This window comes from Dactylosporangium sp. NPDC049742, assembly GCF_040674675.1.
GTDB classification, from domain to species: Bacteria; Actinomycetota; Actinomycetes; order Mycobacteriales; family Micromonosporaceae; genus Dactylosporangium; species Dactylosporangium maewongense.
The window spans coordinates 1-54,464 of record NZ_JBFANF010000049.1 but is presented as its reverse complement, the minus strand read 5'-3'; the positions used below and the strand labels follow the sequence as shown (position 1 = coordinate 54,464).

The window sequence follows — 54,464 nt, the reverse complement described above, 5'->3', positions numbered from 1 at the left end:
GGGCACCTCACCTTCCACGCCGACCTCGACTGGGACGGCGCCCGCATCACCAGCCTCGACCAGATCCCCGACCTGGTCGTGGGCCGTATGCCGCTGCCCGCGACGATCGGCGCGCCTATGCTGGGCTGGTGACGGCGCCGCCAGGGCTTCTGTCGCCGAAGGACGGACGGCTGCTGGCCGGACTCGCGGCGGCCGCCGTCCGCGCCCGCCTGACCGGCGAGCGCCTCATGTTCCGCATCCCGTCGACCGGTCCCCTGCACGACCACGGCGCCTCCTTCGTGACGCTCGAGCGGGCCGGCGCCCTCCGCGGCTGCGTCGGCAGCCTCGAGCCGGCCCGCCCGCTGCACCGCGACGTCGTGGACAACGCGGTGCGGTCCATGCGCGACCCGCGGGTGCCGCCGGTCACCGCCGCCGACTGGACCGAGCTCGACATCAAGGTCTCCGTCCTCACCGAGCCCGCCGACCTGCCCGCCGCCGGCAGCCGGGAGGCCCTGCTGGCGGTCCTGGAGCCGGGGGTGCACGGCCTGATCCTGACCGACGGCGCCCGCCGCGCCACCTTCCTGCCGGCGGTCTGGGCCAATCTGCCGACCGCCGCCCAGTTCCTCGACGCCCTGCTCCGCAAGGGCGGCTGGGCCTCCTGGCCGCCGGGCCTGCGGGCCCTGGCCTACACCTCGGCCGAGTTCGAGGACCGCTCCCCACGCCCGCCGCTGAACGGGGCGGCGGCGGCGACCTGACGGGCCGCCGTTGTGATTGGATGGCAGGTGTGGAACCGCTGGTCGAAGAGGCCGCCAAGAAGGCCGCCGTCGCCTGGCTCGCCGTGCCCGGCGCCGGCCCGGCCTACCTGGTCTGGTGCGCGTGGCTCGGCGGGTCGCTGCTGGTCGTGAGCGGCCCCGGCGAGCAGTCCGCCCCCGGCCTGGCCGAGGCCGGCACCGTCGAGGTCTCCCTCCGCGGCGACCACGGCGGCCGGATCGTCACCTGGACCGCGGCGGTGGAGCGCATGGACCCGGCCGGGGAGGCATGGGCGGAGCTCGTGCCGCAGCTGGCCGGGAAGCGGCTCAACGGCGGCACCGAACTCGCGACCAGGTGGGCCACGGACTGCGTGGTCAGCCGCCTCACCCCGGTCGAGGACGCCCCGCTCGTCCCGATGCCCGACGACTCGCAGGCCGCACCGCCGAAGCCCACCCCGGCGACCCGCCTGCCGAAGCGCCCCTTCCGCCTGCACAAGGTCCGCGGCGCCAAGTAACGAAAGAGCGGCGTCAGAAGCCGACCGCGGCCAGGCTCGCGTCCCACAGCTGCGCCGCCAGCCGGGGGTCCTCGGTGGCCGCGTTGGGCCTGATCAGCTTGCGCTTCTCGTAGTAGCCGCCCGACACGAGCTGCGGCCGGGGCGTCGCCACCAGCCAGACGAGCGTGTCCGCGCCCTGCTCGGGCGTCTTCGCGAACGGTGTCACCTTCGACATCAGGTTCACCCCGACGCCGGCGCCGAAGCGGCTGCGCACGAAGCCGGGGTGGTAGCTCGCCGACATGATGTCGGGCCACCGCCGGGCCGCCTCCGCGGCGAAGAGGATGTTGGCCTGCTTCGCCGCGCCGTACCGCTTCCACATCCCCGCCTTGCGGTCCCCCCGCAGGTCGGCGGGGTCGATCGCGCCCATCGAGTGGGCGGCGGAGGCGGTGTTGACGATCCGGCCGCTGCGCAGCTGCTCGCGCAGGAGGTGGCTCAGCAGGAACCCGGCCAGGTGGTTGGACTGGATGGTCGGCTCGAAGCCGTCGACGGTGCGGGCGTGCCCGGCCACCACGCCGCCGGCGTTGTTCGCGAGGGCGTCGATCCGCTGGTACCGCTGGCGCAGCTGATCCACCAGCACGTGCACGTCGTCGAGGCGGCTGAAGTCGGCCCGGTACGCCGGGGGAGTGCGCCCACCGGCGGCGGCCACCTGGGCGACCGCCGCGTTCAGCCGGTCCGGGTCGCGGCCGACGAGGACGGCGTGCGCGCCGCGCCGGGCCATGTCGACCGCGGCCGCCAGGCCGATCCCGGAGCTGGCACCGGTGATCACCACCGTACGGCCGGTGAGATCTCCCACAGGGGCATTCTGCGCCATCACGCGACGAGGCTACCGTGGCGAAGGTCCCCTTAATGAAGCCTAAGGAGCACCGCCATGCGCCCACGCCGGTCCTGCCTCGCCGTCCCCGGCTCGAGCGTCAAGATGCTCGACAAGGCTCAGGGGCTTCCGGCCGACCAGGTGTTCCTCGACCTCGAGGACGCCGTCGCGCCGCTGGCCAAGCCCGACGCGCGCAAGAACATCGTGGCCGCGCTCAACGACGGCGACTGGGGCGGCAAGACCAGGGTCGTGCGGGTCAACGACCTGACCACGCCGTGGACGTACCGTGACGTCATCGAGGTCGTCGAGGGCGCCGGCGACAACCTGGACTGCATCATGCTGCCGAAGGTCCAGTCGGCGGGGCAGGTCGAGTGGCTGGACCTGACGCTCACCCAGATCGAGAAGACGATGGGGCTCGAGGTCGGCAGGATCGGCATCGAGGCGCAGATCGAGAACGCGGCCGGCCTCGTCAACGTCGACGCGATCGCGGCCGCCTCCCCGCGGATCGAGACGATCATCTTCGGCCCGGCCGACTTCATGGCGTCGATCAACATGAAGTCGCTCGTCGTCGGCGGCCTCATCCCCGGGTACCCGGGCGACCCGTACCACTACATCCTCATGCGCATCCTGATGGCCGCTCGGATGCACGACCTGCAGGCGATCGACGGCCCGTTCCTGCAGATCAGGGACGTCGACGCGTTCCGCGAGGTGGCGACCCGCAGCGCGGCGCTCGGCTTCGACGGCAAGTGGGTGCTGCACCCCGGCCAGATCGACGCGGCCAACGAGGTCTACTCGCCCGCCCAGGACGACTACGACCACGCCGAGCTCATCCTCGACGCGTACGAGCACTACACCTCGGAGGCCGGTGGCAAGCTCGGTGCCGTCATGCTCGGCGACGAGATGATCGACGAGGCGTCCCGCAAGATGGCCCTGGTCATCTCCGCGAAGGGCCGCGCCGCCGGCATGTCCCGTACGACGTCGTTCACCCCACCCGCCTGAGCGACCCCGCGCGCCCGGGCGGTCGGGCGCGCCCCGGGCAACCCGGCGGCCTGAGAAATCCGTGTCGCATTGCCCGGAAGCGGCTCGGGCAGGCAGGATTTGCCCTATGGCACCCGACCTACGTTCCACCGGCCCCGCGGGCAAAGGCAACCGGCGCGACGCGAGCCGCCCTTCCTCGGCCCGCCGCACCCTGCGGGCCGTCCCGTCGTCCGGGCCTGAGCTCGCCGAGGAGCCGGTTGCGGAGGACGAGGGCACGGCGATCGACCGCCTCGACGGCCGCGTCGCGCTGGTCACCGGCGCCGGCAGCCCGGACGGCATCGGCTACGCCACCGCCCGCCGGCTGAAGGCGATGGGCGCGGCGGTCGCCATCGTCTCCACCACCCGGCGCATCCACGACCGGGCCACCGAGCTCGGTGTCACCGGCTTCGTCGCCGACCTCACCGTCGAGGCCGAGGTCGGCGCGCTGGCCGACGCGATCGTCGACCAGGTCGGCACCGTCGACATCCTGGTCAACAACGCGGGCCTGGCCAGCAAGGCGAGCCCCGAGGTGCTGCGCCCCGTCGCGCAGCTCACCTACGAGGAGTGGCGCGCCGAGATCGACCGCAACCTCACCACCGCGTTCCTGGTCAGCCGGGCGTTCGTCGGCGGCATGGCCGAGCACGGCTGGGGCCGCATCGTGAACCTCGCCGCCACCGCCGGCCCGGTCAACGCCCTGCCCGCCGAGGCGGGCTACGCGGCGGCGAAGGCCGGCGTCGTCGGCCTCACCCGCGCCCTCGCCATGGAGCTCGTCGCCGACGGCATCACCGTCAACGCGGTCGCCCCCGGCATCATCCACACCGGCGCGTCGACGCTGGTCGAGCTCAAGCAGGGCTTCGGCACGCCGATGGGCCGCCCCGGGACCCCCGAGGAGGTGGCCGCGACGATCGCCTTCCTGTGCTCGCCCGGCGCCTCGTACATCACCGGACAGATGCTCGTGATCGACGGTGGCAACAGCGTCCGCGAGGCCCAGTACCGGTGACCCGGGCGCCGGAGGCGTCACACCGGCGTCAGAAGCCGAGCGCCACGATCGGGATGCCGCAGAGCACCAGCAGCTCCACGTAGCCGATCACCAGCGCCGCCAGCGCGAGCCCGTGCCCGCGCTGGCCGGTGCGGCCCGTCTGCGCCCACGCGATGTGCCCCATCAGGATCCCGAAGGGCGGCACCAGGACCGCGCAGACCAGGGCAGCGATCGCCATCTTGTTGTAGGCCACCTGAGAACCATTTCACAGGGGTGTGTGGGCTGCTCACGTTGGCCTGGGCCAGGCCGAGCCGGAATACTTCCCTCCATACCTGCCGGTAACAAGCAGGACGCTGACCAATGGAGGTCGATCAATGGCCCGCCTCGCCCAGACACCCGGTCTGACCGATGTGCAGCAGTCGATTCTGGAGACGGTGCGGGAGTTCGTCGACAAGGAGATCATCCCGCACGCCCAGCACCTGGAGCACGACGACGTCTACCCGGCGGACATCGTCGACGGCATGCGCGAGATGGGCCTGTTCGGCCTCACCATCCCCGAGGAGCACGGCGGTCTCGGCGAGTCGCTGCTGACGTACGCCCTGGTCGTGGAGCAGCTGTCGCGCGGCTGGATGTCGGTGTCGGGCATCGTCAACACGCACTTCATCGTCGCCTACCTGGTGGCGCAGCACGGCTCGGCGGAGCAGAAGGCGAGCCTCCTGCCGCGGATGGCCGCCGGCGAGGTCCGCGGCGCGTTCTCCATGTCGGAGCCGGGCTGCGGGTCCGACGTCGCCGCCATCCGCACCAAGGCCGTCCCGGACGGCGACGACTACGTCATCAACGGCCAGAAGATGTGGCTGACCAACGGCGCGTACTCCTCCGTCGTCGCCACCCTGGTCAAGACCGACCTGGGCGCCGACTCGGTGTACGGGAACATGACCACGTTCCTGCTGGAGAAGACGCCCGGCTTCGGCGAGAACGAGGCGCTGCCCGGCCTCACCATCCCCGGCAAGATCGAGAAGATGGGGTACAAGGGCGTCGAGACGACCGAGATGGTCCTCGACAACGTCCGGGTGCCCGGCAGCGCGGTGCTCGGCGGCGCCGACAAGGCGGGCCGCGGCTTCTACCAGATGATGGACGGCATCGAGGTCGGCCGGGTCAACGTCGCGGCCCGGGCGTGCGGCATCTCGATCCGCGCGTTCGAGCTGGCCATCGCGTACGCCCAGCAGCGCCAGACGTTCGGCGCGCAGCTGGTCAAGCACCAGGCGATCGCGTTCAAGCTCGCCGAGATGGCCACGAAGATCGAGGCCGCGCACGCGCTGATGGTCAACGCCGCCCGGCTCAAGGACGCCGGCCAGCGCAACGACGTCGAGGCCGGCATGGCGAAGCTCCTGGCCAGCGAGTACTGCGCCGAGGTCGTGCAGGAGTCCTTCCGCATCCACGGCGGCTACGGCTACTCCAAGGAGTACGAGATCGAGCGCCTCATGCGCGAGGCGCCCTTCCTGCTCATCGGCGAGGGCACCAGCGAGATCCAGAAGACGATCATCAGCCGGGGGCTGCTCAAGGAGTACGGGGTCCGCTGATCGCGTGCACGGCGCGCACCACGGCGATGCACGTGTCCTCGACGTAGTCGACGCCGGCGGCCTCGGCCAGGGCGCGCCCCTCGGGCGAGACGATGTCCTGCTGCAGCCAGACCGCCGGCGCGCCGATCGCGATCGCGTCCTTCACGACCTGCGTCGCGTCGGCGGACGGCCGGAAGACGTTCACGAAGTCGACCGGCTCAGGGATGTCGGCGAGGCTGCGGTACGCGCGGACCCCGAAGATCTGGTCCGCGAAGGGGTTCACGGGGATGATCCGCCAGCCGCGCCGCTGGATCGCCAGCGGCACCGAGTGGGCGGTCTTCCACGGGTCCCGCGACGCCCCGACGACGGCGATCGTGGCCGACTCCCGCAGGATCTGCTCAGCGCTGCGCATGCCTCGACCGTAGCGCGCGGCGATGCACGCGCGGCGATGGGCGGTCGCTCCGTCGCCGGCACCGCGCGGCGTGGGGACGCGCGGCGTTTTTTGTGGCGCGGGGATGAGCGTCGGCTGGCCGGACCTGCCAGCGGCTCACACCGCGCGGATGGGCGTCGGTCCGCCGGTCAGTCCTGCCGACAGCCGCGCGCCGAGCAGCAGCGCGTGCACCCGCACCGCCTCGCCCGGCTCGCCGACGGCCGCCCGGCGCTCCGGATGCGCCACGTAGTAGCCGATCAGGTCCATCAGGAACAGCAGGTTGCCGTCCACGTCCTCCGGCCGCACCGTCACCGGTCGCGACCGCCCCGCGACGAGCAGGTCGACCCTGGGATGCGCCCGGTCGCCGTTGAGCTCGACCCGTTCGATGCTGCTCCAGGTGTACGAGCGGCCGCCGACCCGCACTTCGTCTCCCGTGAGCCGCACCGAGGGCGTGTCGCGCACCAGCCGCAGGAGGCCCCTTGCGCCGGACACGTACATGGCCGCCGCACCGCCGAGCGCGAGCACGGCGCCGACCGGCCCGGCGTCCGCGAGCAGCGCCCAGACGAGCACCACCGACCCGACCGCGAACACCCGCCCGACCCGCGCGCACGCCTCGCGGAACGGCCGGTGGAGCTCCCACCCCGGCCGCGCCGGCGCCTCGTCCCGCCGGCGCAGCTCGTTGACGGCGAAGTTGGTGCCGTGCACGACCGCGTTGGCCAGCACGAAGGGCCCCAGCACCGAGCTGCCCTCCGGCGCCGCGAGCGCCAGCAGCAACGCACCCGCGAGCAGCGTCACCCCGGGCGGGACCGCGACCCACAACCAGTTCGACGGATTGCGACGTGGCGCGCTCATGGCCGAAACGCTATCCACTCCCGTCCCCGCGCGGCGTCACCCGATCGGCCCCGCCGTCGGTGCCCGCGCCGGCGTCGCCGATCCTGCGGCGGACCGCACCGCCGAGGACGGTGACGGCGGCGCCGACGTAGACGAGGTTGAACAGGATCTGCGCGATGACCACGATCCGGGCCGCCTGCCCCACCGCGTGCACGTCGCCGTAGCCGACCGTCGCGAGCGTCGACAGCGTGAAATACAGCGCGTCCGTCCTCGTGGCCAGCCCGGTGAACTGCCCCTCGTGGCCGGCGATCAGCACGTACACCAGCGAGAACGACAACACGGTGACGACCAGTAGATTGACCAGCGCCTCCAGGTGCGCGGCGGTCCGCCCGCCGGTCCGGACCTGCCGGAGCAGCTGCCGCCGGAACACCGCGACCAGCACCGCGAGCAGGACCACGGCGCCGCCGGCCTGCGCCCAGTCGCCCGCGGTGCGCATCAGGCGCAGCGGGACCAGGTAATACAGGAACCCGGCGGCCGCGAGCGTGCACGCGACGCGCCGGACCGGTCTCCGCACAGCTCCACCGTGCCCCACGGCGGCCGTGCGGTCAGGTGACCTGCCGGGTGAGCGCGCCCCGGAGCCGCTCCAGCTCCTCGGCCGTGCCGATCGCCGCGCGCCGCTCGGGCTGCCGGGCGTACAGGTCGATGACCCTGGTCAGGAAGTACAGCGACACCTCGAGCGGCACGTCCTCGCCGGGCCGGAACTCCCGCACCCGCCGCCCCCGCACCAGCTCGGGGCTGCCGACCGCCCACGCGCCGGACTCCGCCCTGGCACCCAGGGCGTCCCACGGCACGAACGAGCGCCCCCCGTCGATCGCCAACCCCTCCGAGGTCAGCACGAGCGGGCCGCTGCGCAGCATCCTGACCGACAGCACCAGCAGGAACAGCGTGGTCAGGACGATGATCCCGTACGACATGGCGCGCAGCACCGACAGGTGCCCGACCCGGAACCCGTTGAACGCCATCAGCACCAGCGCCGCGCCCAGCACCCCGTAGAACACGCACTGCCGCCGGAAGTTCGGCTGCACCCGGAACGCCGCCTGCTCCTGCCACACCACGATCGCGAACGTCGACGGCCCCCGCGTCGTGTGCGCCAGCAGAATCAACCCGAACGCGATCCCGATCGTCGCGACGATCAGCAACACCAGGAGCACCGGCACGTACGCGGCCGGGTCGTCTCTGGTCACCACCGGCACCAACACGCCGACCACCAGGGTCGGCGCGAGGAGCACCAGGAAGTCACCGGCACGAGCACGCATACAACCGAGCTTATGCACGCTAGCTGACCGTTTCCTGACCGCCGATCACAGCAACGACAACTGCTCACCCACCTCCACCACCCCCGCCCGGCCCCCTCCCACAACCGGTGCCGCCGGCGTTCTGGTGGGGGTTGGGCTGACGGGTAGCGGCAAGGGCTCGGCGGTGGTCGCAGCCTCGCGTGCAGACCTGCTGCCCGGCGGTGCTGGGTCGCCGGTGGTGGTCAGCTGCGGCGTGGCGCTCCTTGCCGGTGTTCCGGTGGAGGTTGGACCGATGGGCAGCGGTAAGGGCGTGGTGGTGGTTGCAGGCCCGCCGGTTGACCTGTTCGGCGAGGCTGGGTTGCCCATAGCAGCCGGCTGCCGCGCGGCGCTCCTTGCCGGCGCTTCGGCGGAGGTTGGGCCGATGGCCAGCGGTAACGGCTCGGTGATGGTCGCAGGCTCGCGTGCAGACCTGCTGCTCGCCGGTCCGGCGGAGGTGTGGTTGAGCGGCGGTGCTGGGCTGCCGGTGGTGGTCGACTGTGATGTGGCGCTCCCTGCCGGTGGGCCGGTCGAGGCGCGGGTGAGCGGTGGCGGTGGGGCCGGGTCGCCCACGACCGCTGGCTGTGGTGTGGCGCTCCCTGCCTGCGATCCGGTGGAGGTTGGGCCGATGAGCAGCGGCAAGGGCGTGGTGGTCGCCGGCCGGCCGGTGGGCCTGTTCGGCGGTGCTGGGTCGGTCGTGGCCGCTGGCTGTGGTGTGGCGCTCCTCGCCGGCGTTTCGGCGGAGGCTGGACCGATGGGCAGCGGTAAGGGCGTGGTGGTGGTTGCCGGACCGTCGGTGGATCTGCTCGCCGGGGCGCCGTTGGTGGTTGGGGCGGTGGGCTGCGGCGGGGTGTCGGTGGGCCTGTTCGGCGGTGCTGGGTCGCCCGTGGCCGCAGGCTGCCGCGTGGCAATTCCCACAGGCGCTCTGGTGGCGGTCGGGCTGATGGGCAGCGGTAACGGCTCGGTGGTGGTCGCAGGCTTGCTTGCAGACCTGCTGCTCGGCGGTCCGGTAGAGGTGTGGGTGAGCGGCGGGGCCGGGTCGCGGGTGGTTGTCGGCTGTGGTGTGGTGCTCCTTGCCGGCGGGTCGGTGGTGGTTGGGGGGAAGGGCAGCGGCAAGGTGTCGGCGGTGAGTGGGGGTGGGGCGGCGGAGAGCTGGCGGGTGGTGCTGGTGTCGCCGGTGGACAGGCCGTGGCGGCGGCAGGCGAGGCGGACGCGGGCGGCGACCTCGCGCTGGTATGCCTGGCCGGCGTAGGCGCCGTCGCCGTAGAGCTGGCGGTAGCGGGGGGCGAGGTGGGGGTGCTCGCGGGTGAGCCAGGCCTGGTACCACTCGCGGGCGCCCGGGCGCAGGTGCAGGGTCAGGGGGACGACGCTGGCGGCGCCCGCGGCCGCGAGGGCGGCGACGGTGGTGTCGATCGACTCGGCGGCGTCGGTGAGGCCGGGCAGGATCGGGGCCATGAGGACACCGACGGCGAAGCCCGCGTCGGCGAGGCGGCGCACCACGTCGAGGCGGCGGCGGGGGCTGGGGGTGCCGGGCTCGACGGAGCGCCACAGCGGCTCGTCGACGAAGCCGATCGACATCGAGACGCCGACGGTCGTCACCTGCGCGGCCTGGGTCAGCAGGTCGAGGTCGCGGGCGATGAGGGTGCCCTTGGTGAGGATGGAGAACGGGTTGGCGTGGTCGCGGAGCGCGGCGAGGATGTCGCGCATCAGCTGGTAGCGGCCCTCGGCGCGCTGGTAACAGTCGACGTTGGAGCCCATCGCCAGGTGCCTGGGGGTCCACGAGGGGGCGGAGAGCTCGCGGCGCAGCACCTCGCCGGCGTTGACCTTGACCACGATCTGCGAGTCGAAGTCGTGGCCGGCGTCGAGGTCGAGATAGGTGTGGGTGTTGCGGGCGAAGCAGTTGTGGCTGACCACGCCGCCCGCGATGAAGTCTCCCGTCCCGGTCGTGATGTCGAACATGGGCACGTCGACGCCGAGCGGCTCGATCGCGGTCACCCGCAGGCTCTCGTCGCCGCGGACGAGCTCGCCGGCGACGGTGCCGGTGGGGGTGGCCGGGGCGAACATCAGCCCGAAGCGCAGCCGCTCCCGCACCCCACCGAGGACCCTGGTCAGCGTGCCGTCGGTGACGGTGGCGAAGCCGAGGACGGTCAGGCACTCGACGAGCCAGTCGACGACCACCTTGTCGACCAGGTCGAAGGCGGGCAGCTCGCCGGACATGTCGCCGGCGGCGTCGAACAGCCCGGCGACGAACCCCTGCCGCCACGCGCGGGTGGGGATCTCGGGCCAGTCGATGACGGCGCTCGTGTCGCGGACGCTGGCGCCGGCGAACTCCCGGTCGTCGGCGGCCATCGCGTGCAGCCCGCCGCAGGCGGTGGCATAGGCCCTGGCCCGGCGCAGCGCGGCGGGCGCGACCGGGCCGACGTGCCCGTCGCCGTGGACGAACCCGCACAGATAACCCCGCCGGTAACCCGGGGTCACCCGGGGACGCTCGGGGAGAGCGCCGAAGCCGGTGAGCCGGTTGGCGGTGGTCAGGTGCGGCCGGCGGGCGCGGCCGTGCCGGGCGCCGGTGACGTGCTTCCAGCCGCGGTCGGACAGGAACCGGTGGTCGCCGGACGCGACGAGGGTGGTGCCGTCGTGGAGGGTGACGCGGTGCGCGGGCTTGACGGTCGACCAGTGCGCGAGGACCTTCGTCGTGACATAGCGTCGCAACCGTCCGTCACGGACCGTGCCGATGATGTCGTCGCCGGGGCGCAGGTCGGCGAGGGGCCGGGTGGTGCCGTCGGCCATGAGGATCGCGGTGTCGCCGGCGAGGCAGTAGACACACGCGTGCGAGCACCCACGGTAGGGGTTGATCGTCCACTCGAACGGCACACGTGACTGGCCCGGCACCCGGTTGATCAGGGACTTTGCCTGCACCTCGTAGAACGTGACACCGCGGAACTCGGGGGTGTCGAAGGTGCGGGCGACGGCCCCGGGTAGTGCGAGCGGAAGCGCTCGCACTGGCCCGGCGTCACCGGTGCCGGGACCGCCAGTCGCCTTCAGGTTGTCCCATCGCACACGCCAATTCGAACACGTGTACGAACGAACCGCAAGCTACGCCTCGACGGTTTCGCCCACAGCGTTCTCGCGCTCCGTGACGCCCGCCGGCTTGGCCTCGGGGTCCTTCGCGGTCTCCGCCTCGCCGGTCTCGGTCTTGCTCGTGTCGGCCTTGGCCGCCTCGGTCTTGCTCGTGTCGGCCTTCGCCGAAGCCGGCGCCGCCTTGGCGGGCGCGTCGTGCTTGGCGGCGTGCTCGGCGATCTGCGCCCGCACCTCGTCCATGTCGAGGTCGCGGACCTGCTGGATCAGCGACTCGAGCTGCTGCTCGCGCAGCATGCCCGGCTGGGAGAACACCGCGACGCCGTCACGCACGATCATCAGCGTGGGGATGGAGCGGATCTGGAACTCCATCGCGAGCTCCTGCTGCGCCTCCGTGTCCACCTTGCCGAAGATCAGGTCCGGGTTGTTCTCCGAGACCTTCTCGAACGTGGGGGCGAAGGCACGACACGGCCCGCACCACTCGGCCCAGAAGTCGACGAGGGTGATGCCCTCGCCACCGACCTTCTCGGCGAAGTTCTCGGCGGTCAGTTCAACGGTTGCCATGTCTGTCCGATCCTTTCGGGCGGTCGGGTACGCACCGTCATAACCACGTACCCCTTACGGGCATTCCCAACCGGTGGCGGGGCTCACGATGGCGCGGGCCGGCGCGTGATCCATGATGGAGGACATGGATCGGCCGACGTTCGTCTTCGACGGTGACTGCGCGTTCTGCTCATCATGCGCCCGGTTCATCGAGCGGCGCGTCAGGCCGGCCGCGCATGTCGTGGCGTGGCAGTTCGCCGACCTCGACGAGCTCGGCGTCACCGAGGACGAGGCGGGCGCCGCCGTGCAGTGGGTGACCGCCGGCCGCGCGCCCACCGCGGGCCCGGTCGCGATCGCCGACATGCTGCGCTCGGTGCCCGGACCGGCCGGGCGGTTCCTGTGGCGCCCGCTGGGTGCACTGTTGGGGTTGCGGCTCGTTTCGGCGTTGGCGTGGCCGGTGTACCGGTGGGTCGCCCGCAACCGGCACCGCATGCCCGGCGGGACCGCCGCCTGCGCGCTGCCGCCGAACCACCCCGCCCGAGCGGGGCGCTGACCCGGAAGCCCACCCGGCGGCTGAGCCGGGAGTGCGGCACCGCGAGCAAGTAAGGGGCAAACCCGGAGATTTGCGGCTGAGCCGGGCTTTTCGGCATACGCTCGCGAGTGGGAGGTACGCCATGTCGAGCCAGCCCACACCGAGCCAGCCCAGCGCCGGGGTCGATCTGCCGCTGCAAAGGCACGAGTGGGACCGGCTCGTCCGGCTGCCCCGCCACGTCCTCGTCGTCGCCAGCGCCGGGGACGACAACGTCGACGCCGTCGCCGGGGTCGAGGCCATCGCGGCGGGCCAGCGCTCCCGGGCGCTGCTCGTCCGGGGCGTCGTCGCGGCGATCTTCGCCGAGCACGAGCAGGTCACGGGCACCGAGCCGCTGGACCGTGAGGGTGTCCTCGCGGAGTGTGGCGCGGCCGTGCGGATGCTGGCCGCGCGGCTGGGCGCGGACGTCGCGCTCGCCTACGGCGAGTGGCTGATGGACGTCGCGGCCAGCGTCGGCCGCACGGCGTGGCGGCCCGGCGTGATCCGGCTCGGCGGGGTGGAGATCCTGCTCGCCGAGCGCGAGTTCGTCAACGAGATCGGCAGGGAATTGGCGCTGGCTCTGCACCGCCAGTAGAGGACGCGCCGGCGGTCGCCGGTCGGGTGGGCTGGGCAAACCTTCTCATCCGGCTGGCCTCCAACACGCCCGCCGCCGTACAGAAGCCGCAAACGCACACAAGAGCGGTCAGGCCTGCACCATGCAGCCCCAGCCGTCATAGGCGCCGTCGTGGCGCTCGACGACGGCGCGCACCTCCCACGTGACCTCGTGCAGCGCCGGCGGCTCGACCGCGTCCCGCCGGATCGCCTGCAGCACGAAGTCGGCCTCGTCGCCGCGCTCGACGGTCACCGCGAACCCGAGGTCGCGCAGCTCCTGCGCGGCCGCCTCGGCGCGGTCGGTATCGGGGAAGTACGCGAGGAACTCGACCGGCCGCGGCTGGCTCAGCCGGTCGCCGTGGCCCTCCAGCTCCTGGACGACCTGGTTGTCCTCCATGATGTTGCGCTGCCAGCCGTTGGGGGTGAGCTCCTCGCGGACCCTGCTCCAGCCCGGGTCCGACTCGAGCCGGCCGGTCGGGGACAGCTCGGGGATCTCCGGCAGGGTCGGTGCGACCGCGCCTTCGGGCAGGTAACCGGTGATGCGCCCGGTGTTGGCGGTCACCACCCGGCCGACCATCGCCCCGCGGGCGCCGCGCAGCGCCTGCCGGACGGCCTCGTCGAGCGCGTGGATGGCGCCCAGCTCGGACTCGGCGGGCATGCCGCTGGCGCCGTCACCGGCGTAGGTGAACTCAACGTCGAAGCGCTGCGGCAGCCGCGCCACCGGAGCCGCCTCGACGGCGCCGAGGTCGATGTTGTACATCGCCAGCCCGGCACCGATCTCACCGGGATATACGGCCCACCGCTCGACCCATGCCGGCTCGCGCCCCAGCAGCCTGCGCAGCAACCCCACTGCCGTCCTCCTAAACGAGCGTCATTCGCGCGGCTCCGGGAAGCTCGGCATCTCCGGCCCCGCGTGGGACTTCTTCGGCACCATGACCTTGCGCCGGAAGACGCAGATCAGCGTGCCGTCCTGCTTGTAGCCCTTGGTCTGCACCGTGACCACGCCGCGGTCGTCCTTGGACTCCGACTCGCGCTTGTCGAGCACCGTGGTCTCGCCGTAGATGGTGTCACCGTGGAAGGTCGGCGCGGTATGCCGCAGGGACTCGACCTCGAGATTGGCGATCGCCTTACCGGACACGTCGGGCACCGACATGCCGAGCAGAATCGAATAGACGTAGTTGCCGACCACGACGTTGCGCTGGAAATGCGTCGACGTCTCCGCGTAGTGGACGTCGAGGTGCAGCGGGTGATGGTTCATCGTCAGCAGGCAGAACAGGTGGTCGTCCGACTCGGTGACCGTCTTGCCGGGCCAGTGCCGGTAGACGGCGCCGACCTCGAACTCCTCGAAATACCGGCCGAACTGCATCAGCGACTCCCTCGTCGTTGTGGGGTCTGCAAGCATGCCGGGTACGGACGGGAAATTCAGCCGAGTGTGACAAAAACGCAGTGAGCGGCGGGGCCCTCCCTGGCGCCCGCCGCCCACGCTGTGTGATCAGTATCTTGGTCGCGAAGGCAACGCTCCGTATAGAGACGCAGATCACAGTTATAGAAATGAGACGAAAATTGAGCGCAAGTACTACGGAGTGTGCCGATGGTCTCACTACACAGCGTAGTGGGCGTCCGGGGCGCGAGACGGCGGACGGTAAAGTCTGGCGCCGATGGAACGGTTGAGCACGCGGGGGCGTGTGACACGGGTGGCGGTCACGCTGGTGGTCGTCGTGCTGACCTTCGCCGGCACGCTCGTCGGCAACGACTTCTGGTTCCCGTTCGCGCCGTTCCAGATGTTCGCGATCGCCGACAAGCCCAATGAGCCGGTTCTGGTGCTGCGCACCGACGGGGTCGACACCACCGGCAAGCGGATCGTGCTCGACGAGCGCAACGCCGGGGTGCGCCGGGCCGAGATCGAGGCGCAGATCGACCGGTTCAAGGCGGACCCCAGCCTGCTGCGCTCGGTCCAGGACGCCTACGCCGCCCGCAACCCGGGCAAGCCGCCCCTCGTGGAGGTCGACATCGTCGAGGTCCAGCACCACCTGCGCAACGCGCAGCCGACGGGCGTGATCACCGAGGTCGTGCTCGCCAGGTGGAAATCATGACCCACAAGGCCGTGGCCAAGCTGCGCGACTGGCTCTTCGAGCCGGTGCCGAAGGGGCGCATCGCCGCCTTCCGCACCCTGGTCTACGTCTTCGTCGCCCTCGACGTGGTCTTCTTCAGCGCCTGGATCAAGAGCCACGGCGACCTGCCCGGCAACCTGTACCAGCCGCTCGTCGTCGGCGAGGTGCTGCCGCTGCCCACGCCCACCCCGCTGGTGGTCGGCACGATCTACTGGGCGCTGATCCCGTTGAGCCTCGCCGCCGCGACCGGCCGCGCGCACCGGCTCCTCGGCTGGAGCGTGTTCGTCCTGTACCTCGAGTACATGATCGTCGCGATGAGCTACGGCAAGATCGACCACGACAGGTTCGGCCTGCTGGTCGCGCTCGCCGTGCTGCCGGCCGCGGGCCGCGCCAGGCACGGCGACAAGGAGCTCACCGAGGCCGGCGGATGGGCGCTGCGGCTCACCCAGATCGGCGTCGTCTGCACGTACTTCCTGTCCTCGCTCGCCAAGCTGCGCTTCGGCGGGCTGGAATGGTTGACCGGCGCCACCCTGACCAGGGCGTTCATCCGCCGCGGCACCGTGCTCGCGCACTGGCTGCTCGGCATCCCCGGCTTCACCACGGCCAGCCAGATCGGCATCGTGGGCTTCGAGCTGCTCAGCCCACTGGTGTTCGTGGTGAAGCCGAAGGTGCGCGCCGCGGTCGTCGCCGGCTTCTACGCCTTCCACCTCGTGACCTTCTGCCTGATCACGATCTCGTTCGTCCCGCACCAGGTGGCGATGGCGTGCTTCCTGCCCCTGGAGAAGGTCACACCGGTGCGCTGGACCCGCCGGCTGCTGCGGCGGCCGGAGCCGGACGGCTCAGCCGAACAGGCTCGCGAAGAAGTCACCGAAGCCACCGGCGATGTCCATCAGGGCGCCGCCGATGGACTTGACCACCTCGGCCGCTGACTGCGGCCGATACGCGACGAAGAAGATGAGGAAGGCAATGCCTCCCCAGGTGAGGACCTTCTTGACCATTTTCGGCAATCCCCTCCGGGTCTGCGATTGCAAGGAACGTAGCGTATCGGGTGAGCGCCACAGGGTGAATGAGTGTCGGCCCGGGGATTCACGGTAGATGCACAACGACGACGACATCGGCGTGGGGCCGTGGGACGGCGACTGGCCGGCCGATCCCCACTACGACCCTGAGCTGCTCGCGGCCGGTGACCGGCGCAATGTCGTGGACCGCTACCGGTACTGGCGGCTCGACGCGATCGTCGCCGACCTCGACCGGCGCCGGCACACGTTCCACGTCGCCATCGAGAACTGGCAGCACGACCTCAACATCGGCACGGTCGTGCGCAACGCCAACGCGTTCCTCGCCGCCGAGGTGCACATCGTGGGCCGCCGCCGGTGGAACAAGCGCGGCGCAATGGTCACTGACCGCTATCAACACGTCCGGCACCATCCGACGGTCGAGGAGTTCCTCGACTGGACGGTCGCGCAGGACCTGCCGGTGATCGGGATCGACAACCTGCCGGGCGCGCTGCCGCTGGAGCGGGCCGAGCTGCCCCGCCGGTGCGTGCTGCTGTTCGGTCAGGAGGGTCCTGGCCTCTCGGAACCTGCCCGGAAGGCATGTGCCGCCGTGTACTCCATCGCGCAGTACGGCTCGACCCGGTCGATCAACGCCGGAGTCGCCAGCGGGATCGCGATGCACACCTGGATCCGGGCGTACGGCGACAACAGCCCATAGGACCCATTACCGTGGGTACATGGGCGTCGCAGTCAGCTGTCCCCGTTGTGGCGGCCCGGTGCGGTCACCGGACCTCATGCACTCCGAGTGGAGGTGCGATGAGGACGGCGAAGTGCTGCCGCTGCACGTCGCGCAGCACATCGGGCCGGAGATCGTCGAGGCGGCGAAGGCCAGGCTGGTCGCCGCGGCGCAGCGCGCCGGCGAGCGGCGGCCCACCCCGTTGTGGTGCCCGTGGCCGCTGCCGACCGGCTGGACCGTGACCGGCGTCGGCTGGGTCGGCGACGAGCGCTCCGGCGTGCGCGCCACCGCCGTCGCGTGCAGCGGCCCCGGCCCGGTCGAGCACGGGCCCGCCGACTGCGTGATCATCGCGGAGGAGCCCGGCATCGGCCTGGGCACCCGCTTCGCCGGCATCCCCGGCACCGACCCCGGCCCGTTCTTCGACGGCGACATCGCCACCACCACCGCGCACGCCAAGGTCCGCGCCGCCGGCTGGCCGACGCCGCTGTGGATGGCGAAGTCGCCCGAGGACCGCTGCGCCTACGTCGGTGAGGCGATGGGCGTGTGGCTCTACGTCGTCACGTGGCCGGCCGCCGCGGGCTACCTCCTGGAGGAGGAGCTCGACCTGCACGATCTCGCCGACGATGTGCCAACCCATCTCGTCTACGGCGCGCCGTCGCCGTATCTTCACGGCAAGGCGTAGAAGTTCACGACTAGGATCGACCCTTGGTCGATGGGGTCGATGTCGGCGCGCCATACATTCACCGTGTGCCGCGCAACTGATACGCTGAGTTCGCCGCGGTGCAGGTGCACGACGCCGTGGGGAGGGGATTGACGGCAATGGTCAAAAAGGTCCTCACCTGGGGAAGCATTGCTTTCCTCATCTTCTTTGTGGCATATCGGCCGCAGTCGGCGGCCGAGGTCTTCAAGTCCATCGGCGGCGGCATCATGGACATCGCCACCGGTTTCGGGGACTTCTTCTCCAGTCTGGTTGCCTGACTGCGATGTCCACCGGGCCTGAGCCTTCCGCCGAAGAACCGGGTGCACGTCGCTGGGAAGATCGCGACACCGAGCCGATCCCGCGGGCCCGTCCCGCGAATCCCGGCCCCGCCGACTATGCCGACCACGACCCCTACAGCGACGGCGCCCAGTCGGCCACCCTCGGCGGTTACGACCGCGGCGACTATTACGTCGAGGAAGGCCCGCCGACCTTCACCGAGGACGAGTTCTCCGGCCTGCGCGGCGGCGCCGACACCGGCCCTTCCGTGCCGCCCGGCAGCCGCATGGCGCCCCTCGACGAGGAGGCCAGCCGGCACGCGGCCCGCTATCTCTTCCCGACCGAGAAGTTCCGCGGCGAGTGGAAGCGGCACTGGATCCAGCTCGCCAAGGAGGGCGGGATCGCCGTGGCCGCCACGATCGCGATGGGCTACATCGCGGGCTGGCTGACCAAGCACAACCAGACGCAGCTGCGCACCGTCGTCCTGGTCATCTGGGCCGTCGTGATCCTGTACTGCGCGTGGCGGGTCGCCGACTGGTGGTATGACCGATTCATCCTCACCAACAAACGGGTGATGGTGGTCTCCGGGATCTTCACCCGCAATGTCGCCATGATGCCGCTGCTGCGGGTCACCGACATGAAATACGTGCAGTCGCTGACCGGGCGCATGTTCGGCTACGGACACTTCGAGCTGGAGTCCGCCGGTCAGGACCAGGCGCTGCGCAACATCCGCAACCTGCCCAACCCGAATGAGCTCTACCTGCGCATCGTCGAGGAGATGTACGAGCCGGAGGCCGTCGAGGCCCGCCTGGGCCGTGCCGCCGGCGTCGAGGACGACGGAACCTAGAAACTTTTTCTCCGGGGTTGCAACCGTGCCGCCCCTCCATCGCGTCTTGCCTGGTGGGCGGAGCGGGGGAGGGAGCGGCGGTGCCGGACGAGGCGGGGTTCCGTGAGGAAGACTTCCGTGATTTCGTCGAGACCAGGTCCAGTGCGCTGTTGCGCACCGCGTACCTGCTCGCCGGGGACTGGGCGACCGCCGAGGACCTGCTGCAGATCGCATTGACCAAGACCTACCTCGCGTGGAAGCGACTCGGCCACATCGAGGCCGTCGAGCCCTACGCGCGCCGGGTCCTGGTCAACACCTCCACGAGCTGGTGGCGGCGCCGGTGGCACGGCGAACGCCCCACCGAGATCCTGCCGGAGTCCGTCGCCGCGGACCGGGTCGAGGAGAGCCTGGAGCGTGACGCCCTGTGGCGGCACGTCCGGGAGCTGCCGAACCGGCAGCGCGCCGTGCTGGTCCTGCGCTTCTACGAGGACCAGTCGGAGGCCGAGACGGCCCGCCTGCTCGGCGTGTCGGTCGGCACGGTGAAGAGCCAGGCGTCCCGGGCGCTCGCCACGCTGCGCCAGCGGCTCAGCGCGGAGGGCATCGAGCCCGCCGCCAGGCCGGCGAGACCGCCGACGGTGCGGCTCAGGCCGGCAACACCCGCCACGGCGAACGCGGCGTTGTCCGCGACGGCAAGATCCACGGCGAACGCCAAGATGTCCGCCCTGACGGCGAACGTGGCGAAAACCGCACAGGCAGAGAAAGACGTGCCGAAGGAGCAGCCCGCACCCGAAGACGAGTGCGACATGCCCGAACGCGAGGCCGTTCTGGTGGAGACCTCCGGGCCGGTGGAAGTGGGACTGGTGACGTGACCATGATCGAAGATGCGCTCCGCGAGGCGTTCAACGCGAAGGCGGGCACCGCGCCGCCGACGTCGCTGAACGGCATCGCCGACGTCGCCATCCGCAACGCCGGGCGGGTCCGCCGGCGCCGGCGCGTCGCCGCGTCCGGGTTCGCCGCGTTCGTCGTCATGGCGGTCGCCGCCATCGCCACGTTCCACGTCATCGGCCAGGGCTCGCCCTCGGCGCCGGTCGCGCAGGGCGACCACGACCCGCAGAGCTCGCAGCCGCAGGCCACCCTCACCACGCAGACCGCGCCGCCGGCCGTGGGCAAGGAGGTCCCCGCGATCGACGGGGACGCGCAGCCGTCCACCACGGTGCGGCTCAAGCTGCCCGACAACGGCACCGTCGCCGCCGCGTACAAGGCGAAGGACGGCTACCTGGTCGTCAACACCGAGGCCGACGGCGACAAGCAGCTGGTGCTCCAGGACGACCACGACAAGCAGCAGGTCCTGGTGAAGAAGGCGTCGAACATCGCCGTCGCGAAGGGCGGCGACAAGGTCGCGTGGGCGCAGGAGGGCAAGGTCACCGTCGCCACGCGTACCACCACCGACGACAAGACCAAGAAGCAGCAGCTGACAGAGCAGGTGACGGCGGACGTGCCGGAGACCGCGGTCGCGGTCGGGTTCGTCGGCTCCGACCTGCTCCTCGGCCGCGAGGAGGGCGCCGGCTACGACGTCTGGTTCTCGGGCCGCGCCTACACCCAGTCGTGGGACGCCAACGTCGTGCGGATCTTCGGCGTCGACACCGGGACGAAGAGCGTCTACGCCGAGGTGAAGCCCGGCGACAAGGACGATCGCATGTGCCTGGCGATGCTGACCCTGGACCAGCCGTTCAAGGTCGCGCAGCGGCGGTGCGGGCTGCCGGTGGCGGCGAAGGCCGGCGGCCGGGTCTCCCCGGACGGGCACTGGCTCGCGTACCCGGTCGACGGCCTCAAGCAGGTCGCGATGCTGGACCTGAAGAAGGTCTTCGACGCGGCGACGGCGGCGGCAGCGGTGAAGACCTGGACCCTGACCGTCACCACGAAGACGGTGTGGATGAACGCCACGACGTTCGTGGTCGACAGCGGGGGCAAGTTCCGCGTGATCACCCCGACGGGAGCAGCCGGCGTCTCCGAGGAGCTCAACGTCGAAAGCGACGGCGTCGTGCTGATCGAACTGCTCTAACCTTGTTGGGTGCGGATCGATCTTCACTGTCACTCGACCGCCAGTGACGGCACGTCGAGCCCGGCCGGGCTGGTCGCCGAGGCGGCCGCCGCCGGGCTCGACGTCGTCGCGCTGACCGACCACGACACGACCTCCGGGTGGGCCGCCGCGATCGCCGCCCGCCCGCCCGGGCTCACGCTCGTGCCGGGCGCCGAGCTGTCGTGCCGGTGGCACGGCGGGCCGTGGCCGATCTCGCTGCACCTGCTGGCGTACCTGTTCGACCCGGCCGAGCCGGCCCTGGCGGGGGAGATGGCCCGCATCCGGGCGTCCCGCGAGACCCGCGCGGAGCGCATGGTGCACCTGATGCGCGCCGACGGCATCGACGTCACGTGGGCCGAGGTCCTCGAGCACGCCGGCGGCGGCACCGTCGGCCGCCCGCACCTCGCGCAGGCGTTGATGCGCCGGGGACTCGTCGACACGGTGTCGGAGGCGTTCCTTCCCGAGTGGCTCGGTCACCGGTACCGGGTGGGCAAGGAGGACCTCGACGTCTTCGACGCCATCCGGCTGGTGCTCGGGGCCGGCGGCGTGCCGGTCTTCGCCCACCCGCGGGCCAGCATCCGCGGCCCGGTCGTCCCCGACGTGGCGATCGAGGAGATGGCCGGCGAGGGGCTCTTCGGGGTGGAGGCCGACCACACCGACCACACCCCGGCCGAGCGGGCGCACATGCGGGCGATCGCCGACCGGCTCGGGCTGGTCGTCACCGGCTCCAGCGACTACCACGGCACCAACAAGACCGTCCGCCTCGGCGCCCGCACCACGGCACCCGAGGTGTTCGAGCGGATCGTGGCGGCCGCGACCGGGTCCGGTGTGGTCGCATGACCGGGCAGCGAAGCGGCTCGGCCCGGTCGTCATGTGGCAGGTTTGGGTCAGGCCGACGCCGGAGCGCAGCGGAGGTGGCGGCGTGACCACGGAGTACAGCGGCGCCGGCGATCCCAGACGCAGCATCGAACTGCTGTGGGGCACCGCGGCGCCGTCGCGGCGGGGCCCGAAGGCGAAGTTCACCGTCGGGGACGTCACCGCGGCCGCGATCGCGCTCGCCGACGCCGAAGGTCTCACCGCAGTGTCCATGCGTCGCGTCGCCGAGCAGCTCGGGGTGACGGCGATGTCGCTGTACACCTATGTCCCCAGCAAGGCGGAGCTGCTCGACGTCATGGTCGACACGGTCAGCGCCGAGGCCGTCCGTCCGGCGTTCACGGCCGCGGGGTGGCGCGAGCGGCTCGCCGAGATCGCCTCGTCGAACTGGCAGCTGTACCGCCGGCACCCGTGGCTCCTGCAGGTGGCCACGAGCCGGCCCGTCCTCGGTCCGAACGTGATCGCGAAGTACGACTTCGAGCTGCGGGCCTTCGAGTCCTGCACCGTGCCGGACGTCGACGCCGACCTGCTCCTCGGACTCGTGCTCAACTACGTCGCGGGTGCCGTGCGCGCGGCGGTACAGGCGGACCAGGCCGAACAGGGCACGGGGATGAGCGAGGAGCAGTGGTGGGCGGCCTACGCGCCGCTGCTCGGCGAGGTCCTCGACCCGGCGCGCTTCCCGACGGCGGCGCGGGTGGGGCAGGCGGCGGGGGAGGAGTACGGCGCGGGCGACCCGGTGCGCGCGTACTCCTTCGGCCTCGAACGGGTGCTGGACGGGATCGAGACGCACCTGGGCCGCCTTCGTCCTTGAAGGCGGCCCAGGTTGTTCGTGGTGTTGCTTTGTAGTGCTGCTTTCGTGGTGCTGCTGTTCGGGTGTTACCTCAGGACGGTGCCGATCGTCTTGGTCAGCGTGCCGCTGGCGTCATCGCCGTCCAGCGACCAGACCATCGCGCCGCCGTAGCCGTTGACCCGGACGTACAGCGACTTCTGGGCGACCGTGAGCTGGTCGTCGAAGGTCCAGAACGTGGTGCCGTTGAACAGCCACGCGTGGCCCGAGCGGAGGTCGCGGTACACCTTGTACCCCTGCTGCGGCAGCGTGGCGAGGACCTTGTAGTCCTCGTTGCCGGCGGCCCAGGTGGCCGGCGCGGGGCCGGTCGCGGGCTGGAAGAGGCCGTTGTTGGCGGTGCTGGTGATGCCGGTCCAGCCCTGGCCGTAGTACGGGATGCCCAGGACGAGGGCCTTCTTCGGGGCACCGCGGTCGGTCCAGGCCTTCAGCGTGGTGGCACCGCTGAAGTCCGGCGTGGTCGGCGCGCCGCGCGGGACGAACAGCGCGGACTGCTGGTTGGTGGTGGGCTCCCACGTACCGTGGAAGTCATAACCCTGGATGGTGCCGAAGTCGAGGTACTTGAAGATCTTGTTGACCTCGAAGCCCGCGTCGATCTTCGCCGGGTTCGCCGGCAGGAACGCGGTCAGGGTGGCCTTCTTGCCGAGCTGCTTGCGGAACTCGGCGACCATGAGCGTGAAGTTCTGCTTGTCCTCGGGGCGGATCACGTTGCCCGGGTTGCCCTCGGAGCCCGGCCACTCCCAGTCGAAGTCGAAGCCGTCGAAGACCCCGGTCGACCAGAACGTGTCGATGCACGACTTCACGAGCGCCTTGCGCGACGCGTCGGTCAGCACGGCGTCGGAGAAGTTCGCCGACAGCGTCCAGCCGCCGAGCGACAGCATGACCTTCAGCCCGGGGTGCTTGAGCTTCAGCTTGCGCAGCTGGTTGAAGTTGCCGTTCAGCGTCTGGCCCGGCGCGTCCGCGACACCGTCGACGCTCTCCTCGGCGGAGACCGGCCGCTGGTAGTCGGCCCACGGGTCGGCGGAGACGCACTTGCCGGTCGCGTCGACGTTGCCGAAGGCGTAGTTGATGTGGGTCAGGTTCTTGGCCTGCCCGCTCGTCTCGAGGTTCTTGACGTAGTACTGGCGGCCGTAGATGCCCCACTGGATGAAGTACCCGACGCGCTTGTACTGGTCCTGATGCGACGCGCTGTGCGCCGAGGCGGTGCCGGGCACGATCGCCAGTGACGCGAGCGTGAGCGACACCGCCAACCCGGCCAGGACGGAGCGTCTGCCCATGAACCCTCCATGACTGTAAGGAAACCTTGCTGTTGATGGGCAACGTAGGGGCGCCGCCCGGTGCCGTCAAGACCCTGGTTTCCGGTCTATGTAGGCACACCACGACAATCCGGGAGTGGATCTCAAGCTCTTCGGCGAAGTATTCGTGACTCTGCTGGTCATCCTCGACCCGCCGGGCGCCGTGCCGATCTTCCTCGCCCTCACCGGATCGATGGCGGCGAAGCACCGCAACCGCGCCGCCCTGCAGGCCGTGCTGCTCGCGCTCGGCGTCATCGTGGCGTTCGCGCTCGTGGGGCGGCAGATCCTCGCGTACCTGCACATCGACCTTCCCGCCCTGCAGGGCGCGGGCGGCCTGCTGCTGCTCCTCGTCGCGCTCGAGCTGCTCACCGGCAAGACCGACGACTCCCGCCAGGAGGCCACCTCCAACGTCGCGCTCGTCCCCCTCGGTACCCCGCTGCTGGCGGGCCCCGGTGCGATCGTGGCCACGATGCTCTTCGTGCGGCAGGCATCGAACGTTTCTGGATATGTCGCTATTTCTTTGGGCATCGTGGCCGTCATGGCCATCGTCTACCTGGTGTTGCGCTTCTCCGGCATCCTGGTGCGCATCCTGCGGCCCAGTGGCATCGAGGTGGTCACCCGCATCGCCGGCCTGCTCGTCGCCGCCATCGCCGTCCAGCTGCTGGCCGACGCCATCGGCGCCTTCGTCACCGAGTACCTGCACTCGCCCCATTGAGGTTTTGTCGTACTGCGGTGGCAGGATCGGGGTGTGGAGAACGAGCAGCTCGGCCTATTCGCCCCGCCCCGGCGCCTGTTCACCTGCACGCCCAGCAAGCTCGGCAGCTATGAGGACTGCCCGCGCCGCTACCGGTTCACCTATGTCGACCGCCCCACCCCGCCCAAGGGCCCGCCCTGGGCGCACAACTCGCTCGGCGCGTCCGTCCACACGGCGCTGCGCAGCTGGTATGCGCTGGACCCCGACCGCCGCGACCGCTCCGCCCTGCCCACCCTGCTGAAGGCCACCTGGGTCAGCGAGGGCTACCGCGACGAGGCCCAGGAGCGCGACGTCTTCCGCCGGGCCCTCGGCTGGCTCGAGTCCTATGTGGACGGCCTCGACCCCCACGACGAGCCACTCGGCGTCGAGCGCACCGTCGCCGCCCGCACCGACACCCTCGCCCTCTCCGGCCGCGTCGACCGCATCGACCAGCGCGCCGGCCACCTCGTCATCGTCGACTACAAGACCGGCCGCTCCGGCGTCACCCCCGACGACGCCCGCGGCTCGCGCGCGCTCGCCCTCTACGCGATCGCCGCCTCCCGCGTCTTCCGCAAGCCCTGCCACCGCGTCGAGCTCCACCACCTCCCAACCGGCACCGTCGCCGCCCACGACCACACCGACGACTCCCTCGCCCGTCATCTCCGCCGCGCCGAAGCCACCGCCGCCGACATCACCACTGCCGACGCCGCCCTGGCCGCCGGCACCCCCGCCGACGAGGCCTTCCCGGTCGCCCCCGGCCCGCAGTGCTCCTGGTGCGACTTCCGCCGCTCCTGCCCCGCCGGCCTCGACGCCCCCGCGAAGGACCCCTGGACCGCCGTAGACCGCCCCACCACGTAGCCCGCCCGCTCCCCGTCCCTCTATCCGGCACAGCGACTCCCGCGCCTGCCTCCCCGTCCCCGCAGTTTGTCCTCCGCGCAGCTTTCCCGCCCCCGCAGCTTTCCCGCCCCCGCAGCCTTTCCGTCCCCGCAGCTTTCCTGTCCCCGCAGCCGCCACGCACCCGCAGGGTCGGGCGCCGCAGCCCGCAGAGCCCGCCCCGCGACGCGCGATACCCGCCCCAGCGGCGCACGGAGCCGGCCTGCGCTGTGCGATGCCGGGCTGGCGGCGTGCCGGGCTGGCGGCGTGCCGGGCTGGCGGCGTGCCGGGCTGGCCTGCATCGTGCGGAGTTTCGGTCTGCCGCGCGTGGTGCCCGGCTGGCGGCGTGCGGACCACCTGTGGTTGGTGCCCAGGCCTGGCGGCGTTGTGCTTGGTCTTGGCGGTGGTCGGGCTGGTGACGTGCGGGGGTGGCCTGCATCGTGCCGAGCTTCGCCTGCCAAGCGCGGTGCCCGGCTTACGGCGCGGGATCGGCCTGCGGCGGGGGCCTGGCTTGCGGCGCGTGGGACTGGCCTGCTTCTTGCGGTGTTTCGGGTTGTCGCGCGCGGGGCTGGCTTGCGGTGCGCGGACTGCCTGTGGTTGGTGTCCAGATTTGGCCTGCGGAGCGCGGGGATCGGGCTGCGGTGTTGGCGCTCGGCCTGTGCAGCGCGGTGCCTTGGTTTGCGGTGTTGTGCGGACTGCCTGAGCCCGCGGTCGTGGACGTTGCTGTGGCCGCCGTGCCTGGGGGCGAGGTTTGCTGGTCGTCTCCGGGTCTGCGGGGGCGTGGTGCGACTTGCGCTGCTCATGCCCCGCCGGCGTCGTTGTCGCCTGGCTCTGTTCCAACCTGTTCTGCCGGTCAAGCGTGGTCGGAACGTGGATCCGGACGACTCCGCAGCTGGAGCCGTTGTTTGGTCAAGTGGGGAAGGCGGCGGTGAAGCAGGTGGTGAGGAGGGTGTTCAGGTCGGGGGCGGGGTCTTGGGCTACCCAGCGGATGAGGGCGGTGTCGAAGGCGGCGAACGCGACCGCGACCAGCACGGCGGGGCGGGGGTCGGTGGTGGGGTCGGTGCGCAGGCGGGTGGCGAGTTCGGTGGAGAGGGTGGCGCGCCAGCCGACCTGGCGTTCCAGGTAGCGGGCCAGCAGCGGGGGGGTGGTGACCATGATCTTTGCCAGGCGGCGGGACTTCTCGGGGTGCTCCCAGAAGGTGTCGGTGAGGGTGCGCAGGGTGTGCTGGAGGGCGACGGCGGGGGGTTCGGTGGTGGGGCGGGTGGACAGGGTGGTGGTGAGCTGGCGGCCGAGGTCGCTGAGGTGCTCGATGATGACGTCTTCCTTGGACTGGAAGTAGCGGAAGAACGTCCTGCGGGACACGCCCGCGGCGGCGGCCATCTGGTCGATGGTGGTCTCCTCGAACCCCTGGAACGCCAGGAGCCGCAGCGCGGCGTCGGTCAGCTCGTCGCGGACCAGCTGGCGTTTGCGTTCGGCGAGGCTCACGCAGGGCATTCTATTCGCCGTACGACAACTATGGCACTTAAGGGCGTTATTGACACTCAGTGCCACATGGAGTGAAGATGCAGGCATGCGATGGACTGAGGCGGAGATCGGGGATCAGGGCGGGAAGACGTTCCTCGTCACAGGGGCCAACAGCGGGCTCGGGTACGAGACGATGCGCGCGCTGCTGGCCAAGGGTGCTCGGGTGATCATGGCGGTCCGTAGTGAGGCCAAGGGCCGGGCGGCGGTCCAGAAGCTCGGGGGCGGGGAGCTCAGGATCGTGGACCTGGCGGATCTCGACTCCGTGCGGGCGCTGGCCGCGGGGCTGCGCCGCGACCGGGTCGCGATCGACGTGCTCGTCAACAACGCCGGGGTGATGATGCCGCCGAGGACGTTGAGCGCACAGGGGCACGAGCTGCAGTTCGCCGCGAACCACCTCGGGCACTTCGCGCTCACCGGCCTCCTCCTCGGCGGCGGCAACGACGGCAACGACGGCAGCGACGGCAACGACGGCAACGACGGCAACGACAGCAGCGACAGCCTGATCCGCGAGCGGGTCGTCACCGTCAGCTCGACGCTGCACCGGCCCGGCAGGATCCACTACGACGACCTCGACGGGGCCGGGAGCTACTCGCCGACGAGGTACTACAGCCAGTCGAAGTTCGCCAACGTCCTGTTCGCGCTGGAGCTCGACCGGCGGCTGCGGAGGGCCGGTTCGCCGGTGCGCAGCGTCCTCGCGCATCCGGGGTATTCGGCGACGAACCTGCAGACATCCGGGCCGACCGGCGTCATGAAGGCGTTCATGCGCATCGGCAACGCCGTCCTCGCGCAGCCCGCCGCCCGTGGGGCGCTCAACCAGCTGTACGCGGCGGTCGACCCGCGGGCGGAAGGCGGGCAGTTCATCGGGCCCGACGGCATGGGGGAGAACCGGGGCTGGCCGAGCGTCGTCGAGCCGGTCGAGCGGGCGAAGGACCCGGCCGACGCTCAGCGGCTCTGGACGCTGTCGGAGCAGCTGACGGGCGTGCAGTTCGAGGGCGCGCGGAGCCGGTAGACCGCGACGTCGCCGCGCTGCCAGGCCAGGTCGGTGAGGGCGGGCAGGGCCGCGGCCGGCGTACCGTGGGCGCGGTCGACGAGAATCCAGCGGACGCGCTGCCGCCACAGCCACGACAGCCGTGACGGGGTCGGGTCGAGCACGGCCGCGTCGTTGAGCGCCAGCCGCTCCGGATCCCAGTAGGCGAGTGCCGGGCCGATGCGGTGCGCGCGGGACTGCGACTCCGTCGACTCGGGCGAGTAGCCCCAGCTGCCCAGGAGGACGCGGCGCTCGCTGTACGCGGAGATCCAGTAGGCGAGGCTCTGCTCCCGCATCAGGCCGCTGCCGCCGACGCGGTGCACGTTCGTGGCCACGTACTCCGCGGGGGTGCTGTGGGCGCGCAGCCAGCGGGCGCCGGCGACCTGGTCGGGCGTGATGCGGATGTGGTACGCGACGCCGAGGTTCGCGTTCGTCGCCGCGTCGAACGGCAGCCGGGCCGCACCGGCGAAGAGCACCACGACCAGGGCCCCGAAGACCCCGGCGCGCCGGTGCAGGAGCAGGGCCGCCACCAGGACGAGGGCGCCCAGGGCGTACACCGGCAGCGGCACCCACCAGCGATGCCGCGGCACCGGCAGGGTGAACGCGACCGACACCGCCGCGAGCGCCGCCGCCGCCGCGAGCGCCGTCCACAGCGCGCGCGGGGAGCCGGGCAGGCGGACCAGGCCGGTCGCCGAGAGGATCGCCGCGCACGGCCAGGCGGCGACGACGAAGAAGTGCTCGCTCCACGACACGTGCCAGACGCACAGCGTGCCGGCGACGCCCGCGGCGGTCGTGCCGGCCAGGAAGACGCAGGCGTCATCCCAGCGGCGAAGGAGCAGCACGCCGGCGAGACGGGCGCCCATCGCGATGCCGTACGCGCCGAGACCCCACAGGATGAGCGGGACGTCGCGCACCGTGGTGCCGTGCCGCTGGCTCCCGACGAAGTCGAGCATGATCGCGAAGGGTCCCCATCGCAGGCCCTGTCCCTCGAACCCGTAGAGGACGGCGACCGCACCCACCGTGACCGCGGCAAGTAGCGCACCGAGCAGCCAAGGGGTCCGCTGTGGCCGTCGCCGCAGGAGGTGTACCGCGCAGACCGCCGCGACCCCCGCCCCGAAGAGCGGGACGATCGTCGACTTCGCGCCGGTCGTCCCGGCCGCGAACAGCAGCACGAGCAGCCAGTCCCGCCGCCCGCCGCCGCGCAGCACGGACACGACCGCCGCGATCAGCGGCATGCTCAGCGCCGCGCCGAACAGCAGCGAGCGGCTCGACCAGCTGTAGTACGCGGTGATCGAGCCGAAGAACGCCGGTGTCTGCTGCTGCGGGACGAGCTCGCCGACGGTGAACATCAGCGCCGCCGCGACGGGGCCCGCCCACGGATGCCCGGCGACCCGCCGGCCGGTGACCGCGAGCAGGCACACGGCCAGCACGGCGAGCACCGGCAGGTCCAGCCGGAACCACACGACCGGCAGGTCGACGCCGCTGATCAGGCTGCTCGCGGCGACGTGGCCGTACGCGAACCAGTGGTAGCCCAGCGTCCGGTCGCCCTGCTCGGGGACGGTGAGCGGGAAGTGGTGCTTCAGGTCGGCGCTGACGGCGAGCAGGTTCAGCTGGTCGATCATGTAGTCGTGCGCTCCGCCGGTCGGCAGCGCCGGGTTGACCGCCAGGAACGCCGCCGTCAGGTACGCGAGGAACCCGGCCGCGATCCCGGCGACCGCCCACGACCAGGCCGCCGTCGGCCGGTCGGGATAGCAGGGGTGCTTCCGGAAGCGGGCCAGCGGGACGATCACCAGCAGCGGCCACGCCCACAGCCAGCCGCGCAGGTCGAGCAGGCTCGCGACGGTCAGGAAGGCGGTCTCGGCGAGCAGCCCGGCGACCGTGCCGTAGGTGAGATCCTCGAGCAGCGACCGCGGCGTGGGCCGGATCGCGCGGTACAGCAGCGTCCCCGGCACGACGACGGCATAAACGAAATATCCGGCATATCGAACAACGTCGAGCGGGGAAGTGCCGAGGGCCAGCGGGAGCGCGACGGTGGCCAGGGCGAGCGCGAGCCATGGAAGTTTCATGCCAACGGCTCAACGCGGCGAAGCGCGTCGGTGTGACGGTGGTGCGGCGGCGGTCCTCAGGAGGCGAGGCGGCGCATCGCGTCGCGGCGCAGCGGGGAGATCCAGTCGATCGGGATGACGCTCAGCATCCGGCCGAGCACCAGCGCGTTCGCCGACGCGATGAGGTCGGTCCCGGGGAGGCCGGGCAGCCCGTACAGGCGGCGCGCCCACGCCGGCAGCAGGCCGATCGCCAGCGCCGACACCCCGAACGCGGCGCCCCGGACGGGGGTGAGGCCCAGCCCGTACGGCAGCGGGGGCAGCGTCAGGAACAGCCCCGTGGCCGCGGAGTCGACGGTCAGCTCCAGCTCGGGACGCATCCGCTCGTAGTAGTCAGCGACCGCCGCCGCCGAGTCCGGCACCGTGGCGGGGTCGAGCCCGACGAGCTCGGCCGCCCTGGTCTGCTCCGCGTAGTAGCGGTCGATCTCCGGCCCGCTCAGCCGCAGCCCGCCCCGCAGGGCGGCCTCCATGAACGACTCGACCTCCGTGACGTGCACCCACCGCAGCAGGTCGGGGTCGTCGACGCGGAAGCGCTCGCCGGTGCGCGGGTCGGTCGCGGTCATCTTCGCGTGGATCGCCCGCACCCGGCGGCCGGCGCGCTCGGCCTGCTCGGTCGTGCCGTAGACGACCGTCCCCACGTACATGGCGGTGTGCTGGAACCTGCCCCACGGGTCCTTGCGGTACCGGCTGTTCTGCTCCACGCCCGCGACCGCCCGGGGGAGCAGCGCCTGCAGGTACAGGCTGCGCAGGCCGCCGACGGTGACGATGGGCTCCCGGTGCACCCGCCAGGTGACCGAGTCCGGTCCGAAGAGCCCCGGGTCGCTCAACTCGACAGGTCCTCGACCGGGTCGTCGGCGAGCCGCTGCTGGCAGGCGGGGCACAGCCCCCAGAACGTGACCTCGGCCTCATCGAGGACGAACCCGTGCGCCTGTGACGGCGTCAGGCACGGCGCGTCGCCGACCGCGCAGTCAACGTCGGCGATCTCCCCGCACCCGCGGCAGACGATGTGATGGTGGTTGTCGCCGACGCGCGACTCGTATCGCGCGGGGCTGCCGGCGGGCTCGATCCGCCGCGCCAGGCCGGCCCTGGACAGCGCGCTGAGCACGTCATACACGGCCTGGGTGGAGACGGTGTCGAGCCGGGCCCGGACCCGCGCGGCGATCTGGTCGACGTCCAGGTGACCCTGCGCCTGCCCCCGCGACGCCTCCAGGACCTCCAGCACGGCCAGCCGGGGCCGCGTCACCCGCAGACCCCGGGCGCGCAGCAAGTCCTCACCCGACACGCTTTCAATAACACCACGCACCCTGGAACCGTTCAAATGTTTCCGGGCTCTTGATTGAACTGCCGGTACTCGGGTTGTGTACACGTCCGGTGGGGGAGGATCGCACCGACGAAGAGGAGGCCCCGTGTTCGAACGTGTGCTCGGTCTACCGGCTCACCCGTTCTTCATCCATGCGGCAGTCGTGCTCGTGCCGCTGCTGGCGGTCGCGGGCATCCTGTACGCCGTCTGGCCGGCCGCCCGCCGCCATGCCCGCTGGACGACGATCGTGCTGGCCGTCGCCACCCCCGGCGCCGTGTTCGCCGCCAAGGAGTCCGGCGAGTCGTTCGAGAAGAGCGCCAACTTCCAGTCGGACCAGCTGCAGGCGAAGATCAGCGAGCACGAGGACTTCGGCAGCACGCTGTTCCTGATCGTGGTGGGTCTTGCCCTGGTCGCGCTCGTCATGGCGTACGTCGTCCGCCCCGCTCCGGGCGAGCCGATCGGTCCCGCCGTCGCCCACTGGGCGCTCAGCGGGCTCACCGTGGTGCTGGCGGTGGCCGCCCTCTACTACGTCTTCAAGGCTGGCGACACCGGCGCCAAGATGGTCTGGGACGGCTTCTAGCCCTCAGAACAGCAGGCGGCCGCAGAAGATCAGCAGCAGCACAAGGATGACCGCGCCGGCGAAGATCCCCATCCCCTTGGTCAGGATCGTCGCGGCCTGCTCCTCCCGGTCGATCCGCTCGGGATCCTGGGCCGGGAGCTTCCGCGGCGCCGCCGGCCGGTCCACGGTCGGCGGCCGCCACCCACGCGGGGGCGGCGCGCTGCGCGGCGCACCGGTGTAGGGGACCGCCGCGGGCTCGGCCGGGGCTGCCGGCGGTGGCGGTGCGGCCCCCTCCGGCGGCCGCCGCCAGAAGGCGTCGTCACTCACGCCACGAGCGTACCCACCGGGCCCGGCCGCCAGACCCGGCCCGGTGGGGGAACCTCAGTCGCTGTTCAGCAGATCGGCGAGCGACATCGGACGGGTGGCGTCCGGGTCGCCCTGGTCCAGGCGCACGGTCGGCTGCTCGTCCGCCGCCTGCTCGGCCTGCCGCGGGTCGGTCTGGTGCTGGGGGGCACTGTCGTCTGTCATGCCGCCGAGTGTGACCTGTCGACGGAAGGGCGACTGTCGTCATTCGGCCAACTTCCCGCAAACTCGCCGGAGTACGCTCGCCGCGTGGCGACGACGAACGAGTGGGCATCCACCGATGAGCAGCGCGAAGTGAGCTTCGAAGACTTCGCCGACGAGCTGGTCGTGTTGCCGGACACCACGACCGACGACACCGACGCCGGCTGGGGCGAGCGCAGCGCGTCCAACGACGACCGCCTGCTCGCCGACCGCCCCCCGCACTGGGACTGACGGACCGGCACAGACAGCGCTACGCCCCGGACCGGTGACCGGTGGGGCGTAGCGCCGAGTGGTGGGCTCGACCTCAGGCGGTCGAGGAGACCTCAGGCGGTCGAGGACGCCGACTTCGTCGACGCGCCCGCCGAGGAGGTGCTCGACGACGCGGCCGCGGCCGGCTTCGAGTCCGACGACGACGAAGCGGACGAGCTCGAGTCCGACGACGACTTCGACTCGGACGTCGACGAGGACGACGTCGACGAGGAGTTGCTCGACTTCGTCGAGGAGCGGGAGTCGGTGCGGTAGAAGCCCGAGCCCTTGAAGACCACACCCACCGCGGAGAACTGCTTGCGCAGGCGACCCTGGCACTCGGGGCACTCGGTCAGCGCGTCGTCCGTGAACGACTGCACCGCCTCGAGCTGGTGGCCGCAGGCCGTGCAGGCGTATTGGTAGGTAGGCACCGTTCAGCCTCCATCATTGGCACTCAACCCTATCGAGTGCCAATAGTGCGGTATCGCACATCCTTTCGTCCAGTGGAGGTGGGCGGTCTCATACCTGGCGGTAGCCCCCACCAGGGCCCCCGAGACCCGCTGGTCGTGCGGCTCGGCGGGCACGGACGGCAGGAGCTCGCCCGGGTGCAGCAGGGCGATCGTCGGTGCCGTGACCCGGGCGAGGACCCGGTCGTAGGAGCCGCCGCCCTGGCCGAGCCGCGTCCCGTCCAGCCCGATGGCGAGCGCCGGGACCAGCATCAGGTCGACCGAGCGGACCGCGTCGACGCCGAGCCGCGGGCCGGTCGGCTCGGACAGGCCGAGCGGCCCGCCGGCCAGCGTCCCGTCGTAGCGGGCCCAGTCCAGGTCGCGCGAGGGCAGCAGCACGGGCAGCAGGACCCGCGGCGCCACGGCGGCCAGGGCGGGCAGGAGTCCCGGCCCGCCCGCCTCGAACGGCAGCGGCGCGTAGGCGGCGACCGTGCGTGCGCCGGCTGCCCGTACCATGGCGGAAACAGCCTCAATGAGCGACTTGTCAGAAAATGGGTGCGCGGAGGAGCGCCGAGCGGACCGGATGTGCGACCGGAGCTCGGATTTCGGGGACACCGCAGGCGGCACCGCTCAAATCCTCCTCATCTGTGACAGCATCGCAGAAACACAGCCTCGGGAGGACGGACGTGACGCTGCGGGCGCGGCTCACCGCCGCCTTCCTGGCGGTCGTGCTCGGACCGGTGCTGCTCGGCGCGATCTTCGTCGGCATCGCCGTCTCCGCCGTCAGCCAGCAGCGGGCCAAGGAGCGGCTCGAGTCCGGCGCGCAGAACGTCGAGGCCGCCCTCGCCGTGACCTGCCAGCGGCTGCGGCTCGCCGCCGAGACCACGGCCCTCGTCACTGCCGACGGCGACCAGCCCGACGCGGCCCAGCGGGCCGTCCAGCGCGGGCTGGCCCGCGCGGTCGAGGTGAGCGGCGCCGACGGCACCGTGCTCACCACCGCGGGCCTGCTGCCGCCGAAGCCGTGGGCCGACTGCGCCGCGCCGGCCCACGCGCCGTTCGCCGCGATCGCCGCGTCCGTCGACGTGCTCGACCCGAGCTCGCGGCGCATCGGCCGGGCGTACGCGGTCGAGCCGGTCGACGCCACCCTCCTCGCCTGGCTCACCGACGCCAGCGGCGTGCGGGTCGACTCGCTCGCGACGGACCAGACGGAGTCGGAGGCGGCGCGCGTCGCCGCCAAGCTCGACCGCGGCGCGACCGGCACCACGCCCGGCGGCCTGCTGGTCCGGCGGCTCGAGCCGCAGCCCGACCAGCCGCTGACCCTGGCCCTGTCGGTGCCCGAGCCCGACACCGGCGGCCTCTACGCGGTGCTCGTCGCCGTCGTCGCCTGCGCCGGGGTGGTCGCGGTCAGCGTCGCCTGGTGGCTGGCCCGCTCCACCACCCACCCGCTGACCGAGCTGGCGCAGGCGGTCGAGCGCGTCGCCGACGGCGACCTCAGCGCCCGCGTGCCCGTCCGCAGCCAGGACGAGGTCGGGCGGCTCGGCCAGACGTTCAACCGGATGACCCGCGAGATGCAGGGGTACGTGCAGGCGCTGACCGCCAGCCGCGACCAGCTGCGCGGGCAGCTCGGCGTCCTCGGCGACACCCTTGCCGGCACCCATGACCTCGACCGGATCCTGCAGGTCATCCTGCAGACGGCGACGGCCGCGACCGGCGCGCAGTCCGGGGTGGTGCTGATGGTCGACCCGGCCAGCGGCGAGCTGCGCGGGCAGGTGGCCGAGGGGCTCGCCGGGTTCGACGTCGCCGACCTGCGGCTCCAGCTCGGCGACGGGCTGCTCGGCACGGTCGCCGCCTCCGGTGAGCCGCGGCGGGGCCGGGTCGACCGGGACGGGCCGGTCCTGGCAACCGTCGAGCCGCGCTGCATCACGTACGTCGCGGTCCCGATCGCGGCGCCCGGCGTGGGGCCCACCACGGGCCTGGAGCCCCAGTCCGACCTGCCGCCCGCCGCGCGCGGGGTGCTCGCCCTGTACGACCGGCACGGCTTCGACGAGTTCGACGACGCCGACCTGATCACGCTGCGGACGTTCGCGGGGCAGGCGGCCGTCGCCGTCGACAACGTCCGGGTGCACGAGGAGGCGCAGCGGCTGTCGCTCACCGACCCGCTGACCGGCCTGTCCAACTACCGGTACCTGCGCGAGTCGCTGCGCCGCGAGGTCGAGCGGGCCAGCCGGTTCGGCCGCAGCCTCGCCGCGCTCGCCCTGGACCTCGACCGGTTCAAGGAGGTCAACGACACCTACGGCCACGCGGCCGGGGACGCGGTGCTGGCCGAGTTCGCCCGCCGGCTCCGGGCGGAGATCCGCGAGGTCGACTTCGCGTTCCGGCAGGGCGGCGAGGAGTTCGTCGTGCTGCTGCCGGAGACCGACGCGACCGGCGCCGCGGTCCTCGCCGAGCGTCTCGGCGCCGCGGTACGGCGCAGCCCGGTCCTCGTGGTCTCCTCCACGCCCGGCCAGCCGCCGCGCCGCATCCCGGTGACGGTCTCGATCGGCATCGCGGTCTTCCCGGTGCACGGCGCGACGGGAGCGGCCGTGCTGGAGGCCGCGGACGACGCGCTCTACGCGGCCAAGGCCGCCGGCCGCGACACGTACAAGATCGCCCCCGACGTGGTCGTGGCAGTGCCGCTTCCGGGTCCGCCTCCGGGTCCGCCTCCGGATGCGCCTCCGGGGCCGCTTCCGGGGCCGCTTCCGGGCGCGTCTCCGGGCGCGTCTCCGGGTGTGCGGGAGTCGTTCACGGGTGCGCAGGGGCCCGCGAAGGCTAGTACGGAGGTGACGCCCGGCGCGCCAAAGGCGGCACAACCGCCACGACAGAGCCGCGGCGGCTAGCCTTGCCACATGCCTGACACGACTCCTCACCAGCCCGCGGCGCAGCGCCAGCGGGCTGTCAAAGCCGTGATCCCGGCGGCGGGCCTGGCCACCCGCTTCCTCCCGGCGACCAAAGCCGTGCCGAAAGAGCTGCTGCCGGTCGTTGACCGGCCCGTCCTCCAGTACATCGTGGAAGAGGCCGCGGCAGCCGGCATCCGAGACATCCTGCTGGTCACCGGCAGGGGCAAGACATCGATGGTCGACCACTTCGACCGCCGTCCCGACCTCGAGGCGCGCCTGCAGGAGAAGGGTGACGACGAGCGGCTCGCCGCGGTCAAGCGCCCCAGCGAGCTCGCCGAGATCTACACCTGCCGGCAGGGCGAGCCCCTCGGGCTCGGTCACGCCATCTCGTACGGTGAGTCGCACGTCGGCAGCGAAGCGTTCGCGTGCCTGCTCGGCGACGAGTTCGTCGAGGAGACCGAGCCGCTGCTGCCCGCGATGCTCGACCTCCAGGCGCAGACCGGCGGCATCGTCCTCGCGCTCATCGAGGTCGAGCCCGACGAGACCAGCCGCTACGGGATCGCGTCCGTCGAGCCCTCCGACCTGTCCGCGGAGGCGGGCGAGGTACTGCAGGTGACCGGCCTCGTGGAGAAGCCGAAGCCCGCGGAGTCGCCGAGCAACCTCGCCGTCATCGGCCGGTACGTGCTGCCCCCCACCCTCTTCGACGCGATCCGCCGCATCGGCCCCGGCGCCGGCGGCGAGATCCAGCTGACCGACGCGATGGCCCTGCTGCTCGCCGAGGGCACCCCGGTGCACGGCATCGTCTACCGCGGCACCCGGTACGACACCGGCATGCCCCTCGGGTACCTGCAGGCCGTGGTCCAGCTCGCGTGCAAGCGCGACGACCTCGGCCCGGCGTTCAGCCAGTGGCTGACCCAGTTCGTGGAGAAGGAACTGCGAGGGTGACAGCGGTTCCAGCGACGGGCTCCCACCACGACGCCGCACGCGATGCGGGCGTCGGGTCGAACGCGCGCGTCCCACTCGCCGACTATCTCGCCGGCGTGCTCCGGGGCCTGCGCCCGTTGCCCCCGCTGGACCTTGAGATCACCGCCGCGCACGGCAACGTGCTCGCCGAGGACGTGGTCGGACCGGGCCCCGTGCCCGCGTTCGACCACTCCGCGATCGACGGCTACGCCGCCCGGTTCGACGACATCAGCGACGCGCAGCCGGGCCGCCCGGTCCGGCTCAGCGTCGTCGGTGACCTCGTCGCCTCCAGCTGGCGGCCGGTCCGGCTGACCCCCGGCACCTGCTTCTCCGTCGCCGCGGGCGCGCTCATGCCCGTGTCGGCGGACGTGGTGGTGCCGCCCGGCATGACCGACCAGGGCATGGCGGCGGTCGAGGTGTACCACCCGACGAAGCGCGGCCACGGGGTGCGCCGCGCCGGCGACGAGCTGCCCGCCGGGGCGGTCCTCGCCCGTGCCGGTGCGTACGTGACCCCGCCGCTGGTGTCCGTCCTCGCCGCCAGCGGCATCGGGCACGTCGTCGTGCGCCCCAGCCCCCGCGTCGTCGTGATCGCCACCGGCGACGAGCTCGTCGACGTCGGCCGCGCCAGCCAGCCCGGCCAGGTCGTCGACGCCAACTCCCACGCGCTCACCGCCGCGGCGGCCGAGGCCGGGGCCCACGCGTACCGCGTCGGCATCTGCGACGACGACCCCGAAGGGCTCCGCGGCCTGCTCGACGACCAGATGCTGCGCGCGGACCTCATCATCACGACCGGCGGCACCGGCACCGGCCCCGGCGACATGGTCCGGCGCATCCTGTCGCGGTCCGTGGTCTTCTCCGACCTCTCCGTGTACCCGTGCTCGTCGCTCGGCTACGGGACCATCGGCGGCGCCGCCGGCGTCAACGGCGTGCCGATCGTCTGCCTGCCCGGCGACCCCGGCGCCGCGCTCATCGGCTTCGAGGTGCTCGCCCGGCCCGTCATCCAGCTGCTCGCCGGCGCGGACCCCGTCTTCCGGCCCAGCGTGCGCGCGCACCTGCTGGAGACCGTCAGCTCGCCCTCCGGCATGCGGGAGTTCCGCCCCGCGTACATCACCGAACGCCGCGGTGGCGGCTACACCGTCATGCCGCTCGCCGGCGGCCCGTACACGCTGTCAGGCCTCGCCGACGCCAACGGGCTCATGGTCCTGGGCGAGAAGGTGATCAGCGCCGCCGCGGGCTCTACAGTGGACGTCATCATGTTGGATAGACGGCGATGAGTCAGCCTGGATGGCCGGCGGTCCTGACCGACGGCCCCGTCACCCTCCGGCCCTACCGGCGCGCCGACGCCCGCCCGTGGGCCGAGGTCCGCCGCGCCAACGAGCAGTGGCTGTCGAAGTGGGAGCCCACCCCGTACGGGACGTGGCACGACCTCAACTCGCCGGCCGCGTTCCGCGCCGTGCACGCCGACCTGCGCCGCGCCGCCCGCACCGGCAGCGCCATGCCGTTCGCCGTCTGCTACGAGGACGAGCTCGTCGGCCAGCTCACCCTCGGCAACATCGTGCGGCGCGCCTTCTGCTCCGGCTACGCGGGCTACTGGGTCGACTCCCGCCACGCGGGCAAGGGCATCACCCCGACCGCGCTCGCGCTCGCCGTCGACCACGCCTTCAGCGTCGGCGGCCTGCACCGCATCGAGGTCAACATCCGGCCCGACAACCTCGCCAGCCGGCGCGTCGTGGAGAAGCTCGGCTTCCGCCAGGAGGCGTACCACCACCGCTACCTGCACATCGACGGCGACTGGCGGGACCACCTCGGCTACGCCATGACCACCGAGGACGTCTCCACCGAGGGCGGCCTCCTCGCCCGCTGGCACAAAGTCCTCGCTGCCTGACGCCACCCGGCTCCTCCTTTTCGGGTGTTTCCTCCTGCGTGTTGACGTGGTGTAACGCTGCGCAACCCGTACTGTTCTGAGTCGGAGTTACCACGCTGTAACTTCCACAGACTTGGATGACTTCGCGCGCCTGGGGGGACCGGCGCACGAAGTCGGTGAACGGAGGCGTGAGGGTGCCGACCTCGGTGCTCCTCGCCGTCCTTGCCGCTGCTGGGCTCCTGGCCTTGGCGCCCGCGTTGGTGCGCCGGTACGACGCCACAGAGCGGCTGGTGGCGGAGCGGGCGTTGTCCACGGCACGGGTGCTGACCCGTGCCGGGATGCGCGCTGACCGCCGCCAGCGCACGATCCCCGGCCGCCGCCCGGTCAACCCGCCCCGCACAGTGGTGCACCGCACAGTTTCTTCTCCCGCTTCGTCTCCTGCCGGCGCCGCCCCGCCGCCGTTGCGGGTCGTGCCGCCCACCGCCCGCCGGCGCCGTCCACACCGGGCGCCCCGCGCCATGTACCGCCGCCGCCGGGTCCTGCTCGCCCTCGTCCTGCTCAACCTCGTCGAGCTGGGCGGCGTCGCCCTCGTCAGCAGCGGCTTCTGGGTCGGCTTCGCCGTCACCGGCGCCCTGCTCGTCGCCTACGTCGCCCACCTGCGCACCCGCGCCCTCGCCGAGCAGCGTCGCCGGCGCCGCGAAGCCCAGTACGCCGCATGGATCGCCCGCCGCCAGGCCCAGGTCCGCCGCGAACAACTCCGCCGCGCCGCCCAACGCCGCGAGGCCGTCGCCGCCCAGCTGGCCGAACGCGACCGGGCCCGCCGCGAAGCCGCCCGCCTGGGCGCCCTGGGCGCCGTCCGGGGCCGCCCCTACGACACGCGGGCGTCAGGTCAGTGATCTGATTCGCGCCCCGTCCAACCCGTTTGCTACTCTTGGCCCCGGCCCACTCCGGCGGGCCGGTTGGGGTTGTGGCGCAGTCTGGTAGCGCACCTCGTTCGCATCGAGGGGGTCAGGGGTTCGAGTCCCCTCAACTCCACACGATTGGCGCAGTCTGCTCAGCGGACTGCGCCGCTTCGCGTTGGCGGTGGAGTTGGTTCCCCGCGCACGGGCTTCGCCCGCGCTCCCCACTGGGGGAGCTTCGCTCCACCCACGCCCCCTCAAGACCGTCGCGTGGTGCTCTGATCGGTGGGCTCGTCGGCTGCGCCGCCTCGGAAACCGTGCGGGAGTGGTTCTGCTCGCCCTGGGCGGTGCTGTGTCTGTGCCTTCGGACCCGTGGTGGGGTCCTCGGCTTGCTGATGCTCCGTCCGCGCCTTGTCGAAGTCGTGGCGGGGTGATCTGGTGGTGGGCTCGTCGGCTGCGCCGTCTCGGAGCGCTCGGGCGGGAGGGGGTTCTGCCGCCTGTGGGGTGCTGCGTCCGTGCCTTCTCTGACCTGCGGCTGGAGTGCTCGGCTTGCTGTTGCTCCGTCCGCGCCTTCGGAGCCGTGGTCCGCTCGGAGCCGTGGCCCGTTCCCCGAACCGTGTGTCCCCCTTCTCGGAGCTGTGGCTGGGGGGTGCTCTGGTCGGGTGGGCTCGTCAGTGTCGCCTCGTCGTGGTTGCGCTCCTCGTGGTGCTCGCGTGGGGGTGACAGCTGTCTGCCTGCGCGGGTGCTGCGTCCGTGTCGTTCTTGAGGCCGTGGCCGAGTGCTTGGCTTGTTGTCGCTTCGTCCGCGCCTTGTCGGAGGTCGTGGTGGGGTGCTGTGAGGTGGTGGGCTCGTTGGCGCGGGCTCGTAGGAGTCGTGGGTGCCTGTTTCCGGGTTGGAGAGCGCGGGCGCGGTCCAGACCGTGGGGGCGTCGGTCGTTGTGGGGAGTTACCCAGGCGTCCTGGTCTTGGGGTGGGAGCGAGCCGGCTGGCCATGGAGACACTCAACCACGGGGGTACGACAGAAAACGTGGCCTCGGCGGGTGGGGCTCGTGGGCCGCTGGAGGCAGTGCCGGCCGGATTCGAACCGGCGTCCTTCCGATCCGGAGTCGGGCGCGTCAACCTCTGCGCTACGGCGCTGCCGTTGGTGAGTGTATCGACGGGGTGGCGGCTACTCGGCGGGGGCGAAGCGGTCCAGGGCGGGCATGTAGCGGCGGTAGGGGCCGACGTCGTCGCGGTGGCGGCCGGCGAGGACCTCGGCGATCTGGGCGGCGTGGGTCAGGTCGTGGGCGACCCAGGCGGAGAGGACCTGGGACAGGGTCACCGTGCCGAACTCGGGGTGGGTGCCGGAGCGGGGCAGGTCGGAAGGGGTCAGGCCGAGCGCGTCGAGGTCTTCCAGGGAGCGTGACCGGACGGAGCGGAAGCGGTCCAGCAGGTCGGCGACCGGTTCGCGGTCCCAGGAGAGCATGGCGACGCGGTTGAAAGGCTCGAAGGGGCGGTCGGTGCCGTGCTCCATGATGAGGCGGATGCGGGGCAGCCAGTTCGTCTCGTCGCCGTGCAGGAGGTGGCCGGCGATGGCGTACGCGCTCCAGGTGCCCGGGCCGTCGTCGCGGTGCAGCCATTCGTCGGGCAGGTCGAGCAGCAGCGCGGAGACCGTGGTCGGGGTGCGGGCCAGCAGGGTTGTCGCGTCGGAGATTCGCATGTGGCCCATGCTCGGCGCGCCGTGGCTCCGGGGACAGGGCCACCTCGCGATGACTGGCCTGGCGTCCTCAAGGCGAGGGCGGCGTGGGTTCCAGGTGCTGCTGGAGCCGGTCGAGGAAGGTGGCCTGGGCCTTGACCAGCTTGGTCCTGGCGGTCTCCAGGCCGAGCCACGCGACGCGGTCCAGCTCGGGGAACGACTGGATGACGCCCGAGCCCTTCGGCCACTCCATCTCGAAGGTGTTGCTGACCGCGGTCTGCTCGTCGAAGTCGCCCTCCAGGGCGAACACGGTGACGACCTTGCCGCCGCTCTGGCGTACCTCGCCCAGGCCGATGGGCGTGCCCGCGGGGGCGGGGGCGCCGAGCTCCTCCTCGAACTCGCGGAAGGCGGCGGCCTGGGCGTCCTCGTGTTCGTCGTACTCGCCCTTGGGGATGGACCAGGCGCCGGCGTCCTTCCGGGCCCAGAACGGGCCGCCCATGTGCCCGACGAGCACCTCGATTCCCTGGTCTGAGCGGCGGTACAGCAGCATCCCCGCGCTCAGCCGAGCGGGCTTCGCCATGTCTGGCCTCCCTGTGCGCCGGCCGGTCCGATGCTTTGATGCAAACACAGTCGGGAGACCCTGGCACCCTTGGGGCCATGGATGAGATCGACGACGACGCGCTGCGGGCGCTGGTGGCGCGGATCGCGGCCGCGCGCGGGAAGGTCGTCGCGGTGGAGCTGCCGCCGGACCGGTTCCAGGACCTCGTCGACGAGCTGCGGATGGCGGCGTACGAGCACGAGGCCGACGTGCGGATCGCGCTCGGCGCGGCGTGCACCACGGCCGCCCGCGCCGTCGAGCACCTCGCCGGCGTGCTGCAGCTGCCCTACGCGGCGAGCCGCGGATGGCTGGACATGCTGGAGGCGATCGGCGACCGTGCGGCCTCGCTGCGGCAGTGCCTCGTGATCGCCGACGCGGCGGATCTGGTACGGCACGAGGACGAGGACCGCTGGCACGAGCTGGTCGACGCGCTGTTCGGCGGCCCGTACTGCCTCGGCGGCGGCTGGAACACGCTCGTCCTGGCCGATCATCCGTGGCGGTGGGAGGGCACACCGTTCCGGTCCGCGGATCAGGCACAAGAGCGCGCCGAGACCGGCCGACAGTCCATGCACGAGGAGCATTCGTCCATGTTCGAATAGTGACCGTCGTTGCTGCGATCCAGAGCCGGACACCGATGCGTAGCGCAAGCGGGAGGTGGGCCGGCCCCGCGCGGGGTGCGCGGGGACGGCCAGAAAAAGAGCGGTGTCAGTACACCTCGAACTCATAGATGCGGGTCGCGCCGCCGGTGCCCTGTTCGGCGGCGATGATGCTGATCTTCACGTAGCGGGCGGTCGCGGTGAAGGTGTGGGTGGAGACGTTCGCCGTGTTGCCGCGGACCTGGGAGACCGTGGTCCACGTGGTCCCGTCCGAGGACACCTGCACGTCGAAGTCGCGGGTGTTCCAGGTGGTGCTCTCGCCGCCGGCGCCGGCGTGGCGGACCGTCACCGACTTGAGGGCGGTGGCGGCGCCGAGGTCGACCTGGAGGTACTTGGTCGCGGCGGTCGAGCAGAACTTGTCGCTGGTGCCGCCGGAGACGCTGCCGTTGACGGCCTTGGCGGGGCCCTCGTTGGTGTTGCAGGCGGCGGAGCCGGTGGCGGGCCGGTTCAGCGCCAGGTTCGTGGCAGGCGGCGTGACCGTGGTGTCGAACGACGGCGGGGCGTCGGCAAGAGCGCTGCCCCATGACGGGTTGGCGGTGGTGCCGACCGTGAAGGCCAGGGTCCCGCCGTTGGCGACGAAGGACTCCGGCAGCCACGCCCGGGTGGAGGCGGTGCCGTTGACGGTGAGGCTCTGCACGTACGTGGCGGCGCCGGGCGCGGTGATGGTGATCGTCTTGCCGTTGCCGCGCTTGACGGTGACGCCGGGGAAGAGCGGCGCGGACAGGAGCAGCTCGGCGCGGCCGGGGGTCAGCGGGTGCATGCCCATGGCGGACCACACGTACCAGGCGGACATCGCGCCGAGGTCGTCCTGGCCGGGGATGCCGGACGGGGTCGGCGCCCACAGCGCGTTGAGCACCTGGCGGATCGTCTGCTGCGCCTTGTCGGCGCGGCCGGCGAAGTTGTAGAGCCACGGCACCCCGATCGACGGCTCGTTGTCCATCTCGGACTTGGTGCCGCCCGCGCCGGTCAGGGCCCAGCTGCCGTCGCTGTTGTGGAAGAAGGAGTCCAGCCGGCTGACGGCGGTGGCGTTGCCGCCCATCTTGTCGAAGAGGCCGCGGACGTTGTGCGGGATCATCCAGGTGTACTGGGCCGCGCTGCCCTCGGCGAAGCCGTTGGAGCTGCCGGGACTGAACGACGGCCAGGTGCCGTTCTCGTTGCGGTCCTGGATGTACCCGCCGTTGCCCGGGTTGTAGACGTTCTTCCAGTACTGCGACCGGGCCAGGAACTGCGAGGCGGTGGCGGTGCTGCCCAGGCGCGCGGCGAGCTGCGAGACGCCGAAGTCGGCGACCGAGTCCTCGAGGGTCTCGCCGGCGCCGCCCCAGGCGTTGCCGTTGGCCGGGATGTAGTTGATCGACAGCCACTTGTCCAGGGACGGCCGCTCGCCGACGACCATCACGTTCCAGCCGTCGCGGCTCAGGTCCGCCGCGGTGACGGTGGTCGCCGCGTGCACCATCGAGTTGAGCGCGCCGGTCGCGTCGAAGCCGGTGCCGCCGAAGGCGTAGATGCTCGGCACGGCCGCGTGCGCCGGGTCACCGGTCATCACGTGCGTGCCGCCCTGGTTGTGCGTCCACCGGTCCCAGACGCCGCCGTTCTGGGTGGCCTGGTTGAGCAGCGACTGGGCGATGTCGGCGCCGACGTCGGGGCGCAGCAGCGTGATCAGCTGCACCTGCCCGCGGTAGACGTCCCAGCCGGAGAAGTTCGCGTACTGCGCGTGGCCGCTCGCCGCCGAGTGCACCTGCTGGTCCATGCCGACGTACTGGCCGTTGGTGTCGCTGAACACGTTGGGGTGCAGCAGCGCGTGGTAGAGCGCGGTGTAGAACGTCTGCAGCTGGGCGGTGGTGCCGCCGGTGGCGTCGATGCGGCCGAGCTCGGTGTTCCACGCGTCGGTGGCCCGCTGGCGCACCGTGTCGAAGGTCGTGCCGGCCGGGTTCTCGGCGGCGAGGTTCGCCTGCGCGTTGGCCTGGCTCACGTACGAGATGCCGACCCGCACGCCGACGGCCGTGCCCTGGCTGAGGTCGAACGTGACGTAGCCACCGGAGCCCCGGCCGGCGACCGGCCAGCCGTCGGTGCCGTAGGTCGTGCCGCCGGAGGCGCTGGTCGTGCCGGCCCGCAGCGTCCCGTCCTGCCAGGTGCCGACGCTCGCGAACGGCTTGTCGAACACCGCCGTGAAGTGCAGCGTGTAGTAGCTGCGCCGGCCGACGGCGTTGATGTACCCGCAGAAGTTGCCGCTGGTGACCGAGCCGCTGATGGTCCGGTTGGCGGCGTCGATGTTCACCGTCGCGGCGCTGCTGCCGACCTCGGAGTTCGACGTGCGGACGAGCATCGAGGCGGTGCTGCCGGTGGGGTACGTGAAGCGCCCCGAGCCGGTGCGGGTCGTCGCGGTCAGCTCGCTGTTGACGCCGGAGCTGAGCCCCACCCGGTAGTAGCCGGCGGTGGCGGTCTCGTCGGCGTGCGAGAAGTTGCTCGCGTACTTGGCGTCGGTCGTGTCCGCCGACGGCGACGAGTTCACGGCGCCGACGTAGGGCATGAAGGGGATGTCACCGGAGCCGCCGGCGCAGCCGGTGCCGGACATGTGGGTCAGGCTGAACCCGCGGACGCGGGTGGCGTTGTACCCGTAGCCGCCGGGCCGCACGGTCCGGGTCTGGTTGCCGGCGGTGTTCTCCGGGCTCCACTGCACCATCCCGTAGGGCGTGTCGGCGCCCGGGAACGTCTCGCCGCCGTTGGTGCCCACGAGCGTGTTGACATAACTCGCCGGGTTCGTGACCGCGAGTGCCGGCGGGGCCGCCGCCAGGGGAGCCGCCGCGGCCCCCACCAGCGTCGCGACCGCGGCGAGCACCCGCCCGCCTCTGTTCAACCTCATAGTGCCTCCATCCATCCAAGGATGTGAAACCTATGAGCATCAGTAGGTGCTGGTCAACGGCGCTGTCATCGTTGGCACATTCTTTTCATGAAGGTGCCGCCTGCACCCCGAAAGCGGGCGGTGCGACCCGGGTGGCGAAAGATCAGACGTCACGAATTCGCAAGGCACACCAACGATCTGTGGGCGATTCCCGAAGTGGATCTTCGAGGAGGTGCACATTGCCTGCTTGCGGTGGTCGCGAGGTGTCGCGACTGGTGATGTTGGGCGTGAGCGTCGCCGCCGGTGTCGGCCTGGCCGTTCTCGCGTTCGCGTATCGGGCCGGCGCCGCCGAGGCGCCCCGGCCCACCGAAGGAGCCTTACCGGCGACCGCCGCCACCAGTGCTCCCGGCGGTGCTCCCGCGGGACCCGCCGGACCGTCGCCGGCGCCCGCGAAGAGGATCCCGCGCAAGGCCCCCGTCCGGGCGCAGGAAGCTCAGCGGCCCGCGCCGTCGGGCCGGGCCGCACCCGCCGCCGGCGCCGCGTCCGTGGCACGGACCGCCCCCACCAGGGCGGCCGCCTCCCACCCGGTCGCCACCGCGACCACGCCCCCGCCGACGCCGGCCGGCGTGCCGCCCGCGACGACCCCCGCCGGGCCCAGCGGCTCGCGCGAGCCACCTGCCGCCACGACGTCCGCCAGCCCCTCCGTGAAGGCCAACCGGACCAACGGATCCAACGGCGTCGCCGGCATCCAGGCGGCCCCCTCGGCCCCGACCGGCGTGGGCGCGGTCGGCGGCGTGAACACCATCGTCTGGTCACCGGCATCCTGCTGCTCTTCGTCGGCGTGGCGCTACGGCGCGTCGCGAGATACGACAAAGATCTCGCGTTTCAGCTATCTGTAGTTGGCCAACTACATAGGGTGAAGGGCAATCGAGCGAGACCAACGGGGGTTTCTACGAGATGTCTCAGACACGACAGCGCCCGAAAGGCGGCCGGCTCCGGATTCCGGTCGTGGTCGGGGCGGCGGGGTTCCTCGTCGCGCTGACCGGCGGGATCGTACAGACGGCGGGCGCGCACGAAGCGACGGGCGACGGCATGGCACGGGTCGCGGAGACCATGCCGCCGTGGACCGACCCAAGCATCGCGCAGCCGCCGGACCCATCCATGACCACCGACCCGAACGCGGGCCCGTTCACGGTCCCGGATCCGTGCGCCACGAGCCCGGGCGCCGGCACGTTCGGCACCCCGGCACCCGGCGGCACCGTCGACCCGGGCCTGCCACCGGTCTACCCGGGGACGACGCCCGGCGGCCTGGGCATGACGCCCGACCCGAACCTGCCCGCCGGACCCACCACGGCGCCGACCGACACCGGCGCGCCGATCATCATCCCGCCCGGGATGGACGGGTCGACGCCGATCGCGACGCCGGGCGACACCACGGTGCCGCTGCCCGGCGACACCGCGACGCCCGCGCCCGGCGACGGCACGGTGCCGACCGGTGGCGCCGCCGGCACGGTGCCGCTGCCCGCCGACACCACGTCGGTGCAGCCCGGCACCAACCCGTGGCCGCTGCCCGGCGACACCTCGACGGGGCTGCCGGGGATCAACTCGACGCCGCTGCCCGGTGACACCAGCGCGACGCCGTCGCCGGGGGACACCACCAGCGCGACCCCGGTGCCCGGCTCGACGCCGTCGTGCGCCAGCGTCCCGGTGCCCGTCCCGACCGACACCGTGGTGCCAGTTCCCACTGACACCGTGGTGCCTGTCCCGACCGACACCGTGGTGCCTGCTCCGACCGACACCGTGGTGCCGATCCCGACCGTCGGCTGACCGGTCGCCGACCACCCGCGGGGCCCGCACCTGTGCGGGCCCCGCGTCGTGTTCCGCACGGACGAGATCGTCACCGGGCGATGCCAGCGGCTAAGGTCCAATCGTGACCGGACGACTGCTGGCGATCAGTGATCTGCATGTGTCGTATCAGGAGAACAGGGAGATCGTCGAGCAGCTGAAGCCGACCGACGACGGCGACTGGCTGATCGTGGCCGGCGACGTGGGGGAGAAGGTCGCCGATGTCCGGTGGGTGCTCCGGACGCTGCGGGAGCGCTTCGCCAACGTGATCTGGGTGCCGGGCAACCACGAGCTGTGGACGACCCGCGACGACCCGGACCAGTCGCGCGGCGAGGAGCGCTACCAGCGGCTGGTGGCGATGGCCCGCAACCTCGGGGTCGTCACGCCCGAGGACCCGTATCCGGTGTGGGACGGCGAGGGCGGGCCGGTGATCGTGGCGCCGCTGTTCGTGCTCTACGACTACTCGTGGTGGCCCGCGGGCACGTCGAGCACCGCGGAGGCCATGGCGACCGCCCAGGCCGCGGGCATCGTCGGCACCGACGAGGTGCTGCTGCACTTCGACCCGTACAGCGGCCGCGACGCCTGGTGCCGCGCCAGGGTCCAGCAGACCGAGCCGCGCCTGGAGGCCGCCGCCGCCGAGCTGCCGACCGTGCTGGTCAACCACTTCCCGCTCGTGCGGCACCCCACGGACGTGCTGCGCTACCCGGAGTTCGCGCTGTGGTGCGGCACCGACCTCACCGCGGAGTGGCCGACCCGGTTCAGGGCGCAGGAGGTCGTGTACGGCCACCTCCACATCCCCCGCACCACCTGGCAGGACGGGGTGCGGCACCAGGAGGTCTCGGTCGGCTACCCGAGGGAGTGGAGCCGCCGCGCGACGCCGCCCGGGCGCCTCGTCCCCGTCCTGGAGCGCTGACCCTCAGGGGGCACCGACCTTCAGGGGACGCGGACCTTCACGGAACGCCGCCCCTCAGGGCACGACGATCAGCTTCCCGCGGGCGTGGCCGGCGGCGACCTCGGCGAGGGCGTCGGCCGCGGCCGCCAGGGGGTAGGTCGCGCCGACGGGCGGCACGAGCGCGCCCGCCTCGACGAGCCCGGCGAGCGTGACCAGGTCGTCGCGGCTGTCCCGGGCGATGAACGTCGCCATGCGCTGCCGGACGACGAGGCCGGTGAGCCGGGCGGCGACGATCCGGTCCAGGCCGGCGAGCCGCCCGCGGCCGCTGTTGGGGATCAGCACGCCCGCCGGTGCGAGGACCCGCCGGACCCGCGACAGCGGCCGGGCCGCGACGTTGTCGAGGATGACGTCGTAGCGGTCGTCGCCGGCCGTGAAGTCCTCGCGCGTGTGGTCGATGACGCGGCCGGCGCCCAGTGACCGGACGCGGTCCACGCTCGCGGTGCCGCAGACCCCGGTGACCTCGGCGCCGAAGTGCCTGGCGAGCTGGACGGCGAACCCGCCGATCCCGCCGCCCGCGCCGACGACCAGGACCCGCTGCCCGGGCCGCACCCGGGCGACGTCGCGGAGCGCCTGCAGCGCCGTCGTGCCCGCGAGGGGTACCGCGGCCGCCGCCTCGAACGACATCGCCGCCGGCTTCGCGGCCACGTCGTCCTCGGCGGCGACGGCCAGCTCGGCGAAGGCCCCCACGCACCGGCCGAAGACGGCGTCGCCGGGGCGGAAGCGGGTCACCTCCGCCCCGGCCGCCTCGACGACCCCCGCGACGTCACCGCCGGGGATGCTGCGCCGCGGCCGGCGCAGCCCGGCGCCGAGCCGCACCAGCCACGGCCTGCCGGTGCTGAGGAACACGTCGGCCGGGTTGACCGACGCGGCCGCGACCCGCACGAGCACCTGCCGCGGGCCGGGCTCCGGCGGGTCGGCCTCCCGCAGCCGCAGGACGTCCCGCGGGGACCCGTACGCGTCCTGGACCAACGCCTTCACGACGCCACCTCTCATCCCTGCTCGACACCTGTAAGAGAATTCTTACACGCGACAGCAAGAGCTGGCATCAGGCGGTCCGGTCGACCGCCTTCCGGAGCCGGTCGAGGAGGCGGAGCTCCAGGTCAATGTCCGTCTGCCGGATGCTGGCGACGAGGATCTCGTCGACGCCGCTGCCCTCGAGGCGGGCGACGTCCTCGGCGACCTGCTCGGGTGAGCCGCCGAGGAACGGCCTGCCTTCACCGATCGGGTCGTCGGTCAGCGGCACGTTGGCGCGGGCGACGACGGTGAGCGCGGCGGCGTCCCGGCCGGCCTCGGTGGCGAGCCGGCGGAACGTGGCGACCGTCTCGGTCAGCTGCTCCGGCGAGAACGCGATCGGGTTGAAGCCGTCGGCGATCCGGGCGGCCCGCGCGATCCCGGCCGGGGTGGTGGAGCCGAACAGGACCGGGATCGGCTGCTGCACCGGCTTCGGGTTCACCTCCGAGGCCTCGATCTTGTAGAAGCGGCCCTGGTACTCCGCCGGGTCGGGCCCCCAGCAGGCCCGCATCGCCGCGACGACCTCGTCCATCCCGGCGCCCATGCGCTTCATCGGTACATTGGCCGCCTCGAACTCCTGAGGCATCCAGCCCTGACCGAGGCCGGCGATCACCCGCCCGCCGCTGAGCTGGTCGAGCGTGGCGAAGCGGCGGGCGAGGACGATCGGCGGGTGCAGCAGCGCGTCGATCACGCTGGTGCCGAGCTTGACGGTCTCGGTCATCCCGGCGACGTAGCTCAGCGTCTCCAGGGGCTCGTAGGTCAGCCGGTAGGTCTCGGGGATGCGTGCCGGCGGCGCGCCGAACATCGAGATCTCCGCCATCGGCCGCAGCAGCCGCTCGTAGGTCCACACCGAGTCGTACCCGAGGCGTTCGGCCTCCTTCGCGACCCGCGCGATGTTCGCGGGCCCCGCGAGGGCGCCGGAGGTTGGTAACTGGACGCCGAGCCGCATCCGCTTCCCCTATTCGTAGATCGAAATCCTTCCGCTCAAACGTGACACGGGGTCGGGACTTTAGTAAGGGGCAACGCCGTAAGTCGTCGCCGCGCGGCGGGCCGAGGAGTAGTAGCTCGTGCCGCCCGTCGCGCAGTTGCCGCTGCCGCCCCAGTTCATGCCGATGCCCACGGATCCGGCGAAGAGGGGGCCACCGCTCTCGCCGGGTTCGCTGCACACCGTGGTGCGGATCATGTTGTACAGCGTGCCGCCGGCGTAGTTGATGGTCACGTTCAGCGAGGTGATCGTGCCGGTGCGGACCCCGTTCGGCCCGGTGCGGCGCACGGCCTGGCCCACCGTGCCGGAGCTGAACGAGGTGATCGGCTGCAGGCCGCCCGCGAACAGGTTCACCGCGCTGGGCTTGGCGATGGTGGTGTTGGTGTACCGCACGAGCGCGTAGTCGTAGCTCGGGTCCCGGGCCGCGACGACGCCGAGGACCGTGCCGGTCCCGGTCCCGGTGCCGGCGTAGACGGTCGCGCCGACCGCCGGGACGCAGTGCGCCGACGCCAGGAAGTAGTACGTCGCGCCGGCCTTGGCGTTGAAGCCGAGCAGGCAGCGCCCGCTCGTCGTGTTGAACCAGTCGCCGCCGGCGATGTGCGGCCGCAGCGTGCCCGGCTCGCGCAGGACCGTGCCGCCGTTGAGCGTGACGGCCCGGGTCAGCGCGGCCGCGACGGACGGGCGGACCGAGTCGTCGATGCTGACCGTGAGCGTCGCGTCGGTCCACCACGCCGTGCCCGGGGTGCTGGTCCAGCTGGTGACGGGCGCGGCCGACGCTTCCGGGGACGGCAGCAGGATCGCCGCGGCCGCCAGGGTGCTGAGCAGGATTCGGCGCATGGGTTTGAGCCTCCATCCAGAGATGTAAATCTCTAGATGGTAGTGCCTCAGTGCCCGGAGTGGTTGCGCTGGCAGCAGCGGGCCCGGGCGAGCAGCTCGTGCATGCGCGGCGCGGCCTCCTCGGCGGTGCGCAGCGGCGCGCTGAACGGCAGCTGCACGTCGCGGTGGCGGGCGGCGAACTCCAGCCGGAGCACCACGCCGAAGCGGTCCATCCGGATGGGCACGATGCGGCGCACGCCGTGCAGGTGGTGCGGCGGGATCAGCCGCGACAGGTGCTCGATCGCCTCCGGGTGCGCGCCGGTGAGATGGCACAGCAGGTCCGCCTCGTCCTTCGCGAGGGGGTCGGGGCGCGCCGCGGCGAACTCGTCCGCCTCGATCTGGGCCTCGCCGAGGACCGGGTCGACCAGGGTCGCCTCCGCGAGTTCCAGCACGGCCCGCAGGTCGCCGTCGCGCTCGCCGGCCGGCTGCAGCCATCCCTGGTACGTGGCCCTGGACCTGACCCTTCCCCTGATCGAGGTGGGTGCGACGTCGGTGATCTCGATCACGGCGCTGAGGTCGCGCTCGGCCTCGACGAGCAGGGCGACGTGGCTGCCGGCGGGCAGCTCCACGATCACCCGGCCGGTCTCGTCGACGTGATGGCGGCCGATGAGGTCGCAGCGGTGACCGGGGACGTGCAGCGTCAGGGATGACGCGGCGGCCAGCAGCGTGCGGAGCCGTTCCGCGGCGGTGGGGAGCTTGATCCCGGACAAGGAGACCTCCTAAGGTTAGGCTTACCTTAGTAGAGAGGTTGCGAATGAACCAGTCTCGGCCGAAGGTTCGGCTGTCCCGGGCGCTCGGCATGCCGCTGACCCCCAAGTGCGTCAAGTACTTCGAGCGCCGCCCGTTCCCGCCCGGCCAGCACGGGCGCAGCCGCCCGAAGCACAGCGACTACAAGGTCCGGCTGCTGGAGAAGCAGCGGCTGAAGGCGCAGTACAACCTGCGGGAGAGCCAGCTGCGGCACGCCTTCGACCGGGCGGCCGGCCGGCCCGGCAAGACCGGCGAGGAACTGATCGTCGACCTGGAGACCCGCCTCGACGCGCTGGTCCTGCGGGCCGGCTTCGCCCGCACGATCTACCAGGCCCGGCAGGTCGTCACCCACCAGCACCTCACCGTGAACGGCCGCCGGGTCGACCGCCCGTCCGCGCGGCTGCGGCCCGGCGACGTGATCCAGGTCGCCGAGCGGAGCCGGCAGAAGGCGCCGTTCGTGGTGGCCGCCGCGGGCGCGCACGTGGGTGAGCGGACCGCGCCGTACCTCAGCGTCGACATCTCCGGGCTGACCGCGACGCTGGTCCGCCTGCCGCTGCGCCGGGAGGTGCCCGTCCTGTGTGACGAGCAGCTCATCGTGGAGTTCTACAGCCGGTAGTCTCGACGACCAGTGGAGACCTATGACGTCATCGTGATCGGGCTCGGCGGGATGGGCAGCGCCGCGGCGCACCATCTCGCCGCCCGCGGCCGGCGCGTCCTCGGCCTGGAGCGCTTCGGGCCCGCCCATGACCAGGGCGCCAGCCACGGCGGGTCCCGGATCACCCGGCAGACCTACTTCGAGGACCCGGCCTACGTGCCGTTGCTGCTGCGCTCGTACGAGCTGTGGGCGGCGCTCGAGCGGGACTCCGGGCGGGACCTGATGGACCTGTGCGGCGGCATCATGATCGGCGCGCCCGACAGCCTCACGGTCGCCGGCAGCCGGCGCAGCTCGGAGCAGTGGGGGCTGCCGCACGAGATGCTCGACGCGGCCGAGATCCGCCGGCGGTTCCCCAACCTGCGACCCCAGCCGCACGAGGTCGGCCTGTACGAGCGGAAGGCGGGGCTCGTCCGCCCCGAGGAGACGGTCCGCGCCAACCTCGACCGGGCCTCGGCGCTGGGCGCATCGCTGCGCTTCGAGGAGCCGGTCACCGAATGGACCTCGTCGTCCTCCGCGGTGGAGGTGCGGACGGCTCGCGGCACCTACTCGGCCGGGGCGCTGGTGATCTGCCCGGGGCCGTGGGCGCCCTCGCTGCTCGCCGACCTGGGCATCCCGTTCTCCGTGGAGCGGCAGGTGCAGTTCTTCTTCCAGCCCGTCGGCGGGGTCTCGGCGTACCTGCCGGACCGCCAGCCGATCTTCATCTGGGAGGGGCCGCCGGAGACGCAGGTCTACGGCTTCCCGGCGCTGGACGGCCCCACCGGCGGGGTGAAGGTCGCGTTCTTCCGCGGCGGGGAGGTGACCACGCCCGAGACGATCGACCGGTCGATCCGCCCCGACGAGATCGCATCCGTCGCCGCGCACCTCGCCGACCGGGTGCCCGGCGTCGCCGGCACCTACCTGCGGGGCAAGACCTGCATGTACACCAACACCCTGGACACCCACTTCGTCATCGGGCCGCATCCCGGGCACGCGAACGTCACGGTCGCGTGCGGCTTCTCCGGCCACGGGTTCAAGTTCGTCCCCGTGGTGGGCGAGATCCTGGCGGACCTGGCGCTCACCGGCGCGACCCGGCATCCACTCGGCCTCTTCGACCCCCGGCGCTTCTCCGATGCTCACCCCTGAGGAGCTCCGGGACGAGACGTGCGTCGCATGTCCGGGGCAGCGCCTGCCGCTGGGTGCCTTCGACGTCGCCGCGCGGCCGTCGCCCGCCGTCCCGTTCTCGGCTTCCCTCGGCTATCGGGTGACGGCCGACACAGGGGTGCCGACGTGCGTGCATCCGTTCCGGGTCGGCGTCCTGCCCGGCCTGTACGCGTCCGCCGGTGAGCCCCTGACCTCCCCGGTTGCTCCCGTCCCACCCCCGGAGCTGGAACTTCCCTCGGACGGGACGCTGCTGGAGGCATGGCTGCTCGCGGTGGTCCGCTCGGCGCCGGCCGCCACGCTCGGCGAGACCGTCGCGAGGGCCGAGGCGCTCGCCGCAACCCGGTTCTCACCTGCGGAAATCGTGCCGGCGATGCGCCGGGTCCTGGGCGGTTGTTGACAGGGCTGGTGGGGGAGAGTAAGTTTGCACAGCCAGCACGAGCCGGGCGGATGTGTCGCAGCGCGATCATCGGCCGGTGTGCGAGGCCATCCGCAATTTCACTCACCTTTGGGTGTGCGTCAGCGCGGGTGTGATCGGGCGATGCTAGCGAATCCCCTGGGAATCGCGATTTGGCGAAATCGACCGAGACGTTCTACAGTTACGAAGGCCCCGAGAGAGCGCCTCAACAAAGAGGCGGTTTCAAGGTGTGTGTTGGTTGTTTGAGAACTCAACAGGGTGCTTGTTAAGCCAGTGCCAATTGATTGACCCCGTGACACGGCTGTTGTCGTGTCCGAGGAT

Annotated in this window: 60 protein-coding genes, 2 tRNA genes and 2 pseudogenes (1 of these 64 running past the window's edge); 36 read left to right on the top strand and 28 right to left on the bottom strand. The window is 72.0% G+C overall.

Going from position 1 to position 54,464, the window contains the following annotated elements; translation table 11 throughout:
- The 3 genes in view from AB0J72_RS41750 to AB0J72_RS41740 are tightly spaced (at most 20 nt apart) and all read left to right on the top strand, a layout consistent with a single transcriptional unit that may run on beyond the window.
- Positions 1-132 carry the final stretch of an HAD family hydrolase gene (locus AB0J72_RS41750; protein WP_363409813.1) on the top strand. Its footprint begins 591 nt before the window's first position, so only the last 132 of its 723 coding nucleotides appear in the window; its start codon lies off the left edge, out of view; its stop codon occupies positions 130-132.
- Positions 129-734, top strand: a complete 606-nt coding sequence (amrA, locus tag AB0J72_RS41745) for an AmmeMemoRadiSam system protein A (protein WP_363409810.1) — start codon at positions 129-131, stop codon at positions 732-734. The genes AB0J72_RS41750 and amrA overlap by 4 nt, the downstream gene beginning before the upstream one ends.
- A 20-nt stretch (positions 735-754) precedes the next feature.
- A complete protein-coding gene (locus AB0J72_RS41740) occupies positions 755-1,243 on the top strand; it encodes a hypothetical protein (RefSeq protein WP_363409807.1) in 489 nt (162 codons plus the stop codon).
- Between the two features lie 13 nt (positions 1,244-1,256).
- Here AB0J72_RS41740 and AB0J72_RS41735 read toward each other — a convergent pair whose 3' ends face one another.
- Complete coding sequence (locus AB0J72_RS41735; RefSeq protein ID WP_363409804.1) at positions 1,257-2,075, bottom strand: SDR family NAD(P)-dependent oxidoreductase; 819 nt, start codon at positions 2,073-2,075, stop codon at positions 1,257-1,259.
- A 75-nt stretch (positions 2,076-2,150) separates the two neighbouring features.
- Between AB0J72_RS41735 and AB0J72_RS41730 the strand changes: the two genes are divergently transcribed.
- Both AB0J72_RS41730 and AB0J72_RS41725 read left to right on the top strand, forming a co-directional pair.
- Positions 2,151-3,092, top strand: a complete 942-nt coding sequence (locus AB0J72_RS41730; protein WP_363409801.1) for a CoA ester lyase — start codon at positions 2,151-2,153, stop codon at positions 3,090-3,092.
- A 106-nt stretch (positions 3,093-3,198) separates the two neighbouring features.
- A complete protein-coding gene (locus AB0J72_RS41725) occupies positions 3,199-4,110 on the top strand; it encodes an SDR family NAD(P)-dependent oxidoreductase (protein ID WP_363409798.1) in 912 nt (303 codons plus the stop codon).
- Between the two features lie 28 nt (positions 4,111-4,138).
- Here AB0J72_RS41725 and AB0J72_RS41720 read toward each other — a convergent pair whose 3' ends face one another.
- Positions 4,139-4,342 carry a DUF4190 domain-containing protein gene (locus AB0J72_RS41720; protein WP_344512147.1) on the bottom strand — a complete coding sequence of 68 codons (204 nt, stop codon included), beginning with the start codon at positions 4,340-4,342 and terminating at the stop codon, positions 4,139-4,141.
- Between the two features lie 121 nt (positions 4,343-4,463).
- Between AB0J72_RS41720 and AB0J72_RS41715 the strand changes: the two genes are divergently transcribed.
- The gene (locus AB0J72_RS41715; protein ID WP_344512149.1) at positions 4,464-5,669 is read left to right on the top strand and encodes an acyl-CoA dehydrogenase family protein; all 1,206 of its coding nucleotides are present in this window, start codon (positions 4,464-4,466) and stop codon (positions 5,667-5,669) included.
- Here AB0J72_RS41715 and AB0J72_RS41710 read toward each other — a convergent pair.
- The 6 genes and pseudogenes from AB0J72_RS41710 to trxA form a co-directional block, all read right to left on the bottom strand.
- On the bottom strand, positions 5,647-6,060 hold the full coding sequence (locus AB0J72_RS41710) for a CoA-binding protein (protein WP_363409793.1): 414 nt from the start codon (positions 6,058-6,060) through the stop codon (positions 5,647-5,649). The genes AB0J72_RS41715 and AB0J72_RS41710 overlap by 23 nt on opposite strands.
- Positions 6,061-6,195: 135 nt before the next feature.
- Positions 6,196-6,930 (bottom strand): hypothetical protein, encoded by a 735-nt coding sequence (locus AB0J72_RS41705; protein WP_363409790.1) that lies wholly within the window; start codon positions 6,928-6,930, stop codon positions 6,196-6,198.
- Positions 6,931-6,940: 10 nt separating this feature from the next.
- Positions 6,941-7,483, bottom strand: a complete 543-nt coding sequence (locus AB0J72_RS41700; protein ID WP_363409788.1) for a potassium channel family protein — start codon at positions 7,481-7,483, stop codon at positions 6,941-6,943.
- Between the two features lie 31 nt (positions 7,484-7,514).
- Positions 7,515-8,225: a hypothetical protein gene (locus AB0J72_RS41695; RefSeq protein ID WP_363409785.1), complete on the bottom strand. Its 711-nt coding sequence runs from the start codon at positions 8,223-8,225 to the stop codon at positions 7,515-7,517.
- Between the two features lie 45 nt (positions 8,226-8,270).
- Positions 8,271-11,297, bottom strand: a complete 3,027-nt coding sequence (locus tag AB0J72_RS41690; protein WP_363409783.1) for an intein-containing Rv2578c family radical SAM protein — start codon at positions 11,295-11,297, stop codon at positions 8,271-8,273.
- Between the two features lie 228 nt (positions 11,298-11,525).
- A pseudogene (gene trxA / locus AB0J72_RS41685) lies at positions 11,526-11,879 on the bottom strand (thioredoxin); the annotation flags it as partial.
- Positions 11,880-12,003: 124 nt separating this feature from the next.
- On the opposite strand from trxA, the gene AB0J72_RS41680 reads away from it, so the two are divergent.
- Together AB0J72_RS41680 and AB0J72_RS41675 are read left to right on the top strand one after the other, a co-directional pair.
- A complete protein-coding gene (locus AB0J72_RS41680; RefSeq protein WP_363409780.1) occupies positions 12,004-12,411 on the top strand; it encodes a DCC1-like thiol-disulfide oxidoreductase family protein in 408 nt (135 codons plus the stop codon).
- A gap of 121 nt (positions 12,412-12,532) precedes the next feature.
- Positions 12,533-13,021: a hypothetical protein gene (locus AB0J72_RS41675; RefSeq protein WP_363409777.1), complete on the top strand. Its 489-nt coding sequence runs from the start codon at positions 12,533-12,535 to the stop codon at positions 13,019-13,021.
- A 108-nt stretch (positions 13,022-13,129) separates the two neighbouring features.
- Here AB0J72_RS41675 and AB0J72_RS41670 read toward each other — a convergent pair whose 3' ends face one another.
- A complete protein-coding gene (locus AB0J72_RS41670) occupies positions 13,130-13,888 on the bottom strand; it encodes a DUF695 domain-containing protein (RefSeq protein WP_363409774.1) in 759 nt (252 codons plus the stop codon).
- Between the two features lie 21 nt (positions 13,889-13,909).
- Complete coding sequence (locus AB0J72_RS41665; protein ID WP_344512166.1) at positions 13,910-14,404, bottom strand: MaoC family dehydratase; 495 nt, start codon at positions 14,402-14,404, stop codon at positions 13,910-13,912.
- A 319-nt stretch (positions 14,405-14,723) separates the two neighbouring features.
- Here AB0J72_RS41665 and AB0J72_RS41660 point away from each other — a divergent pair, with 319 nt between their 5' ends.
- The 10 genes from AB0J72_RS41660 to AB0J72_RS41615 all read left to right on the top strand — a co-directional run bounded on the left by AB0J72_RS41660 (position 14,724) and on the right by AB0J72_RS41615 (position 22,446).
- Entirely contained in the window at positions 14,724-15,131 is a 408-nt protein-coding gene (locus AB0J72_RS41660; protein WP_354901445.1) for a hypothetical protein, read from the top strand.
- A complete protein-coding gene (locus AB0J72_RS41655; RefSeq protein WP_363409770.1) occupies positions 15,128-16,078 on the top strand; it encodes an MFS transporter permease in 951 nt (316 codons plus the stop codon). The genes AB0J72_RS41660 and AB0J72_RS41655 overlap by 4 nt, the downstream gene beginning before the upstream one ends.
- Before the next feature lie 166 nt (positions 16,079-16,244).
- Positions 16,245-16,862: an RNA methyltransferase gene (locus AB0J72_RS41650; RefSeq protein ID WP_363409767.1), complete on the top strand. Its 618-nt coding sequence runs from the start codon at positions 16,245-16,247 to the stop codon at positions 16,860-16,862.
- A 19-nt stretch (positions 16,863-16,881) separates the two neighbouring features.
- Positions 16,882-17,562: a DUF6758 family protein gene (locus AB0J72_RS41645; protein WP_363409764.1), complete on the top strand. Its 681-nt coding sequence runs from the start codon at positions 16,882-16,884 to the stop codon at positions 17,560-17,562.
- A gap of 98 nt (positions 17,563-17,660) precedes the next feature.
- Complete coding sequence (locus AB0J72_RS41640) at positions 17,661-17,858, top strand: hypothetical protein (protein WP_363409904.1); 198 nt, start codon at positions 17,661-17,663, stop codon at positions 17,856-17,858.
- A gap of 5 nt (positions 17,859-17,863) precedes the next feature.
- A complete protein-coding gene (locus AB0J72_RS41635; protein WP_363409761.1) occupies positions 17,864-18,703 on the top strand; it encodes a PH domain-containing protein in 840 nt (279 codons plus the stop codon).
- Between the two features lie 80 nt (positions 18,704-18,783).
- A complete protein-coding gene (locus AB0J72_RS41630) occupies positions 18,784-19,551 on the top strand; it encodes a SigE family RNA polymerase sigma factor (RefSeq protein WP_363409758.1) in 768 nt (255 codons plus the stop codon).
- Between the two features lie 2 nt (positions 19,552-19,553).
- Positions 19,554-20,744, top strand: coding sequence for a hypothetical protein (locus AB0J72_RS41625; protein ID WP_363409755.1), 1,191 nt, complete (start codon positions 19,554-19,556; stop codon positions 20,742-20,744).
- 9 nt (positions 20,745-20,753) lie between these two features.
- Positions 20,754-21,602 (top strand): PHP domain-containing protein, encoded by an 849-nt coding sequence (locus tag AB0J72_RS41620; RefSeq protein ID WP_354901451.1) that lies wholly within the window; start codon positions 20,754-20,756, stop codon positions 21,600-21,602.
- Between the two features lie 82 nt (positions 21,603-21,684).
- Positions 21,685-22,446 carry a TetR/AcrR family transcriptional regulator gene (locus tag AB0J72_RS41615; protein ID WP_363409752.1) on the top strand — a complete coding sequence of 254 codons (762 nt, stop codon included), beginning with the start codon at positions 21,685-21,687 and terminating at the stop codon, positions 22,444-22,446.
- A 65-nt stretch (positions 22,447-22,511) separates the two neighbouring features.
- Here AB0J72_RS41615 and AB0J72_RS41610 read toward each other — a convergent pair whose 3' ends face one another.
- On the bottom strand, positions 22,512-23,756 hold the full coding sequence (locus AB0J72_RS41610) for a glycoside hydrolase family 18 protein (protein ID WP_363409749.1): 1,245 nt from the start codon (positions 23,754-23,756) through the stop codon (positions 22,512-22,514).
- Positions 23,757-23,871: 115 nt separating this feature from the next.
- Here AB0J72_RS41610 and AB0J72_RS41605 point away from each other — a divergent pair, with 115 nt between their 5' ends.
- A complete protein-coding gene (locus AB0J72_RS41605) occupies positions 23,872-24,489 on the top strand; it encodes a MarC family protein (RefSeq protein ID WP_363409746.1) in 618 nt (205 codons plus the stop codon).
- A 33-nt stretch (positions 24,490-24,522) separates the two neighbouring features.
- Entirely contained in the window at positions 24,523-25,365 is an 843-nt protein-coding gene (locus tag AB0J72_RS41600; RefSeq protein WP_363409743.1) for a PD-(D/E)XK nuclease family protein, read from the top strand.
- Between the two features lie 924 nt (positions 25,366-26,289).
- Here the strand turns inward: AB0J72_RS41600 and AB0J72_RS41595 are convergent.
- On the bottom strand, positions 26,290-26,865 hold the full coding sequence (locus tag AB0J72_RS41595) for a TetR family transcriptional regulator (RefSeq protein ID WP_363409740.1): 576 nt from the start codon (positions 26,863-26,865) through the stop codon (positions 26,290-26,292).
- Between the two features lie 85 nt (positions 26,866-26,950).
- Here AB0J72_RS41595 and AB0J72_RS41590 point away from each other — a divergent pair, with 85 nt between their 5' ends.
- Complete coding sequence (locus AB0J72_RS41590; protein WP_363409737.1) at positions 26,951-27,913, top strand: SDR family NAD(P)-dependent oxidoreductase; 963 nt, start codon at positions 26,951-26,953, stop codon at positions 27,911-27,913.
- On the opposite strand, the gene AB0J72_RS41585 is transcribed toward AB0J72_RS41590, so the two are convergent.
- The 3 genes from AB0J72_RS41585 to AB0J72_RS41575 are packed head-to-tail and all read right to left on the bottom strand — an operon-like array spanning position 27,847 to position 31,315.
- Positions 27,847-29,997: a hypothetical protein gene (locus AB0J72_RS41585; RefSeq protein ID WP_363409734.1), complete on the bottom strand. Its 2,151-nt coding sequence runs from the start codon at positions 29,995-29,997 to the stop codon at positions 27,847-27,849. The two genes, AB0J72_RS41590 and AB0J72_RS41585, sit on opposite strands and share 67 nt — an antisense overlap.
- A gap of 56 nt (positions 29,998-30,053) precedes the next feature.
- A complete protein-coding gene (locus AB0J72_RS41580) occupies positions 30,054-30,860 on the bottom strand; it encodes an oxygenase MpaB family protein (RefSeq protein ID WP_344512195.1) in 807 nt (268 codons plus the stop codon).
- Positions 30,857-31,315, bottom strand: coding sequence for a Fur family transcriptional regulator (locus AB0J72_RS41575; protein ID WP_363409729.1), 459 nt, complete (start codon positions 31,313-31,315; stop codon positions 30,857-30,859). The genes AB0J72_RS41580 and AB0J72_RS41575 overlap by 4 nt, the downstream gene beginning before the upstream one ends.
- A 124-nt stretch (positions 31,316-31,439) precedes the next feature.
- Here AB0J72_RS41575 and AB0J72_RS41570 point away from each other — a divergent pair, with 124 nt between their 5' ends.
- Positions 31,440-31,913, top strand: coding sequence for a DUF2231 domain-containing protein (locus AB0J72_RS41570; protein WP_363409726.1), 474 nt, complete (start codon positions 31,440-31,442; stop codon positions 31,911-31,913).
- A 3-nt stretch (positions 31,914-31,916) separates the two neighbouring features.
- Here the strand turns inward: AB0J72_RS41570 and AB0J72_RS41565 are convergent, their stop codons facing one another.
- Positions 31,917-32,219, bottom strand: coding sequence for a translation initiation factor 2 (locus AB0J72_RS41565; protein ID WP_363409724.1), 303 nt, complete (start codon positions 32,217-32,219; stop codon positions 31,917-31,919).
- 54 nt (positions 32,220-32,273) lie between these two features.
- A complete protein-coding gene (locus tag AB0J72_RS41560) occupies positions 32,274-32,420 on the bottom strand; it encodes a hypothetical protein (RefSeq protein ID WP_363409721.1) in 147 nt (48 codons plus the stop codon).
- An 84-nt stretch (positions 32,421-32,504) separates the two neighbouring features.
- Here AB0J72_RS41560 and AB0J72_RS41555 point away from each other — a divergent pair, with 84 nt between their 5' ends.
- Positions 32,505-32,687, top strand: a complete 183-nt coding sequence (locus AB0J72_RS41555; RefSeq protein ID WP_344512267.1) for a hypothetical protein — start codon at positions 32,505-32,507, stop codon at positions 32,685-32,687.
- 138 nt (positions 32,688-32,825) lie between these two features.
- Complete coding sequence (locus AB0J72_RS41550; RefSeq protein ID WP_363409901.1) at positions 32,826-32,978, top strand: hypothetical protein; 153 nt, start codon at positions 32,826-32,828, stop codon at positions 32,976-32,978.
- A 14-nt stretch (positions 32,979-32,992) separates the two neighbouring features.
- Here the strand turns inward: AB0J72_RS41550 and AB0J72_RS41545 are convergent.
- Positions 32,993-33,133 (bottom strand): annotated as a pseudogene (locus AB0J72_RS41545) (FmdB family zinc ribbon protein); the annotation flags it as partial.
- A 3-nt stretch (positions 33,134-33,136) separates the two neighbouring features.
- Positions 33,137-33,763, bottom strand: coding sequence for a 5-formyltetrahydrofolate cyclo-ligase (locus AB0J72_RS41540; protein ID WP_363409718.1), 627 nt, complete (start codon positions 33,761-33,763; stop codon positions 33,137-33,139).
- 71 nt (positions 33,764-33,834) lie between these two features.
- On the opposite strand from AB0J72_RS41540, the gene AB0J72_RS41535 reads away from it, so the two are divergent.
- The 6 genes from AB0J72_RS41535 (at position 33,835) to AB0J72_RS41510 (ending at position 39,886) form a co-directional block, all read left to right on the top strand.
- Positions 33,835-36,024 (top strand): diguanylate cyclase, encoded by a 2,190-nt coding sequence (locus AB0J72_RS41535; RefSeq protein WP_363409715.1) that lies wholly within the window; start codon positions 33,835-33,837, stop codon positions 36,022-36,024.
- A 9-nt stretch (positions 36,025-36,033) separates the two neighbouring features.
- The gene (locus tag AB0J72_RS41530; protein ID WP_363409712.1) at positions 36,034-36,969 is read left to right on the top strand and encodes a UTP--glucose-1-phosphate uridylyltransferase; all 936 of its coding nucleotides are present in this window, start codon (positions 36,034-36,036) and stop codon (positions 36,967-36,969) included.
- Positions 36,966-38,261: a gephyrin-like molybdotransferase Glp gene (gene glp, locus AB0J72_RS41525; protein WP_344512211.1), complete on the top strand. Its 1,296-nt coding sequence runs from the start codon at positions 36,966-36,968 to the stop codon at positions 38,259-38,261. Before AB0J72_RS41530 ends, glp begins: the two co-directional genes overlap by 4 nt.
- On the top strand, positions 38,258-38,872 hold the full coding sequence (locus AB0J72_RS41520; RefSeq protein WP_363409708.1) for a GNAT family protein: 615 nt from the start codon (positions 38,258-38,260) through the stop codon (positions 38,870-38,872). The genes glp and AB0J72_RS41520 overlap by 4 nt, the downstream gene beginning before the upstream one ends.
- Before the next feature lie 173 nt (positions 38,873-39,045).
- Complete coding sequence (locus tag AB0J72_RS41515) at positions 39,046-39,747, top strand: hypothetical protein (RefSeq protein ID WP_363409893.1); 702 nt, start codon at positions 39,046-39,048, stop codon at positions 39,745-39,747.
- A gap of 65 nt (positions 39,748-39,812) precedes the next feature.
- Positions 39,813-39,886 (top strand) — tRNA-Ala (locus tag AB0J72_RS41510).
- Between the two features lie 927 nt (positions 39,887-40,813).
- On the opposite strand, the gene AB0J72_RS41505 is transcribed toward AB0J72_RS41510, so the two are convergent.
- From AB0J72_RS41505 to AB0J72_RS41495, 3 genes are all read right to left on the bottom strand, one after another.
- A tRNA-Arg gene (locus AB0J72_RS41505) sits at positions 40,814-40,886 on the bottom strand.
- A gap of 31 nt (positions 40,887-40,917) precedes the next feature.
- Positions 40,918-41,448 (bottom strand): DinB family protein, encoded by a 531-nt coding sequence (locus tag AB0J72_RS41500; protein ID WP_363409705.1) that lies wholly within the window; start codon positions 41,446-41,448, stop codon positions 40,918-40,920.
- Between the two features lie 67 nt (positions 41,449-41,515).
- Positions 41,516-42,004 (bottom strand): NUDIX domain-containing protein, encoded by a 489-nt coding sequence (locus AB0J72_RS41495; RefSeq protein WP_363409702.1) that lies wholly within the window; start codon positions 42,002-42,004, stop codon positions 41,516-41,518.
- A 77-nt stretch (positions 42,005-42,081) separates the two neighbouring features.
- Here AB0J72_RS41495 and AB0J72_RS41490 point away from each other — a divergent pair, with 77 nt between their 5' ends.
- Positions 42,082-42,621, top strand: coding sequence for a hypothetical protein (locus AB0J72_RS41490; RefSeq protein WP_363409699.1), 540 nt, complete (start codon positions 42,082-42,084; stop codon positions 42,619-42,621).
- A gap of 106 nt (positions 42,622-42,727) precedes the next feature.
- Here the strand turns inward: AB0J72_RS41490 and AB0J72_RS41485 are convergent, their stop codons facing one another.
- Positions 42,728-45,538, bottom strand: coding sequence for a GH92 family glycosyl hydrolase (locus AB0J72_RS41485; RefSeq protein ID WP_363409696.1), 2,811 nt, complete (start codon positions 45,536-45,538; stop codon positions 42,728-42,730).
- Positions 45,539-46,010: 472 nt separating this feature from the next.
- The gene (locus tag AB0J72_RS41480; RefSeq protein WP_363409693.1) at positions 46,011-46,322 is read right to left on the bottom strand and encodes a hypothetical protein; all 312 of its coding nucleotides are present in this window, start codon (positions 46,320-46,322) and stop codon (positions 46,011-46,013) included.
- A gap of 152 nt (positions 46,323-46,474) precedes the next feature.
- Between AB0J72_RS41480 and AB0J72_RS41475 the strand changes: the two genes are divergently transcribed.
- Positions 46,475-47,344, top strand: coding sequence for a hypothetical protein (locus AB0J72_RS41475; RefSeq protein WP_363409690.1), 870 nt, complete (start codon positions 46,475-46,477; stop codon positions 47,342-47,344).
- 103 nt (positions 47,345-47,447) lie between these two features.
- Entirely contained in the window at positions 47,448-48,275 is an 828-nt protein-coding gene (locus AB0J72_RS41470; RefSeq protein ID WP_363409687.1) for a metallophosphoesterase, read from the top strand.
- A gap of 54 nt (positions 48,276-48,329) precedes the next feature.
- On the opposite strand, the gene AB0J72_RS41465 is transcribed toward AB0J72_RS41470, so the two are convergent.
- From AB0J72_RS41465 to AB0J72_RS41450, 4 genes are all read right to left on the bottom strand, one after another.
- Entirely contained in the window at positions 48,330-49,292 is a 963-nt protein-coding gene (locus AB0J72_RS41465) for an NAD(P)-dependent alcohol dehydrogenase (RefSeq protein ID WP_363409684.1), read from the bottom strand.
- Between the two features lie 67 nt (positions 49,293-49,359).
- The gene (locus AB0J72_RS41460; RefSeq protein WP_363409681.1) at positions 49,360-50,274 is read right to left on the bottom strand and encodes a TIGR03619 family F420-dependent LLM class oxidoreductase; all 915 of its coding nucleotides are present in this window, start codon (positions 50,272-50,274) and stop codon (positions 49,360-49,362) included.
- Positions 50,275-50,334: 60 nt separating this feature from the next.
- On the bottom strand, positions 50,335-51,147 hold the full coding sequence (locus AB0J72_RS41455) for a S1 family peptidase (protein ID WP_363409678.1): 813 nt from the start codon (positions 51,145-51,147) through the stop codon (positions 50,335-50,337).
- 47 nt (positions 51,148-51,194) lie between these two features.
- Positions 51,195-51,896: a DUF2470 domain-containing protein gene (locus tag AB0J72_RS41450; protein WP_363409675.1), complete on the bottom strand. Its 702-nt coding sequence runs from the start codon at positions 51,894-51,896 to the stop codon at positions 51,195-51,197.
- A gap of 44 nt (positions 51,897-51,940) precedes the next feature.
- Between AB0J72_RS41450 and rpsD the strand changes: the two genes are divergently transcribed.
- The 3 genes from rpsD to AB0J72_RS41435 are packed head-to-tail and all read left to right on the top strand — an operon-like array spanning position 51,941 to position 54,125.
- The gene (rpsD, locus tag AB0J72_RS41445; protein WP_363409672.1) at positions 51,941-52,549 is read left to right on the top strand and encodes a 30S ribosomal protein S4; all 609 of its coding nucleotides are present in this window, start codon (positions 51,941-51,943) and stop codon (positions 52,547-52,549) included.
- Between the two features lie 12 nt (positions 52,550-52,561).
- Positions 52,562-53,710, top strand: coding sequence for an N-methyl-L-tryptophan oxidase (gene solA / locus AB0J72_RS41440; protein WP_363409669.1), 1,149 nt, complete (start codon positions 52,562-52,564; stop codon positions 53,708-53,710).
- On the top strand, positions 53,697-54,125 hold the full coding sequence (locus AB0J72_RS41435) for a hypothetical protein (RefSeq protein WP_363409666.1): 429 nt from the start codon (positions 53,697-53,699) through the stop codon (positions 54,123-54,125). Before solA ends, AB0J72_RS41435 begins: the two co-directional genes overlap by 14 nt.
- The last annotated feature ends 339 nt before the right edge of the window (positions 54,126-54,464 follow it).

What these genes read in the sequence shown, in the direction of transcription:
- AB0J72_RS41740 (WP_363409807.1), top strand. Translation starts at nt 755, where the DNA reads ATGGCAGGTGTGGAACCGCTGGTCGAAGAGGCCGCCAAGAAGGCCGCC.
- AB0J72_RS41730 (WP_363409801.1), top strand. Translation starts at nt 2,151, where the DNA reads ATGCGCCCACGCCGGTCCTGCCTCGCCGTCCCCGGCTCGAGCGTCAAG.
- AB0J72_RS41725 (WP_363409798.1), top strand. Translation starts at nt 3,199, where the DNA reads ATGGCACCCGACCTACGTTCCACCGGCCCCGCGGGCAAAGGCAACCGG.
- AB0J72_RS41715 (WP_344512149.1), top strand. Translation starts at nt 4,464, where the DNA reads ATGGCCCGCCTCGCCCAGACACCCGGTCTGACCGATGTGCAGCAGTCG.
- AB0J72_RS41710 (WP_363409793.1), bottom strand. Translation starts at nt 6,060, where the DNA reads ATGCGCAGCGCTGAGCAGATCCTGCGGGAGTCGGCCACGATCGCCGTC.
- AB0J72_RS41705 (WP_363409790.1), bottom strand. Translation starts at nt 6,930, where the DNA reads ATGAGCGCGCCACGTCGCAATCCGTCGAACTGGTTGTGGGTCGCGGTC.
- AB0J72_RS41695 (WP_363409785.1), bottom strand. Translation starts at nt 8,225, where the DNA reads ATGCGTGCTCGTGCCGGTGACTTCCTGGTGCTCCTCGCGCCGACCCTG.
- AB0J72_RS41680 (WP_363409780.1), top strand. Translation starts at nt 12,004, where the DNA reads ATGGATCGGCCGACGTTCGTCTTCGACGGTGACTGCGCGTTCTGCTCA.
- AB0J72_RS41675 (WP_363409777.1), top strand. Translation starts at nt 12,533, where the DNA reads ATGTCGAGCCAGCCCACACCGAGCCAGCCCAGCGCCGGGGTCGATCTG.
- AB0J72_RS41665 (WP_344512166.1), bottom strand. Translation starts at nt 14,404, where the DNA reads ATGCAGTTCGGCCGGTATTTCGAGGAGTTCGAGGTCGGCGCCGTCTAC.
- AB0J72_RS41655 (WP_363409770.1), top strand. Translation starts at nt 15,128, where the DNA reads ATGACCCACAAGGCCGTGGCCAAGCTGCGCGACTGGCTCTTCGAGCCG.
- AB0J72_RS41650 (WP_363409767.1), top strand. Translation starts at nt 16,245, where the DNA reads ATGCACAACGACGACGACATCGGCGTGGGGCCGTGGGACGGCGACTGG.
- AB0J72_RS41645 (WP_363409764.1), top strand. Translation starts at nt 16,882, where the DNA reads ATGGGCGTCGCAGTCAGCTGTCCCCGTTGTGGCGGCCCGGTGCGGTCA.
- AB0J72_RS41635 (WP_363409761.1), top strand. Translation starts at nt 17,864, where the DNA reads ATGTCCACCGGGCCTGAGCCTTCCGCCGAAGAACCGGGTGCACGTCGC.
- AB0J72_RS41625 (WP_363409755.1), top strand. Translation starts at nt 19,554, where the DNA reads ATGATCGAAGATGCGCTCCGCGAGGCGTTCAACGCGAAGGCGGGCACC.
- AB0J72_RS41610 (WP_363409749.1), bottom strand. Translation starts at nt 23,756, where the DNA reads ATGGGCAGACGCTCCGTCCTGGCCGGGTTGGCGGTGTCGCTCACGCTC.
- AB0J72_RS41590 (WP_363409737.1), top strand. Translation starts at nt 26,951, where the DNA reads ATGCGATGGACTGAGGCGGAGATCGGGGATCAGGGCGGGAAGACGTTC.
- AB0J72_RS41585 (WP_363409734.1), bottom strand. Translation starts at nt 29,997, where the DNA reads ATGAAACTTCCATGGCTCGCGCTCGCCCTGGCCACCGTCGCGCTCCCG.
- AB0J72_RS41560 (WP_363409721.1), bottom strand. Translation starts at nt 32,420, where the DNA reads ATGACAGACGACAGTGCCCCCCAGCACCAGACCGACCCGCGGCAGGCC.
- AB0J72_RS41530 (WP_363409712.1), top strand. Translation starts at nt 36,034, where the DNA reads ATGCCTGACACGACTCCTCACCAGCCCGCGGCGCAGCGCCAGCGGGCT.
- AB0J72_RS41520 (WP_363409708.1), top strand. Translation starts at nt 38,258, where the DNA reads ATGAGTCAGCCTGGATGGCCGGCGGTCCTGACCGACGGCCCCGTCACC.
- AB0J72_RS41500 (WP_363409705.1), bottom strand. Translation starts at nt 41,448, where the DNA reads ATGCGAATCTCCGACGCGACAACCCTGCTGGCCCGCACCCCGACCACG.
- AB0J72_RS41495 (WP_363409702.1), bottom strand. Translation starts at nt 42,004, where the DNA reads ATGGCGAAGCCCGCTCGGCTGAGCGCGGGGATGCTGCTGTACCGCCGC.
- AB0J72_RS41490 (WP_363409699.1), top strand. Translation starts at nt 42,082, where the DNA reads ATGGATGAGATCGACGACGACGCGCTGCGGGCGCTGGTGGCGCGGATC.
- AB0J72_RS41485 (WP_363409696.1), bottom strand. Translation starts at nt 45,538, where the DNA reads ATGAGGTTGAACAGAGGCGGGCGGGTGCTCGCCGCGGTCGCGACGCTG.
- AB0J72_RS41480 (WP_363409693.1), bottom strand. Translation starts at nt 46,322, where the DNA reads ATGGTGTTCACGCCGCCGACCGCGCCCACGCCGGTCGGGGCCGAGGGG.
- AB0J72_RS41475 (WP_363409690.1), top strand. Translation starts at nt 46,475, where the DNA reads ATGTCTCAGACACGACAGCGCCCGAAAGGCGGCCGGCTCCGGATTCCG.
- AB0J72_RS41460 (WP_363409681.1), bottom strand. Translation starts at nt 50,274, where the DNA reads ATGCGGCTCGGCGTCCAGTTACCAACCTCCGGCGCCCTCGCGGGGCCC.
- AB0J72_RS41455 (WP_363409678.1), bottom strand. Translation starts at nt 51,147, where the DNA reads ATGCGCCGAATCCTGCTCAGCACCCTGGCGGCCGCGGCGATCCTGCTG.
- rpsD (WP_363409672.1), top strand. Translation starts at nt 51,941, where the DNA reads ATGAACCAGTCTCGGCCGAAGGTTCGGCTGTCCCGGGCGCTCGGCATG.
- AB0J72_RS41435 (WP_363409666.1), top strand. Translation starts at nt 53,697, where the DNA reads ATGCTCACCCCTGAGGAGCTCCGGGACGAGACGTGCGTCGCATGTCCG.